At 63.5% G+C, this 56571-nt stretch carries 52 protein-coding genes and 1 pseudogene (1 of these 53 cut by a window edge); 22 read left to right on the top strand and 31 right to left on the bottom strand.

From position 1 onward, the window contains the following. From AB6804_RS19330 to AB6804_RS19280, 11 genes are all read right to left on the bottom strand, one after another. A protein-coding gene (locus AB6804_RS19330) for a DUF3034 family protein (protein ID WP_370887807.1) crosses the window boundary here: on the bottom strand, positions 1–898 show its 5' portion. The gene continues 20 nt to the left of window position 1, outside the view; only the first 898 of its 918 coding nucleotides appear in the window; it begins with the start codon at positions 896–898; its stop codon lies off the left edge, out of view. Positions 899–1085: 187 nt separating this feature from the next. Continuing rightward, a complete protein-coding gene (gene pssA, locus AB6804_RS19325) occupies positions 1086–1694 on the bottom strand; it encodes a CDP-diacylglycerol--serine O-phosphatidyltransferase (RefSeq protein ID WP_035960079.1) in 609 nt (202 codons plus the stop codon). A 130-nt stretch (positions 1695–1824) separates the two neighbouring features. Then, positions 1825–2166 carry a GFA family protein gene (locus tag AB6804_RS19320; protein ID WP_370887806.1) on the bottom strand — a complete coding sequence of 114 codons (342 nt, stop codon included), beginning with the start codon at positions 2164–2166 and terminating at the stop codon, positions 1825–1827. After that, entirely contained in the window at positions 2163–2561 is a 399-nt protein-coding gene (locus AB6804_RS19315; RefSeq protein ID WP_370887805.1) for an ester cyclase, read from the bottom strand. The genes AB6804_RS19320 and AB6804_RS19315 overlap by 4 nt, the downstream gene beginning before the upstream one ends. Before the next feature lie 107 nt (positions 2562–2668). Further along, complete coding sequence (locus AB6804_RS19310) at positions 2669–4411, bottom strand: DNA-binding protein (protein ID WP_370887804.1); 1743 nt, start codon at positions 4409–4411, stop codon at positions 2669–2671. A 122-nt stretch (positions 4412–4533) separates the two neighbouring features. Beyond that, the gene (locus AB6804_RS19305; RefSeq protein WP_370887803.1) at positions 4534–5568 is read right to left on the bottom strand and encodes a YhcG family protein; all 1035 of its coding nucleotides are present in this window, start codon (positions 5566–5568) and stop codon (positions 4534–4536) included. Between the two features lie 108 nt (positions 5569–5676). After that, a complete protein-coding gene (locus AB6804_RS19300) occupies positions 5677–6099 on the bottom strand; it encodes an NUDIX domain-containing protein (RefSeq protein WP_035960074.1) in 423 nt (140 codons plus the stop codon). 217 nt (positions 6100–6316) lie between these two features. Beyond that, positions 6317–7108 carry an SDR family oxidoreductase gene (locus AB6804_RS19295; RefSeq protein WP_370887802.1) on the bottom strand — a complete coding sequence of 264 codons (792 nt, stop codon included), beginning with the start codon at positions 7106–7108 and terminating at the stop codon, positions 6317–6319. A 36-nt stretch (positions 7109–7144) separates the two neighbouring features. Further along, the gene (locus tag AB6804_RS19290; protein WP_370887823.1) at positions 7145–7885 is read right to left on the bottom strand and encodes a beta-ketoacyl-ACP reductase; all 741 of its coding nucleotides are present in this window, start codon (positions 7883–7885) and stop codon (positions 7145–7147) included. A gap of 28 nt (positions 7886–7913) precedes the next feature. Further along, on the bottom strand, positions 7914–9248 hold the full coding sequence (locus AB6804_RS19285) for an MFS transporter (RefSeq protein WP_370887801.1): 1335 nt from the start codon (positions 9246–9248) through the stop codon (positions 7914–7916). Positions 9249–9305: 57 nt separating this feature from the next. Further along, positions 9306–10244, bottom strand: coding sequence for a 3-keto-5-aminohexanoate cleavage protein (locus AB6804_RS19280; RefSeq protein WP_370887800.1), 939 nt, complete (start codon positions 10242–10244; stop codon positions 9306–9308). A 170-nt stretch (positions 10245–10414) separates the two neighbouring features. On the opposite strand from AB6804_RS19280, the gene AB6804_RS19275 reads away from it, so the two are divergent. The 9 genes from AB6804_RS19275 (at position 10415) to AB6804_RS19235 (ending at position 22410) form a co-directional block, all read left to right on the top strand. Beyond that, complete coding sequence (locus AB6804_RS19275; protein ID WP_370887799.1) at positions 10415–11440, top strand: AraC family transcriptional regulator; 1026 nt, start codon at positions 10415–10417, stop codon at positions 11438–11440. Between the two features lie 201 nt (positions 11441–11641). Continuing rightward, positions 11642–12448 (top strand): class I SAM-dependent methyltransferase, encoded by an 807-nt coding sequence (locus tag AB6804_RS19270; protein ID WP_370887798.1) that lies wholly within the window; start codon positions 11642–11644, stop codon positions 12446–12448. Between the two features lie 318 nt (positions 12449–12766). Then, on the top strand, positions 12767–15013 hold the full coding sequence (locus tag AB6804_RS19265; RefSeq protein WP_370887797.1) for a polysaccharide biosynthesis tyrosine autokinase: 2247 nt from the start codon (positions 12767–12769) through the stop codon (positions 15011–15013). A 70-nt stretch (positions 15014–15083) separates the two neighbouring features. After that, on the top strand, positions 15084–16361 hold the full coding sequence (gene tviB / locus AB6804_RS19260; RefSeq protein WP_370887796.1) for a Vi polysaccharide biosynthesis UDP-N-acetylglucosamine C-6 dehydrogenase TviB: 1278 nt from the start codon (positions 15084–15086) through the stop codon (positions 16359–16361). A 35-nt stretch (positions 16362–16396) separates the two neighbouring features. Further along, the gene (locus AB6804_RS19255; protein WP_370887795.1) at positions 16397–17482 is read left to right on the top strand and encodes an SDR family oxidoreductase; all 1086 of its coding nucleotides are present in this window, start codon (positions 16397–16399) and stop codon (positions 17480–17482) included. A gap of 10 nt (positions 17483–17492) precedes the next feature. Then, positions 17493–18863 carry a murein biosynthesis integral membrane protein MurJ gene (murJ, locus tag AB6804_RS19250; RefSeq protein ID WP_370887794.1) on the top strand — a complete coding sequence of 457 codons (1371 nt, stop codon included), beginning with the start codon at positions 17493–17495 and terminating at the stop codon, positions 18861–18863. Continuing rightward, positions 18860–20026, top strand: coding sequence for a glycosyltransferase family 4 protein (locus AB6804_RS19245; protein WP_370887793.1), 1167 nt, complete (start codon positions 18860–18862; stop codon positions 20024–20026). Before murJ ends, AB6804_RS19245 begins: the two co-directional genes overlap by 4 nt. 15 nt (positions 20027–20041) lie before the next feature. Beyond that, positions 20042–21217: a glycosyltransferase family 4 protein gene (locus AB6804_RS19240; protein WP_370887792.1), complete on the top strand. Its 1176-nt coding sequence runs from the start codon at positions 20042–20044 to the stop codon at positions 21215–21217. Next, entirely contained in the window at positions 21214–22410 is a 1197-nt protein-coding gene (locus AB6804_RS19235) for a glycosyltransferase (RefSeq protein ID WP_370887791.1), read from the top strand. The genes AB6804_RS19240 and AB6804_RS19235 overlap by 4 nt, the downstream gene beginning before the upstream one ends. Before the next feature lie 113 nt (positions 22411–22523). Here the strand turns inward: AB6804_RS19235 and AB6804_RS19230 are convergent, their stop codons facing one another. The 3 genes from AB6804_RS19230 to AB6804_RS19220 all read right to left on the bottom strand — a co-directional run bounded on the left by AB6804_RS19230 (position 22524) and on the right by AB6804_RS19220 (position 25768). After that, positions 22524–22766, bottom strand: a complete 243-nt coding sequence (locus tag AB6804_RS19230; protein ID WP_370887790.1) for a hypothetical protein — start codon at positions 22764–22766, stop codon at positions 22524–22526. Positions 22767–22959: 193 nt separating this feature from the next. Beyond that, entirely contained in the window at positions 22960–24066 is a 1107-nt protein-coding gene (locus AB6804_RS19225) for a hypothetical protein (protein ID WP_370887789.1), read from the bottom strand. Between the two features lie 559 nt (positions 24067–24625). Further along, on the bottom strand, positions 24626–25768 hold the full coding sequence (locus tag AB6804_RS19220) for a GNAT family N-acetyltransferase (protein WP_370887788.1): 1143 nt from the start codon (positions 25766–25768) through the stop codon (positions 24626–24628). A gap of 476 nt (positions 25769–26244) precedes the next feature. On the opposite strand from AB6804_RS19220, the gene AB6804_RS19215 reads away from it, so the two are divergent. Beyond that, entirely contained in the window at positions 26245–27249 is a 1005-nt protein-coding gene (locus AB6804_RS19215) for a GNAT family N-acetyltransferase (protein ID WP_370887787.1), read from the top strand. A gap of 56 nt (positions 27250–27305) precedes the next feature. Here AB6804_RS19215 and AB6804_RS19210 read toward each other — a convergent pair whose 3' ends face one another. Further along, positions 27306–28388 carry an EpsG family protein gene (locus tag AB6804_RS19210; RefSeq protein WP_370887786.1) on the bottom strand — a complete coding sequence of 361 codons (1083 nt, stop codon included), beginning with the start codon at positions 28386–28388 and terminating at the stop codon, positions 27306–27308. A gap of 88 nt (positions 28389–28476) precedes the next feature. Continuing rightward, the gene (locus tag AB6804_RS19205; RefSeq protein WP_370887785.1) at positions 28477–29481 is read right to left on the bottom strand and encodes a right-handed parallel beta-helix repeat-containing protein; all 1005 of its coding nucleotides are present in this window, start codon (positions 29479–29481) and stop codon (positions 28477–28479) included. 119 nt (positions 29482–29600) lie between these two features. Between AB6804_RS19205 and AB6804_RS19200 the strand changes: the two genes are divergently transcribed. After that, the gene (locus AB6804_RS19200) at positions 29601–30155 is read left to right on the top strand and encodes a serine O-acetyltransferase (RefSeq protein ID WP_370887784.1); all 555 of its coding nucleotides are present in this window, start codon (positions 29601–29603) and stop codon (positions 30153–30155) included. Between the two features lie 516 nt (positions 30156–30671). Beyond that, positions 30672–31682 (top strand): glycosyltransferase, encoded by a 1011-nt coding sequence (locus tag AB6804_RS19195; RefSeq protein WP_370887783.1) that lies wholly within the window; start codon positions 30672–30674, stop codon positions 31680–31682. 24 nt (positions 31683–31706) lie between these two features. Here the strand turns inward: AB6804_RS19195 and AB6804_RS19190 are convergent, their stop codons facing one another. Beyond that, positions 31707–32726, bottom strand: a complete 1020-nt coding sequence (locus tag AB6804_RS19190) for a polysaccharide deacetylase family protein (protein ID WP_370887782.1) — start codon at positions 32724–32726, stop codon at positions 31707–31709. 185 nt (positions 32727–32911) lie between these two features. On the opposite strand from AB6804_RS19190, the gene bluB reads away from it, so the two are divergent. After that, positions 32912–33556, top strand: coding sequence for a 5,6-dimethylbenzimidazole synthase (bluB, locus tag AB6804_RS19185; protein WP_370887781.1), 645 nt, complete (start codon positions 32912–32914; stop codon positions 33554–33556). 3 nt (positions 33557–33559) lie between these two features. Here bluB and AB6804_RS19180 read toward each other — a convergent pair. The 5 genes and pseudogenes from AB6804_RS19180 to fae (AB6804_RS19160) form a co-directional block, all read right to left on the bottom strand. Further along, positions 33560–34612, bottom strand: a pseudogene (locus tag AB6804_RS19180) (YeeE/YedE family protein); the annotation flags it as partial. Positions 34613–34893: 281 nt separating this feature from the next. Further along, positions 34894–35997, bottom strand: coding sequence for a lipocalin-like domain-containing protein (locus AB6804_RS19175; protein ID WP_370887780.1), 1104 nt, complete (start codon positions 35995–35997; stop codon positions 34894–34896). Continuing rightward, positions 35997–38558 carry an FtsX-like permease family protein gene (locus AB6804_RS19170; RefSeq protein WP_370887779.1) on the bottom strand — a complete coding sequence of 854 codons (2562 nt, stop codon included), beginning with the start codon at positions 38556–38558 and terminating at the stop codon, positions 35997–35999. The genes AB6804_RS19175 and AB6804_RS19170 overlap by 1 nt, the downstream gene beginning before the upstream one ends. Beyond that, positions 38555–39250: an ABC transporter ATP-binding protein gene (locus AB6804_RS19165; protein WP_035960054.1), complete on the bottom strand. Its 696-nt coding sequence runs from the start codon at positions 39248–39250 to the stop codon at positions 38555–38557. The genes AB6804_RS19170 and AB6804_RS19165 overlap by 4 nt, the downstream gene beginning before the upstream one ends. 123 nt (positions 39251–39373) lie before the next feature. Then, positions 39374–39907 carry a formaldehyde-activating enzyme gene (gene fae, locus AB6804_RS19160; RefSeq protein WP_370887778.1) on the bottom strand — a complete coding sequence of 178 codons (534 nt, stop codon included), beginning with the start codon at positions 39905–39907 and terminating at the stop codon, positions 39374–39376. Between the two features lie 373 nt (positions 39908–40280). Here fae (AB6804_RS19160) and AB6804_RS19155 point away from each other — a divergent pair, with 373 nt between their 5' ends. Next, the gene (locus AB6804_RS19155) at positions 40281–40640 is read left to right on the top strand and encodes a hypothetical protein (RefSeq protein ID WP_370887777.1); all 360 of its coding nucleotides are present in this window, start codon (positions 40281–40283) and stop codon (positions 40638–40640) included. Further along, positions 40637–41266, top strand: coding sequence for an HAD family hydrolase (locus AB6804_RS19150; RefSeq protein WP_370887776.1), 630 nt, complete (start codon positions 40637–40639; stop codon positions 41264–41266). The genes AB6804_RS19155 and AB6804_RS19150 overlap by 4 nt, the downstream gene beginning before the upstream one ends. 3 nt (positions 41267–41269) lie before the next feature. Here the strand turns inward: AB6804_RS19150 and AB6804_RS19145 are convergent, their stop codons facing one another. Together AB6804_RS19145 and AB6804_RS19140 are read right to left on the bottom strand one after the other, a co-directional pair. Continuing rightward, complete coding sequence (locus tag AB6804_RS19145) at positions 41270–42655, bottom strand: sensor histidine kinase (RefSeq protein WP_370887775.1); 1386 nt, start codon at positions 42653–42655, stop codon at positions 41270–41272. Next, complete coding sequence (locus AB6804_RS19140) at positions 42645–43322, bottom strand: response regulator (RefSeq protein WP_370887774.1); 678 nt, start codon at positions 43320–43322, stop codon at positions 42645–42647. The genes AB6804_RS19145 and AB6804_RS19140 overlap by 11 nt, the downstream gene beginning before the upstream one ends. A 163-nt stretch (positions 43323–43485) precedes the next feature. Between AB6804_RS19140 and AB6804_RS19135 the strand changes: the two genes are divergently transcribed. Genes AB6804_RS19135 through AB6804_RS19125 form a run of 3 tightly spaced genes read left to right on the top strand, consistent with a single transcriptional unit; the run spans position 43486 to position 46191 of the window. Further along, positions 43486–44508, top strand: coding sequence for an ABC transporter substrate-binding protein (locus AB6804_RS19135; protein ID WP_370887773.1), 1023 nt, complete (start codon positions 43486–43488; stop codon positions 44506–44508). An 8-nt stretch (positions 44509–44516) separates the two neighbouring features. Further along, the gene (locus tag AB6804_RS19130; RefSeq protein WP_244796513.1) at positions 44517–45305 is read left to right on the top strand and encodes an ABC transporter ATP-binding protein; all 789 of its coding nucleotides are present in this window, start codon (positions 44517–44519) and stop codon (positions 45303–45305) included. 25 nt (positions 45306–45330) lie between these two features. After that, complete coding sequence (locus AB6804_RS19125; protein WP_035960047.1) at positions 45331–46191, top strand: ABC transporter permease; 861 nt, start codon at positions 45331–45333, stop codon at positions 46189–46191. A 78-nt stretch (positions 46192–46269) separates the two neighbouring features. Here the strand turns inward: AB6804_RS19125 and AB6804_RS19120 are convergent, their stop codons facing one another. Beyond that, complete coding sequence (locus AB6804_RS19120; protein ID WP_370887772.1) at positions 46270–46932, bottom strand: hypothetical protein; 663 nt, start codon at positions 46930–46932, stop codon at positions 46270–46272. Positions 46933–47231: 299 nt separating this feature from the next. Between AB6804_RS19120 and fae (AB6804_RS19115) the strand changes: the two genes are divergently transcribed. From fae (AB6804_RS19115) to AB6804_RS19100, 4 genes are all read left to right on the top strand, one after another. Beyond that, positions 47232–47744, top strand: coding sequence for a formaldehyde-activating enzyme (fae, locus tag AB6804_RS19115; protein WP_370887771.1), 513 nt, complete (start codon positions 47232–47234; stop codon positions 47742–47744). A gap of 10 nt (positions 47745–47754) precedes the next feature. Further along, positions 47755–48792, top strand: a complete 1038-nt coding sequence (locus tag AB6804_RS19110) for an aldo/keto reductase (protein ID WP_370887770.1) — start codon at positions 47755–47757, stop codon at positions 48790–48792. Further along, positions 48789–50228: an NAD-dependent succinate-semialdehyde dehydrogenase gene (locus AB6804_RS19105; RefSeq protein WP_370887769.1), complete on the top strand. Its 1440-nt coding sequence runs from the start codon at positions 48789–48791 to the stop codon at positions 50226–50228. Before AB6804_RS19110 ends, AB6804_RS19105 begins: the two co-directional genes overlap by 4 nt. Positions 50229–50313: 85 nt before the next feature. Next, positions 50314–51693, top strand: a complete 1380-nt coding sequence (locus tag AB6804_RS19100; RefSeq protein WP_370887768.1) for an MFS transporter — start codon at positions 50314–50316, stop codon at positions 51691–51693. 202 nt (positions 51694–51895) lie between these two features. Here AB6804_RS19100 and AB6804_RS19095 read toward each other — a convergent pair whose 3' ends face one another. From AB6804_RS19095 to AB6804_RS19070, 6 genes are all read right to left on the bottom strand, one after another. Beyond that, on the bottom strand, positions 51896–52342 hold the full coding sequence (locus AB6804_RS19095) for a DMT family transporter (RefSeq protein ID WP_370887767.1): 447 nt from the start codon (positions 52340–52342) through the stop codon (positions 51896–51898). A gap of 21 nt (positions 52343–52363) precedes the next feature. After that, the gene (locus tag AB6804_RS19090; RefSeq protein ID WP_370887766.1) at positions 52364–53617 is read right to left on the bottom strand and encodes an arsenic transporter; all 1254 of its coding nucleotides are present in this window, start codon (positions 53615–53617) and stop codon (positions 52364–52366) included. Next, positions 53614–54858 (bottom strand): MFS transporter, encoded by a 1245-nt coding sequence (locus AB6804_RS19085; RefSeq protein ID WP_370887765.1) that lies wholly within the window; start codon positions 54856–54858, stop codon positions 53614–53616. The genes AB6804_RS19090 and AB6804_RS19085 overlap by 4 nt, the downstream gene beginning before the upstream one ends. A 3-nt stretch (positions 54859–54861) precedes the next feature. Beyond that, positions 54862–55092 (bottom strand): hypothetical protein, encoded by a 231-nt coding sequence (locus AB6804_RS19080; RefSeq protein ID WP_370887764.1) that lies wholly within the window; start codon positions 55090–55092, stop codon positions 54862–54864. 109 nt (positions 55093–55201) lie between these two features. Further along, positions 55202–55753: a hypothetical protein gene (locus tag AB6804_RS19075; protein WP_370887763.1), complete on the bottom strand. Its 552-nt coding sequence runs from the start codon at positions 55751–55753 to the stop codon at positions 55202–55204. 49 nt (positions 55754–55802) lie between these two features. After that, positions 55803–56531 carry a hypothetical protein gene (locus tag AB6804_RS19070; RefSeq protein ID WP_370887762.1) on the bottom strand — a complete coding sequence of 243 codons (729 nt, stop codon included), beginning with the start codon at positions 56529–56531 and terminating at the stop codon, positions 55803–55805. Positions 56532–56571: the final 40 nt, after the last annotated feature.

Here is a 56571-nt window from a genome sequence, read left to right as displayed (position 1 = left end):
AAACGTACAGCCCGCGCTGATTCCGGATGGTCGCGATATCGCCGAGCGACACATACGCGGCCGTCAGCGAGACATGCTTGTTGGGCGCCCACGCGACGAACGCATCGTAGGCATCCTGTTCGCGGGCGAACGAGAGGTTGTCGGGCTTCATGCGGTATTCAGCGCCGATTGCGATGTTCTTCGTCAACAGATACGCCACCGACGATTCGAATTCCGGCTTGTACGCGTTCGATTTGTCGCCGCCGAATCCCAGCAAGCCGAACTGGTTCGCCTTCGTGAAGCGCACGGTGCCGTTGAGCAGCAGGCTTTGCGCGAGCAGCAGCTTCGTCGCGGACAGATAGAAGTCCGTGCCCGAATTGCTCGCCGCGCCGATGGCCTTCAGCACGCCGCCCTCTTCGTTGTGCTTGAACTGGATGCCTGCTGCGACCTGCGGTATCCACGTGTCCTGATCGAGCACGGAATCGCCGAAAAGACGCACTTTCAGGCCGAAGATGTTCTGATTGAACGCGTAGCCTTCGCCGAGGCCGAGCTTCGCGCCGGCATCGCGCGTGTCGAAACGCTGGCGGGCAAGCGAGAACTCGACACGGTTCGCCACGCCCACGGTCAAGCCCCACGAGCCGAGCGCGTAGTCCTGCGTGTGGACGTAGGTGCCGTGAACATTCGCGCCAAGCTGGCGTGCCGTGCCGTAGCCGCCGATGACGGCCCACGGCGCGAGGCCGCCGCCCGCCGCGCCTTCAATTTGCGATACGCCGCCCGTGAGCAGCAGCTTGCCGCTGGTGAGCGGCACGGCCGGCAGCTCCGGCGCGCCCGGGGCGTCGTCGGCGAGGGCGGACGGCGTGTACAAGACGAGCGCGGCTACTGCGCCAGCCAGGCTCGCGGTCATGCGGATGGATTGCATTTACGTGGACGGGCTCTCGAAACGGGTCCATGAGATTCCCGTTTGCCGCAGTGGGAGTGCCGGTGCGACGTGTGCGTCGACGCGGCGAGCCTGGCGCCTGGGGTTGGACGCGGCGAATATGCCGCGCCCTTTCATCCACGTGTAAACGGCGGGGCTGATCGAAACTTGATAGCGCCCGCAGAGAGACTTACGGCTTCGGAATGCGGATGCGGCTGATCATCAGCGAGCCGGAGATCGCGTAGACGAGCACGAGCGGATGCAGCGTGAAACCGGCGATGCGCCATTCACCGAACCACATGCGCGGCCCGAGCGCATCGAACCAGGCGGCGATGCCGAGCATCAGCACGATCGCGAACGATGTGGGAATCGGCGTGCCCTCGAAATGCGTGACCTTGCCGGCGCTGCCGGACATCTCTTCGGTCGTCACGTTGTAGCGCGCGAGACGCGACACGCCGCACGCCACGAAATACGCCAGCATCACTCGGTCGTAAAGGCCGCGCATGCCACATCCATAGCCGATGATCGCCGGCGCGACGCCGAACGAAATTACGTCGGCAAGGGAATCCAGCTCCTTGCCCAGCAGCGACGCCTTCTGACGCCACCGCGCGATGCGGCCGTCGAGCACATCGAACACGAGCGCCGCAAACACGAGCGCGCACGCCAGATAGATATGCATGACGTCGGAATCGTCGATGTAGCTGATCGTCGAGAACAGGGCGCCCGTGCCGCAGACCGCGTTGCCCAGTGTGAACCAGTCGGCGAGATGGAAATCGCGAATCATCGAGAAACGTTTCATGCTTGTTTTCTTTGCTGTTTTTGCTGTCGTTGCGTTGGATTCGGGCAGCGCCGAGCACGGGCGGCCGCGGAACGGATCGAGTCTATCATCACGCCCTGCTGTCATCGCGCTCCGCAAGAGTCGGACCGCGTCAGCCGATGGGCTCGCCGTTTCTGAGCACGCGTGCGTTCGCCAGCGCGCCGGGCGGCATCATCCGTGTGTTGATGCCCATGACGGGCCGGCCGGGATCCACCGCGCGCCAGTGCGTCACACATCCGCACGATGCGCAGCGATGAAACTCCAGCCTGCGCGGGCCCCACATATAGATATCCGTCGGGCCGCAGTCGGGCGCAAAGCGCACGCGCGACGGATCGTAGTAGGCCCAGCGCGCGCCGTATCGCCGGCACAGGGAGCAATCGCAGGCATTGACTTCCTCGGGCGGGGCGTCCACGGTGAAGCTCACCGCGCCGCAGTGGCAGGAGGCGTCGATCATGAGAGCGTGCGAAGCTGGGCTTCGATGGCGGCCTTGTCGATCACGGACCACACCTCCACGATCTTCCGCTCGCGAAATTCGTAGAAGACGTTCTCCGCGAAGGCAACGCGCTTGCCGTCGATAGCGAGGCCGAGAAAATCGCGCGCCGGCGTGCAGTCGAACCACAAGCGGCTCGCGACATAAGGGAAATCGGCGGTGAGAAGCCGAATGTCGAAGCGAAGGTCGGGGATTTGCCGGAAGTCCCGTTCGAGCATCTGCCGGTAATCGGCAAGGTGAATGGGCTGGCCGTTGTAATGGAGGTCGTCGTGAACGAAGGCGCCGAGCATCGGCCAGTTCTGTTCGTTCAGGCAGGCGATGTAGGCGCGATAGACGCCGGCGAGGTCGGTTCTTTCCATATGAACGGTCCTTTGCGTGGCAAGGCTCGTGCGTATGGTCTCACATCACGTCCGCGACGCGCATCGCTCCAGCAAGAAGCCGGAGCGATGCGCGCGGGACATCGGCCTTAGCCTTCGATCTTCGACATGACGGCCGTCGCCGGATCGTAGCGATAACCCTTTTGCGCAAGCTGCTGCGCAATCTTGTCGCCGATGACGCGCTGCTGCGCCTCGCGGAACACCAGTTCGTGATCGGGCTTCAGGCGCTCGAGCTCCGTCGAAAGACGGCGCAGCAATGCGACTTCGCCGGTGCTGCGGGCATCGATGAAGAGAATCTTCTCGTTGGCCACATCGAGACGCTGCTTGAGGTCGCGTGCGTACGTGACCCATTGCTCGGCGTTGGAACGAAGTTCGTCGTAGGCCTTCGAGTGCGTTTGCGCCTGCGCCGAAAGGCGGCGCTGCAAGGCGGCAAGCTCTTCTTCCTTGGCCGTGCCGGCGGTCTGCAATGCGATCTTGTGATCGCGCAACTCGTCGCGCATCGCGGCTTCGCTCTTTTCGCGCTCGGCGAGCTGTTCCGCGAGCCGCGCCGCTTGTTGCTGCGCCTCGTCCGCTCGCGTCACGGCGGCGGCGGCTTCTTGCGACACGCGCGCCAGTTCGGCTTGTGCAGCGGACTTTTCTTCGTTGGCGGCGTTGAACTGCGCGCGGGCTTCGTCGAGTTCGCGGCTGATGCGCGCGAGTGTTTCCTGTCCCGCCGATGCCTGTACGCCGTGCGCCGCGTTCGCTTCGCGTTCGGTGGCGAGCTCGGCTTCGAGCGCGGCGACGCGCGACCGGCTTTCGTCGATCTGCGCGCGCGCTTCTTCGAGTTCGCTGGTAGCGCGCTGCAAGGCTTCTTCTCGCGCCGATGCCTCGGCCTGACGGGCCGCGTTCACTTCATGATTCGCTGCAAGTTCGGCTTCCAGCTCCGCGACGCGCGCACGGCTTCCGTCATTTTGTGTGCGCGTTTCGTCCAGTTCGTGCTTGACGCGCTGCAACTCTTCGTCCCGCGCGGCGGCGTCGGCGTTGCGCGCCGTGTGCGCTTCGCGTTCGGTCGCGAGTTCGGCGCGCGCTGCCTGCAGTTCGGCTTCCAGCGCGGCGATGCGCGCGGCGCTGTCCTGCGCCTCCTGCGTCGCCCGCTCCGCCTGTTGGGATGTCGCCGCGCTTTCCTCGCGGGCTTCGTCGCGCTCGCGAGCGAGGCGGCCGGTCTCTTCGCTCTTCGCCGTCACTTCGGCCTTCAACGCTTCGCGCGCCTTGCGCTCCTCGTCGAGCGACAGGCGCGCGGCGGCGAGTACGGCATCCTGCGTCGACGTGCGTTCCGCGAGTTCCGCCGCACGCGCCTGCGATGCCTCCGCGCGCTCCGTGGCGCCGGCCAACTGCGCCTGCAGGCGCGCGACGGTCTCCTCGGACGCGCGCAGACCGCGCGTCAGGTCGTCGTGCTGGCGGCGCACGTCGGCGGCGGCGCCTTCGGCCGTCTGATACACCGCGAGCGCTTCGTCGCGCTCCGCGAGCGCCGTTTGCAGCCGCTGGCTCAGGCTGTCCGTGTGCTGCGCGATCGCGCTGTGCGCGTCGTCCCAGGACGCCTTCCGGATCCGGTGCGCCGCGTTCAGCAGCGCGTCGGCGAATTCGTGCGGCATCTCGGCGGGAAGTTGCGCGGCGGGCATCGCGGGCTGGCTGGCGTCGCGCCAGCGCTGCAGGGCCGCAGCGATCGATACGGCCGATCCGCGCCGCAGCTCCGACCAGACGGTGACGGGGGTGACCGGCCGCCCTTCGTCGGTCAGACGCTGGGCGATCGAGATGACTTCTTCATCGGTGATGGTGTCTGCTTCAGTAAACATAAACGCCTCAGTTACAGGCATCGGGCACGGGGTGCCGGACGAAAGGACGAATTATCCAACAACTTGGCAAGCTTCCCGAATTTCGCCGGACGAAAACGTTGCACACGCGACGAAACAGGAAGTTATTCCACATTTTTGTCGAGCAACCTGGACCGCGCCGCTTCGATCGACTGGTGCAGTTTCGCCTCCAGCGTCTCGCGCGGCGGCAGCACGGTCAGATACTCCGCCACGTGGATGCCGCTCTTGTTCAGCTCCAGTAACTCGATCTGCTCCTGCTTCTTGCCCGCGCACAGGATGATGCCGAGCGGCGGCAACTCGTCCGGTTCCTGCTCGTGCTTCGCGAGCCAGCGCAGATAAAGCTCCATCTGGCTCTTGTACTCGGCCTTGAACGCGCCGAGCTTGAGTTCGATCGCGACGAGCCGTCTCAGCTTGCGGTTGTAGAACAGCAGGTCGATGTAGAAATCGTCCTCGTCGATCTGCAAGCGCTTCTGGCGCGCGACGAACGTGAAACCCGCGCCGAGCTCCAGCAGAAATTGCTCCATCTCCCGAAGAATTGCGTCTTCGAGGTCTTTTTCGAGGTAATGGTCGTTGAGGCCGAGAAAGTCCAGCACGTAGGGGTCTTTCAGGAGCGTCTCGGGTGCGACGCGCCCTTCGTCGCGCATCACGGCGAGATCGTGCGCGATGGCGTCCTGCGGCTTGCGGGAGATGGCGCTGCGCTCGAAAAGCATCGACTGGATGCGTTCCTGCAACTGCCGCGACGACCAGCGTTCGACGCGCGCCAGCTCGATGTAGAAGTCGCGCTTGAGCGGATCGTCGATGTAGATGAGGGTCTTGAGATGCGTCCAGCTCAATTGTCTCCGCACTGCGGAGACACTTTGCTCGTCGGCGAAAACTTCCGCCAGGCGGATGCAATGGCGCAACTGCTTGTCGCTCCAGCCGCGTCCATAGCGGGCGCTGAGCTCACGCGCGAGCGTCGCGACGACTTGCCGGCCGTATTCGGCCCGCGCGCCGCGCAGCACTTCGGCGCGCACGCGGCTTCCGATCTGCCAGTAGAGCAGCGTCAGTTCGGCGTTGACGGCGGCGGCGGCGCGTTCGCGCGCTGAATCGATCAGCCGCCTGACTTCGTCGAACAGCGAGGATGGGATGAAGTCGGTCATAAAGCGTGGTTGGATCGGCGGCGATGAATGTCTCCGCGCTGCGGAGACAATTCCCGTAATGCGCGATGCACCGCGCAACATGCCGATCCTAACGCAAGCGCCGAATCCTCAGAACCCCGGCGACGCCCCCGCGCTGCCGCGCCAGTCGGGCCGCGACACGCTGCCGGTGACGCCGGCCGCGCGTTCCAGGATCGCCCGCGTGCCAGGCGTCACGGACATCCGGGCAAGCTGCGAAAGCTCGACCCAGCGTAAATCGTCGATACCCGCACGCACGTTCGCACGCGGCCGGGCATCGCCGGGAACGGCGACGCGGAAAACCTGATGCATGTGATGAGCCGAGACGTGCTGCCACAGGAAAGCGGCCGCGCTCGCTTCGACGCACGTTTCCTCGTGCAGCTCGCGGATCGCCGCGGCCATTGCCAGCTCGCCGGGACGGAGATCGCCTCCCGGGAGAAACCACGGGCCGCCGCGTTCCTTGACGAGCAGCACCGCGTGTTGGCGCACCAGCAGCGCCGTTGCCCGAACCCTCATTCCCCCGTCTCCAAGATGAAATGCCGCGCCAGCGTAATGCATGCGTGCGGCGGTGTGTGCCAGCGTCGAAGCGCCCTTATGGTCGGATCGTTGTAACGCATAAGGGGCGCATGGCGCAATCGGTTACACCGCTATTTCGGCACGGCAATGCAGAAGTTTAGGGTTCGGTGTGCGATATGAATCGTATGAGTTATCGCAGCATCAAAGCGTCAAAGCATCAGAGATACTCGACGTTGCCATCCACGCTGATCGCCTGACCGGTGACGTTGCACGCCGCGGGGGATGCGAGGAACAGCGTCATCGCGGCGATATCGTCGACGGTCACCATGCGGCGCAGCGAGATGCGCTGCAAATACTGCTCCCGCATTTCATCGAAGCCGATGCCGAGCGATTCGGCGCGCGCCGCGATCACGCGATCCATGCGCTCGCCCTGCACGACGCCCGGCAGGATGGCGTTGACGCGGATATCGCTCGGGCCGAGTTCGACGGCGAGCGACTTCACGAGCCCGACGATCGCCCATTTCGTCGCCGCGTAGGGTGTGCGGAACGCGTAGCCGAGCCGGCCCGCCACCGACGCCATCGCGATGATGCCGGCGCGGTCCGATGTCTCCTTCAGCACCGGCACCGCGCGCCGCAGAAAATAGAACTGGCTGTTGAGGTTGGTCGTGATCGTGCGTTCCCACTGCGCCGGGTCCATGTCCTCGATCGCGCCCGTCGGTCCCGCGATGCCCGCGTTGTTCACGAGCAAATCGATTCCGCCGAGCGTGCGGCGCGCATCGTCGATGACGGCATCCACCTGTTCGATGTTCGCGACATCCGCGACGCTCGCGTGCAGGCGCGGCTCACCCGCCTTCGCCTTCTCGACCGCCGAAGCATCGACGTCGCAGATGAAGACCTGCGCGTCCGCCTGAATGAACGCCTCGGCAATCGCCGCGCCGATGCCGCTCGCCGCGCCCGACACGACGACGCGCAGTCCCGGCGCGGGCTTCAATAAATCGAATGTGTTCATGCTGCCATGCCTTGTTACGTTGAAGGTGCCGCCAGGTCAGAGCGTCATGCCGCCCGACGCTTCGATGACCGCGCCGTTGATGTAGCTGGCTTCGTCGCTTGCGAGAAACGCGTAGATATTCGCGATTTCCTCAGGCTTGCCGAGACGGCCGAGCGGCACTTGCGCGCGCATCTTCGCCAGCACTTCCTCGGGGATGGTGGCGAGAATGGGCGTATCGATGAAGCCCGGCGCGACCGCATTCACGCGCACGCCCTTCGGACCCAGTTCGCGGCTCCACGTCTTCGTGAAGCCGATCACGCCGAACTTCGCGGCGGCGTAGTTGGTCTGCCCGAAGTTGCCATAGATGCCGACGACCGAACTCGCATTCAGGATCACGCCCGAGCCCCGCGCGACCATGTGGTCCGAGACCGCCTGCGTCGCATGGAAGACGGCGCGCAGATTCACGTCGATGACCGCATCGAACTGTTCGACGGTCATCTTCTGCAAGCGCGCATCGCGCGTGATGCCCGCGTTGTTCACGAGCACGTCGATGCGTCCGTGTTGCTCGCGCACTGCAGCCACCATGTCATCGACGCGCGCACGATCCGACATGTCGAGACAGAACGCGCTCGCCTGGCCGCCCGCTTCACGGCAGGCATCGGCGACGCGCGTGACCGCATCGTGGTTTAGATCGCAGGCCGCGACGATCGCGCCTTCGCGTGCGAACTTCAATGCCGTCGCCGCGCCGATGCCTTGTCCCGCTCCGGTGATGATCGCTACTTTTCCCTGTAACCGCATCGTCTCCACCTTGTTGTTGGTCATACGTTCACGAGTGCGCGCCCGCTGCGGCGCCGACAGCCGGCCTCGGGGCCGCTTCGCGCTTGATCGCGCGTGCAAGCAAGGGTACCAGCAGCAGGCCCAGCACCGATGCGACCAGGATCACCATGAAGCCCGAATCGCTGCGGCCCGTCGCCGTCTCGGTCATGCCGAAGAGATACGGTCCGACGAATCCGCCGATCAGACCGATCGTGTTGATGAACGCCAGCCCCGCCGCAGCCTGAATGCCTTGCAGCCGCTTCATCGCGATGGCCCAGTACGAAGGCAGCACGCCGCCCGCGAAGAACGCCGTCACCGCGAGCAGCACCATGCGCGCGACCGGGCTAGACGTCGCGACGAACGCGCACGCACCGGCAACGAGACCCGCCGTCAGCACGCCGAGATACGTGCAGTCCTTTCCATAGCGGCGATGAATGCGCGGCAGCACGAGCACGCCCAGCAGAAAGCCGACACCCACGCTGCTCGACAGCAGGCCCACGATGAACGGTGTCTTGATCTGCATCTGCTGGATCATGGCGGGCGTGAAGAAGTACAAGCCGACGAACGCCACCTGATTCAGGAAATAGATGAGGCCGATGAGCACCGTCGTCGGGCGCTTCAGCGCGCCGATCCAGTCAGCCGACGTGAGTTCCGGATGCCCATGCGCGTCGATGACGGCGCGCTGTTCGAGCGCATCGACTTCGTCTTTCGACAGCCAGCGTGCATTGCGCGGCCGCTCGGGCAGCTTGAAGTACAGCACGATGCCGACGATGACGCTCGGAATGCCTTCGATCATGAACATCCATTGCCAGCCGTGCAGTCCGCCGATGCCGCCGAGCTGCATCAGCGCGCCGCCGAGCGGATTGCCGAGCATCAGCGCGAGCGCGGGCGCCGTGTAGATCCAGCCCACGGCAACGGGCCGGTCCTTCGGTGCGAACCACAGCGTGACCATGTACATCAGCGCGGGAAAGAGTCCGGCTTCCGCGATGCCGAGCAGCACGCGCAGCACATAGAACGACCACGTGCCCTGCACGAACATCATCGCGGTGGAAAGAATGCCCCACGTGACCGCGATCCGCGCGACCCAGCGTCGCGGTCCCACGCGATGCGCCGCCAGATTGCTCGGCACTTCGAGCAGTGCATAGCCGATGAAGAAGATGCCCGAGCCTAGCCCGAACGCCGCTGCGTTGATGCCCACGTCGATGGCGAGCTGCGTCTTCGCCAGCGCGACGTTCGTGCGGTCGAGGAAGGACATGAAGTAGATCGCGCACATCAGGGGAATGAGGCGCAGCATCGCCTTGCGTGTGGCGATGCGGTGAGTTTCGTCGATCGATAAGGATGTCATGGTGTCTCCGTATGTGTCTTTTTTATCGATATTCGTGATGCGGTGCTCGATGTCACGTCATGGCGTGACCTTGTCCGGCCCTTTCAGGCCGAGCATTCGGCGCGCATCGTCGGGCGTCGCGATCTCGAACGACAGCTCTTCGAGAATCCGCCGAATCTTGTGCACCTGTTGCGCATTCGATTCCGCCTTCACGCCCTTGGCGATATACACGCTGTCCTCCAGACCGACGCGCACATTGCCGCCCATGATGGCGCTCATCGTGACCAGCGCCATTTGATGACGCCCCGCCCCGAGCACGGAAAAGTGATAGTTCTCGCGCCCGAACAGACGGTCGGCGGTCGAGCGCATGACGGTCATGTTCTCCGGGTCCGGACCCATGCCGCCGAGTATCCCGAACACGGACTGAATGAAGAACGGCGGCTTCACGAGCCCTTGATCGACGAAATGCGCGAGGTTGTACAGATGCCCGAGGTCGTAGCATTCGAACTCGAAGCGCGTGCCCTTGCCGCCAAGCTCGAGCATGATGTGCCTGATGTCCCTGAACGTATTGCGGAAGATCATGTCTTCCATGCCTTCGACGAAATCCTTCTCCCAGTCGTAACGCCACGATGAAATCTTCGAGGCGAGCGGATGAATCGAGAAGTTCATCGAGCCCATGTTGAGCGAGCACATTTCCGGCGCCGCGAGCAGCGGATACGCGAGGCGTTCGCCAAGCGTCATGCGCGTGCTGCCGCCCGTCGTGATGTTGATGACCGCGTCGGTGGCTTCCGCGATTTGCGGCACGAACTGCCGGAACACGTCCGGGCTCGGCGTGGGCCGTCCGTCTTGCGGATCGCGTGCATGAAGATGGATGATCGCCGCGCCGGCCTCGGCGGCTTCGATGGCCTGCGTGCGGATATCGGATGGCGTGAGCGGCAGATGCTCCGACATCGACGGAACGTGCGTCGCGCCTGTGACCGCGCACGAAATGATGACCTTCCGGTCGCTCGTGTTCATCTTGCGTCCCTCCTATCTACTGTCCGTGCCGCGCGTCGATCGCGCGCGGCATCTTGTGAGGGCGATATTAGTGGGATAGCATCGCGCTCGAAAGGTCATTTTCGGACAGGCGAGAGTCCGCCGAGGACAACGCAAAACACGACCGCAAAAACACGACGCAGAGGGATGCCGTGGCCACGAGCCGCCCGCCGTACAACGAGCGCATCTACGCGCCCTACAAGATCGCCGCGCTGGTGGAAGTGCTGGCGGAGCAAGGAATCGCGCCCGCCGACAGCCTGCGCGGCACGGACGTGCGTCCCGACCAGATTTACGACGCCGCGGTGCTGACCTCGGTCGCACAATATGCGACCGTATGCAGAAACGCGGTGTTGCTTTCGTGCGATCCCGCCACGCCGTTCAAGGTCGGCACGCGGCTGCATCTGTCGGCTTACGGCATGTACGGATACGCGCTGATGTCGTGCCTATCGCTGCGCGAGTACTTCAAACTGGGCGTGAAGTATCACCGTCTCGCGACGCCCACGGTCGCGATTGAATGGACCGAGTATCCGGACAGGATGGTCTGGACCTTTCCCGATGCGTTCGTGTCGAGCCCTTCACGCGAACTGCGCGAGTTCATCATCGAGCAGCAGTACACGCAGCACGTCACGCATCTTCAGGATGTCGCCGGAAGCCGCTGCCCGCCCGTCAAGGCGTGCTTTTCGTATCCCGCGCCCGCACACGCCGACCTGTATGCGAAGTATCTCGACTGCCCGTGCTTCTTCGATCAGCCGCAATGCGAACTCGTCTATGACAGCGCGATTCTCGATCGCAAGCCGCAGCTTGCGCACAAGCTCACGGCCACGCTGTTGCAGGAGACGTGCGACCGGCTGATCGGGCAGGCGAAGACGTCAGCGGGCGTCGCGGGCGAGGTCTATCAAATCCTGATGAGCACGCCCGGCACCTTCGCCGGCATGGAGGCCGTGGCCCAGATGCTCAACATGACGACGCGGACCTTGCGGCGGCGTCTGGAATCGGAAGGCACGTCGTTTCTCGCGATCGTCGACGACGTGCGCCGCTCCCTCGCGCTCGAATATCTGAAGACCACGAAGATGAGCACCGATGACGTCGCCATGCTGCTCGGCTTCAGCGACGCCGCGAATTTTCGCCGGGCGCTCAAGCGCTGGACGGGAAAGGGGCCGGGCGAGTTACGTCGATAGTCTAGGCTTTGATACGGACTACGATTCGACGCCGCTATTCCTCACACGAACAGCGGGCCTGAACGCTCTGTGCGCCAAGGCACATTCATGAAGGAACCCGAAAGCTATAACGTGCGAAGCCCGCGCTCTGCCGGCTAGTCGTTGATCTCGTTCGTCCGTATTAATCACTCACTGAGCGATCACTCACCGAGGGCATCGGCAATGAACACGACTTCGATCGGCGGATTCAAGACGCGCGTGAAACGCAGCATCAAGTGGCCTTTGATCGCTGCTGTGGCATCGCTGCCGGATCCGGTGCAGACGCTGCTCTTTGCGCCGTCAATCCGCAAATACGCGCAGCGTGTGCCGATTCTCAAGGTAGTCTATTCCGGCTGCTATCGCACGCATCCCATCGACAGGATGCTCGGCACGAATACCGGCGGCATCGAGCCTCCCGAAGCGATTTACGGCGACGGCGCCGATGCGACGAGTTTTCCCTATATGGGCTCGCAACCGAGCCTCATTCGCTGCGCGCTCGCTCAACTCGGCGACCTGCGCGATCACACTTTCATCGACATTGGTTGCGGCAAAGGCCGGCCGATGATCGTCGCGACCGAGTTTCCGTTTCGCGCGGTCATCGGTTATGACCTGGCGGCGCATCTGGTCGATATCGCCAACCGCAATGCGGCGATCGTCGCGCGACGCTTCCCAGAACGCGTGCCGATGCACGCCTATGCCGCCGACGCGCTCAAACTCGAATTCCCGCCGGGCAAGCTCGTCGTGTTCATGTTCAATCCTTTCGGCGCGCAACTGATGGCGCGGCTCCTCGCGAATCTTTCGGCTGCATATCAGAGCGGTTCGATCGAGGCGTTCTCGGTGGTTTATTTCAATCCGATTTGCGCACATGTGTTCGATTCCTCGCCGTTGCTCGAGCGACGCTTCGCTTCATCGGTCGACTACGCAGAAGAAGAGATAGGCTACGGCGCGGAGACCCGGCAGGACGTATTCATCTGGACAACGAAAACCTGATTGTTTAGATGAAATGCCCGATACGGATAAATACCGATACTGAATGCGCTTGCTTCTGTCACGGAAAATAGTTTAGGCATACCCACATTAATTGCTTCGCGAGCTTTATTCGCCCGCCAAAACCCGGCCGCGGGCTGCAATGTGGGCTTCCGCGCATACCCGCAAAATGCAGGCTGCTACGGTTTCACCACGCGCAATTTTCTCTCACGCATCGGGGCCTGGATTATTTGCTTTCCTTATGAACGCGAAAGGGAAAGCGCCGAATTAGGTCCACCCATATCCGTTTGAGCCAACCACACGCGCCGGGACCTGCTCAACATGATTTCCAAAGTCAAAACGTCTGATGAAGCCGTTTCAGATAACGGTGATGAGATCCCCTTTGCTTCGCTAATCGATACAATGATCAACCATCGCGTATTGATCGCGCTGGTGGTTCTGTTCACCGTCCTGCTCGCCGCCGCTTACGCGTATCTGAGTCCGCCGATCTATCAGTCCGCGATTCTCATCAAGGTCGAGGACAACAAGGACGTATCGAATTCGCGCCCCGGCGACCCGCTGAGCAACATGCTTCCGACGCTCGACGACCGCTCGTCGGCTGAAGGCGAGATGCAGGTGCTCGGTTCGAAGCTCGTCGTCTCCCGCGCCGTCGATGCGCTCAAGCTCTATATCAGCGCCTATCCGCGACGTTTCCCGGTGATCGGCAATCGTCTCGCGCATCACGACGGCAAGCTGTCGGAACCGGGCTTGTTCGGCTTCGGCAACTACGCCTGGGGCGATGAATCGATCAGCGTTCCTGACTTCGACGTGCCGCGCCAGCTGGAAGGTGCCAAGTTCATCGTCACGGCACGCACGGACGGCCAGTACGAACTGAGCAATCCCGCGCTCGGCACGCCGGTCGTCGGCACCGTCGGCGAAGTGTTGCTCGTGCAGACGCCGCAAGGTCCTGTGAGGCTTCTCGTCACCGCGATGAAGGGCAATCCGGGCGTGGGCTTCGACGTCGTGCATTATTCGCGGCAACTGACCATCGACGCGATTCAGAGTCAGGTGAAGATCAGCGAACAGGGCAACAAGTCGAGCGTGCTGAAAGTGACGCTCGAAAGCGCTGACCCTGTGCAGGTGGCCGCAACGATCAACGAGATCGGACGCCAGTACGTGAGGCTCAATGGCGATCGCAAGGCCGTGATCGCGGAGAACTCGCTGACATATCTGCAGAAGCAGTTGCCGGTGCTGAAGCGTCAGATGGAAGACGCGGAAAACGCGTACAACTCGTATCGCGACAAGAACGCGATGCTCGATACGGACGAAACCAATCGCCTGTTGCTGAAGCAAACCGCCGACGCCAACGCGCAATTGCTCTCCTTGCGCCACACGCGCGACGACCTCACCACCACGTTTTCGACCGCGCACCCGCGAATCACCTCCATCGACAAGCAGATCGCCGCAACGGAACAGTTTCTCGCGAAGCTGAACGACCGTACCCGTTCGATGCCGATGGAAGAACAAGGCGCGCTGCGTCTCTTGCGCAACGTCCGCGTGAGCACGGACCTTTATACGGCGCTGCGCAACAACATCGAAGAGATGATGCTGATCAAGGCGGGCAAGGCGGCATCGGTGCAACTGATCGACACCGCCGACGTGCCCGAGCTGCCGGTCAAGCCGATCAAGTGGCTGGCCATCGCAATCGGGCTCGCGCTGGGCATGTTCTTCGCCGTGGGCCTTGCGATGCTGCTCGATCGCATCTTCCGGGGCGTCACCGATACCCAGGAGATCGAGATCGAGACCGGCCTGAGCGTGTTCGCGACGATCCCGCAAAGCGCGCGTCAGCCGGCGCTGTCGAGCGTCGCCAACGGCACGGCGCCGCGTCAGGCGGTGCTCGCGTCGCAGTTTCCGAAAGACCCGACCGTGGAAGCGTTGCGCATTCTGCGTTCGGCGTTGCAGTTCACCCTCGTCGGCGCGCGCAACAACGTGGTGATGATCGCCGGCCCGCTACCGGGCGTCGGCAAGTCGTTTCTGTCCGCGAACCTCGCTACGGTGCTCGCATCGGGCGGCACGCGCGTGCTTCTGGTCGATGCGGACTTGCGCAAGGGCTATCTGCATCGGCAATTCGGCATTCAGCAGGGGCCGGGACTCGCGAACATCCTGCTCGGCACGCATACGCTCGAAGGCACCATCCATCGCGAGGTGTTGCCCAATCTCGATGTGCTGCAAGGCGGCCCGTATCCGGCGAGTCCGGCCGAACTGCTGTTGAGCGCGAAGTATCGCGAGACCATTCAGGAAGCGTCGTCACTGTATGACATCGTGCTCGTCGATGCACCGGCGGTGCTGGCCGTTTCCGATGCGGGCGCGATCGCCCCGGCCGCCGCATCGATCTTCCTCGTGGGCCTGTATGGACGGACGCGCGTCGGAGAGATCAAGGAGTCGATGAAGCGGCTCAACCAGACCGGCGCACGCGTGACCGGCGTGCTGCTCAACGGCGTCTCGCTGCATACGGCGGACAAGGCGCTCGCGGGACGTTATGGCAGCAGCGCCTACGTCGCGCACAACTACGAATCCGCGCCCGAATAAGCGCACCGGGCGCGAAGCAGGACACCCGCAGCATCCTATCTACGCGTTGCTACGAGACTGGAGAGACTTCATGCGTTCGCTTACTGACCAGAAAATCGCTGTGATCGGCCTGGGCTATGTGGGCCTGCCGCTCGCCGTCGAGTTCAGCAAGCATCATCAGGTAGTCGGGTTCGATGTGAACCGGCATCGCATCGACGCGCTGCGGGAAGGACACGACGCGACGCTGGAAGTCGCCGACGACGAACTCCACGCCGCCGAGACACTCGCCTTCACCGATGATCCCGCCGCGCTCAAGGACTGCACCGTGTTCATCGCGACCGTGCCGACGCCGATCGATCGACACAAGCGCCCGGACCTCGGCATGCTGTTGCGCGCGAGCGAAACCATCGGCTCGGCGCTGAAGCCCGGTGACGTCGTCATCTACGAATCGACCGTGTATCCCGGCGTGACCGAAGAGGAATGCGTGCCGGTGCTCGAACGCGTGTCGGGGCTGCGCTTCAACGTGGACTTCTTCGCCGGCTACAGCCCCGAACGCATCAATCCGGGCGACAAGCTGCATCGCCTGCCGGACATCAAGAAGGTCACGTCCGGTTCGACGCCCGAAGTGGCCGAAGCGGTGGATGCGCTCTATCGTCAGATCATCACGGCAGGCACGCACAAGGCCAGCAGCATTCGCGTGGCGGAAGCGGCCAAGGCTATCGAAAATACGCAGCGCGACGTGAACATCGCGCTCGTCAACGAGCTGTCGATCATCTTCAACAAGATGAACATCGACACGGAAGCCGTGCTGCTTGCAGCCGGTACGAAGTGGAACTTCCTCAACTTCAGGCCGGGTCTCGTCGGCGGGCATTGCATCGGCGTCGATCCGTATTATCTGACGCACATGGCGCAGTCCATCGGCTACAACCCCGAGATCATCCTCGCGGGACGGCGCCTCAACGACAGCATGGGCACCTACGCTGTCTCGCAACTCGTGAAGGCGATGACGAAAGCGCGCATCTACATTCCCGGTGCGCGCGTGCTGGTGATGGGCCTCGCGTTCAAGGAGAACTGCCCCGACATGCGCAACTCGCGCGTGGTCGATATCGTCACCGAACTGAAGCAATACGGCACTAACGTCGATGTCTACGATCCCTGGATTTCACGCGAGGATGCGTTCCACGAGTACGGCATTCAGCCAATCGAAGAGCCGGTCAAAGGCGTGTATGACGCGATCGTGCTCGCGGTATCGCATCGCGAGTTCGCGGAGATGGGCGCAGCGGCGCTGCATGCGTTCGGCAAGGATCAGCACGTGGTCTACGACCTCAAATACGTGCTTCCCGCCGATGCAAGCGATCTGCGCCTGTGACCCACGTTCAAGCGAGCGCACGTTCGGAGACCCCGATGCCCGACCGATACGAATCCGTGTGCGAAGCGTTGCGCACGCGTCCGCAAACCTGGCTGATCACCGGCGTGGCCGGCTTCATCGGCTCGAATCTGCTGGAGGCGTTGCTTTCGCTCGATCAGCATGTCGTCGGGCTAGACAACTTCGCGACCGGGCATCAACGCAATCTCGATGAAGTGCGCGGCGCCGTCGATGAGCGCCAGTGGCGGCGCTTCCGTTTCATCGAAGGCGACATCCGCAACATGGACGACTGCAGGCGCGCGATGCAAGGCGTCCATCACGTGCTGCACGAAGCGGCGCTCGGCTCGGTGCCGCGTTCGGTGCGCGACCCCATCGCGACGCACGACGTCAACCTGAGCGGCTTTCTGAACATCCTGTGCGCCGCACGCGATGCGCAAGTCGAGAGCTTCACGTATGCCGCTTCGAGTTCCACGTATGGCGACCATCCGGGCCTGCCGAAGGTGGAGGACCGCATTGGGCAGCCGCTATCGCCGTATGCGGTGACGAAGTATGCGAATGAGTTGTACGCATCCGTCTTCGCGCGCACTTACGACTTTCATGCGACTGGCCTGCGCTATTTCAACGTGTTCGGCAAGCGGCAAGACCCCGAAGGCGCATATGCGGCAGTGATACCGAAATGGACCGCCGCGCTGATCGAGGACGAAGGCATCACCATCAATGGCGATGGCGAAACGAGCCGCGATTTCTGTTTCATCGACAACGTGGTGCAGGTCAACATTCTCGCGGCCACGGCGGATAAAGCGGCGCGGGGACAGGTGTACAACGTCGCGGTCGGGGATCGCACGACGCTCAGGCAGTTGTATCAGGAACTCAAGCGGGCACTCGCCAAGCATGGCATCGAAAGCCGCCGGGAAGCCGAGTACGGGCCATTCCGCGCGGGAGACGTGCGTCATTCGCAAGCCGATGTCTCCAAAGCCGAGCGCCTTCTCGGCTACGGGCGCAAGGTGGCTTTCGCGGAAGGCATCGAACGCGCCATGCCGTGGTACATCCGCTTCCTTTCAGAACAAGCTGATCGCGGACCAATCGGCGCACATGCGCCTTCGGCCGCACGCAGCGGGACATGAGGCAGATGCGTTGATCTCACAATTTGCTGCACTGAAGAACCGCCTCTTGCAGCTTCACCCGGACCATCTGCGCGCGGCGCGGGGCATGGCGCGGGTGGCCATCTTCGTTCTGCTCGGACGCTGCGCGGGCGCGGCGAAGGAGATGGTCATTGCGTATCGCTACGGCATCAGCAACGTCGTCGATGCCTATCAGATCACGTTGACGCTCGTCTCGTGGTTGCCCGCCGCTTGCTCGGCCGTCTTCGCGATCGTGCTCGTGCCGGTGTTCGTCGATCTGCGCCGTGAATCCGCCGATGAAGAGACGCGCTTTCTCGGCGAACTGCTCACGTGGGCGATAGTCGTCGGGGTCGTGTTCACCGCGATCATCTACATCGTCTGGCCGTATGTCATCAACTTCATGGCCGGCAATCTATCCGCGCAGACGCGCGAGATGGCGCATCACATGATGATCGTGATGGCGCCTATCGGCGTGCTCATCATGGTCGTCACCGCGTATTCGACGCGGCTGCAATCGCGCGAACGCCATATCGCGACGCTGCTCGACGGACTGCCCGCCGTGATGACGCTGCTGCTGGTGCTCTTCGTCACCGGCAACAACGCGATGACGCCGCTCATGTACGGCACGCTGCTCGGTTATATGGCGCTCGTGCTCGTGCTGTGGCCGCTCGCCGGCAAGGTCGAGGGCAGGTACAGCCGCCTGAGCCTGACGTTCAGGTCGCGCCGCTGGCAGCCGATCTATCACGCGGTGCGCGTCTACATGCTGGGACAGCTCGTCGTGTGCTGCTCGCCGGCCATCGACCAGTATTTCGTCGCGCATCTGGGCGATGGCGCCGTCGCCACGCTCGGCTATGCGAATCGTGTGTTCGGCCTGCTGCTGAGCATGGGCGCGCTCGCGATCGCGCAGGGCACGCTGCCGGTTCTGTCCGACATTCTCGGCAAGGACGACGTCAATCGCGCACGTCATACCGCGTTGCAGTGGTCGCTGCTCGCGCTCGGCGCGGGCGCGGGCGCCGCGGTCATCGCGTATCCGCTCGCGCCGTGGGTCGTCGAAGTGCTGTTCCAGCGCGGCGCGTTCACGGCGCAGAACACGGTGCTCGTCGCCGACCTGATGCGCTACGCGCTGGTGCAGTTGCCGTTTTACTTCGCGTCGCTCGTGATGATGAACCTGCTGTCGGTCGAAGGCCGCTACAAGGACATGGCCATCGTCACCGCCCTCGGCTTTGCGGTGAAGGTCGTCGCGAATGCGCTGCTGACGCGGTGGATCGGCATGCCGGGCGTGCTGGTCGCCACCGGCTTCATGCACGCGACCGTATTCTTCGTAACGATGATGATCACGCGGCGCGTGCCGCCAGCCAATCTCACGGGAGGCGCCGTTCGATGAACATCACGCTGCTGGTCAGCTCGATGGGAAGCGGCGGCGCGGAGCGCGTCGCGGCCACGCTCGTGAACGCATGGAGCGAGCGCGGCGATACCGTCACGCTGATCGCTACTTATAGCCGCAAGCGCCCGTGCTTTTATGCACTGTCGGACAAGGTCCGCTTCATTCATCTTGCTGACCGCGTGCGAAAAAGCCGTGGCGGCGTGGCCGGGTATATCGAACGTCAGTTTGCCTTGCGCACCCTGATACGCGAAAGCCGCGCGGATGTCGTCATCTCGTTTCTCTATAACGTCAACGTGGCGAGCGTGCTTGCGACGATGGGCCAGCGCGTGCCGCTCATCCTCTGCGAGCACAACGATCCTTCCGCCGATGGCCGCCCCGCGTTCTGGAATTTCGCGACGCGCATCGCGTATCCGTACGCGGACGCGGTGACGGTGCTGACGGAGAACGTCGTCGAACCGTTCCGCGCGATGGTGCCGGGCGTGCGGCACATGACCGTCATGCCGAATCCGCTGCCGCCGGAACTTTTCTCGCAGCCCGCGCCCGCCGCGAGCGCCGATGGCCGCATGCGCCTCGTATCGTTCGGGCGGCTGCATCCTCAGAAGAACTACGGATTACTGATCGATGCGTTCGCCTCGATCGCGCAACGCTTCCCGCAGTGGGACTTGACCATCTGGGGCGAAGGCGCCGAACGCCCTGCGTTGCAGGCGAAAATCGATCAGCTCGGCCTCAAAGAGCGCGTGTTCATGCCCGGCGTAACGAACGAACCGTGGCTGGAAATGCGGCGCGCGCAGGCGTTCGCGATGTCGTCGCGCTTCGAAGGCTTCGGGCTTGCGCTTGCCGAAAGCATGGCGCTCGGCGTGCCGGCGGTCGCCGTCGATTGTCCGAGCGGCCCGCGCGATATCACGCGCGATGGCGAAGATGCGCTGCTCGTGCCGCCGCACGACCGCGATGCGCTCGCGGACGCTCTGGCTCGCCTGCTCGGCGATGAAGCCTTGCGCGCAGACCTTGCACGCAAGGGCGCGCAATCGATTCGCGAGCGATACGCGGTCAACGCGATTCTTCGCATATGGGACGACCTCTTCGCACGCGTCGGCGCATGCACAGGGAACGCACAGCAGCCTGCGGCAATCGGCATGCAGAACCATCAGCGGCAAGTGCTTTGAACGGAGATCCGGGCCATGAACAAAGTCATTCTCTTTGCCAACACCGACTGGTATCTCTACAACTTTCGCCTGTCGCTCGCGTATCGCTTGCGTGACATGGGCCACGAAGTCGTGCTGATATCGCCGCCCGGCGAATACGGCCCGCGTCTGCGCGAACTGGGCTTTCGCTGGCATGCGGTGCCGATGATCCGCCGCAGCCTCAATCCGCTCCGCGAACTCAGTCTCGTGCTGTGGCTCGCGCGGCTGTTTCGCGAGGAACACGCCACGCTGGTACATGGCTTCACCATCAAGAGCGCCGTGTATGGCTCGCTCGGTGCAAAGCTCGCGGGCGTGCCGGCGCGCGTGAACTCGGTTGCGGGACTCGGCTATGTGTTCACGAGCCGCGATATCAAGGCGCGGCTGCTGCGTCCGGTCGTGCGCCGCGTGTTGCGGCTCGCGCTCGACGGCGAAGGTTGCGCGCTCATCCTTCAGAATCCCGATGACGTGCAGATGTTCAGGAAGGCGCGCCTCGTCGACGACACCGCCGTGCATCTCATCAAGGGCTCAGGCGTGAACTGCGCGCGCTTCCAGGCGCGTTCCGGCGACGCGCCGCACGCCCGCGAGCCGCTGCGTGCGCTGCTTGCCGCGCGCATGTTGTGGGACAAGGGCATTGCCGAATTCATCGATGCAGCGCGCCTATTGAAGCGCGAGGGCCGCACGATCCGCTTCATTCTCGCGGGGATGCCGGATGCGGGCAATCCGGCGTCCATCGATCGCGCGACGATAGAAGGCTGGGTCGCCGAAGGGCTCGTCGAATGGCGGGGCCACGTCAGCGACATGCCCGCGCTGCTCGCCGACACCGACGTCATGGTGCTGCCGAGCTATCGCGAAGGCTTGCCGAAATCGCTGATCGAAGCCGCTGCGTGCGCACTGCCGCTCATCACCACCGATGCGCCGGGCTGTCGCGAAGTCGTCAGCGTGAACGGCGAGGACGGGCTGATCGTGCCGGTGCGCGATGCCGTCGCGCTCGCCAATGCGATGCGTCTCATCGACGACGACCGCGCGCTCGCACGCAAGCTCGGCCTCGCCGCACGCGACAAGGCGCTGCGCGAGTTCGACGAAGCCATCGTCATCGACAAGACGCTCGGCGTCTATCAGACGCTTGCGCCGGTGCGTCAGGCCGCGCCTTCGTCCGTCGGCATTGCGCCGTGAAGATCGTTCACGTCATCACCGCGCTGCCGGCAGATGGCGCCGAGATGCTGCTGTATCGGCTCATACGCACTTCGCGTGAAAGCGGGGTACAGCACACGGTCATATCGCTGTCGCCGGAAGACACGCTCGCTGAGCGCATCCGCGAAGCCGGCGCCGAAGTGCGTATCCTCGGCATGCGGCCCGGTGCGCCCGGGCCGGCGAAGTTCGCGACGCTCGTGCGCTGGCTCGACGAACTCGAACCCGATGTCGTGCAAAGCTGGCTTTATCACGGCGATCTGATGGGCGGTCTCGCCCTGCATGCCGCCAACGCCTGGCGACGCCTGCGCGGATCACGCGCGCCGCGTCCGGCGCTCGTATGGGGCATCCATCATACGGACCTGCGTTCGACTGGCAGCAGCCGCATGACGCGCTGGGTCACGAAGGCGTGCGCCGTGCTGTCCTCGCGCGTGCCGGATTCGATCGTGTGCTGCGGTGAAGCGGCGATGCGATCGCATGTCCAGGGCGGCTATTGCGCCGCAAAGATGACGGTGATTCCCAATGGCTTCGAACTGGATGTCTTCAGGCCGATGCCGCAAGCGCGCGATGCGTTGCGCCGCGATCTCGGCTTCGACGCGAATGCGCCGGTGGTCGGCATCGTCGGGCGATATCACGCCGTGAAGGATTATCCGAACTTCATCGCCGCGATGCGTCGCGTGCTCGACGTGTTGCCGCACTGCCGTTTCGTGATGGCGGGACGCGGGCTCGATCGCGACAATCGCGAACTCGTGTCGTTGCTCGATGAGGCAGGCGTCGCGCATGCGGGGCGTCTGCTCGGCGCGTTGCGTCATCCCGAGACGATGCTTGCGGGACTCGACGTGTTCTGCCTGTCGTCGCGCAGTGAAGGACTGCCGACTGTCGTCGGCGAAGCGATGGCCTGCCGCGTGCCTTGCGTGGCCACTGATGTAGGCGATACGGCATGGCTCATCGGCGATACGGGTCTGGTGACGCCGCCTGAAAACGCGGACGCATTGGGGCGCGCACTCATCGACATGCTGACGATGCCTGCGGAAGAACGCTCGAGGCTAGGCTTGGCGGCTCGCGAGCGGATCGAGCGCGTGTTTTCGATCGAAACGAGCTGGCGCCGCTATGAGGAGACCTACATCCGTACGACGAACGCGTTGCGCGAATCGCGCGCTGAACGGCTCAATGCTTGAACGGCTGGATGTGGAGATTGCGTCGGGCGTCGACTGACAGACTGAGGATTGCGCATGCGCCACCGATTGCGGCATGGCGTGCTGTCAAGAACGCAGAATTTGCACAGGCAGAGTCATTTCTGATGACTGGAGCGCGATGAATGCCCCGCTTCCTTGGGCTCGAGTTCGTCCGGCTCGTGCATGCGGCCGCGCAGGCCGCTCCGCAGACCGGGCGATCGCTCGCCGCCGCCTTCGTCGCTGCCCTTGGCGCGCCGATGCCGCCGGCGCGAAGGCAGCAGCACGTCGGCCGCCGCCAGCAAGGCGAGCGCGACGACAGCAAAGAACACTATCGTGCCGACAGTAGTGGCGAAGTCCATTCCCTCTCCAGACGGATCGACGCTGGGTAATCCCGCAGCCGGGACTACTTAGAGCAGCATCCATGCCATTAGTTTTCGGCATTTTCCGCCGAAAGTTGAGGGTGGGTGCAGGTGATTGTCAGAAAAAGACAGTTGCGTGAAAGAGAGACCGGCCTGACGCGCCGGCCTCCCATCAACGGCTAAACGCTTTCGTTTAGCGCGTGTACGTCATGTTGGTCACTTCGACCGAAGGACCGGCGTTGTCCCAGTCCGTCTTGCTGAAGCCGAGCGCCGAGTGCATGTAGACCGGCTTGTCGCTGGTGATGTGACCCGTCACCGTACGGCCGTTCAGTTGCAGGCCGCCCACCGCATACGCCACGTGATAAGCGGCGTTGTCGCGGTGATTGGTGATGTCGATCGACACGTTCTTGGCGACCGGGCCCGGCAACGCGCCGAGATACACGAGGATGCCGTAACGCGTGTTGTTGGTCGTCGGGCTGATGACCTTGATGTTTTGCAGCACCGCATTGTTGTCGTTCGGCTCGATGTCGAGGCCGGCCGAAGGCATCGTGCCCTTCGTGTTCGACCACGTCGGCGTATCGAACGTGATGTTGCTGCCGCTCGTGATCGTCGCGCCCTGGCGGCGGTTGCCGTCCGAAACGTGCTTCGTGATCGTCACGCCATTGCTCGCCGTCGTGCGCGTGCGATACGAATTGCCGATGTACACGCCATCGCCCCAGCAATTGATCGTGGTCGGTGACGTGATCGTGACGTTCGTCGCGCCGGCGATGGAAAGGCCCATGCCCTGACCGCCCTCGTTCGGATCGTTGGTCGCGGAATTGAGTTCCTTGCTGCCGTCGAGATAGGCGTTCTCGATCTGCACGTTGTTCACGTCCCACATACGCATGATCTGGTAGCTGGGCGTGCTGTGCGCGAGCAGCTTGATCGACGCGCCAGTTGCGAAGCGGATGTGCGAATTCGTGCGCAGGTCGACGCCTGCGGAGTCGATGCGGACCTTGCCCGAAATCAGCAGGATCTTGCCGACGGAACCGTCGATGGCCTTCTGCAGCGCGACGCGGTCGTTGGTGACGCCGTCGGCCTTTACGCCGAACGAGCTTGCGTCGACGACCGTGCCGGACGTCGCGGTGCTGGCCGCTGCTTGCGTCGACGATGCAACGTTGGTGCTCGATGCCGCCGCCGTGGTCGCCGCGGCCGGGCTGCGACGCCACCGCTTGTCGGTGGCCGCGAGATCATCGGCGCTGCCGCCGCCGCAAGCGGCGAGCACCATCACACCGGTGCAGGCGGCAACTGCGTTCAGCAATTTGCGGCGGGTGAAAAGCGGGTTGTGAATTTGATCGGAAGAAACGTGATTATCTTTGAAAAATAGCATTGTGCTTGACGTTATTAATAGGCGACTGAGGAAAAGGAATGTCCGTCGAGACCGAAATCGGACGAATGCAAAGCCGTTCAACCGGGGCGAAAAAGTTGCCCAAAGCATGCAAGGCCACGAATGCCGGTCAAACTTACTTCATAACGCTTACGCGCAAAGTATCTAATACCGATACCGGGTCCGTATGATACAGAACGTGGTATGACAATTCCGAACGTTTCGTAACGCGATGTAACAATCGAGTGGGGACAGGTCGAAATGGCGGGCACGTACGTTCGCGCAATCCCCCGCCAGACGTGGGATTGGGGAAAACGCTGGTCTATTGATCCGACGATTGAAAATAAATCGTGGTTGGTGAGAATGAAACCCGTCGTGGCTACCGAACCACGGGTTTCAAGTATGAAGAAAAGTGAATATCTTGCCGTTTATATTCTTATGAATTTATTGGCTGAAATCTGATTTGATTGCTCTATTCCCCGAAAATCGCTCTTTAGAGTTTTTCCGACGCGACTTTCGCTTTGCCGCGTCGCATTTCAGCGCGAAGCGCCGCGAGCTTGCTAATCCCGTCGTTGACGGCGAATGCCACGCGTCCCCACGACGATCGCGCGATCTGAATGCTGGACGCCGCCGACATATTCCCCTTGCTCCAGTAGGGTTTGAATGTCTCCGACCCGACGCCGAGATCGAAGTCCATGCCGTTTTCCACCGCCCAGCGCACCCAAGCTTCGGTCGTGATCGCTCCGGGCGCGAGTTTGCTGTGGTCGCGGTCGAATCCCGCCATCACGCCGAGCATGATGCTTCTGCCGAGGCCGACCATGTTCGCCGCGACCGGTGCGCCGTCGAGCATCAGCACCATGACGCGGGCGTACGGCCTGCCGTCGCTATCGGCGGGGTGGTTGGCCAGCGCGACGAGATAATCGCGGAACGCCTGCGAGTAGAGCCATGCGCCCTTCTTGTCCACGCGCTCGGCCCAACTGCGCTTGCACGCGAGCATCCAGTCGATCATCCGTGCGTTCTCTTCTTGGTCGCCGGGGCCGAGTATCCGCATCTCGACCTTGCCCTGCCGTTCCAGACGCCTGAGCAATGCGCCCGGCTTCTTTCCCGACAGCGTGCCAAGCGACGCCGCGAAGCTCTCCCAGTCCTTCTCACGCGACAAGCGCGCGATGGCATAAGGATGCGCCTTCGACGTCATCAATCCCTGATGGCTGCTGGCGAGGCGGAACAGCGTGTCGTCGTGATCGAGATACGGAAGCAGAAAGATATCGGACGGACACCGCTCCAGCGCCGCACGCCATATCGATTCAATCAGTTCAACTGATACATGTTCGGGGTCGATCAGCACGGTCGTATAGTCCGCCGATTCCGGGCTCAACGGCCGTAGCACGGTCCACAGCCGGTTGCGCGAACGAACGAGCGGCCACACCGCAATGAGCCGCTCATCGCGACGAACCGCAACGATGCGCAACGAACGTCCGATCGGCTTCGCCACGCGCTCCCAGCTCAGCCAGCACGTCACGAACGATTCGTGATGCCGTCCGCCGGCGCGACGCCACAACGCCTGCCATTCGTCGGCGAGCGCATGGAATTCCTCTGTCGTTTTGATGATGTCGATACGGTAGGCTGGTGCAATCATGAGTGTCTCTGCGGCGATGCATGGGTTACGATATCTGTGCCTCGAACAGTGTCCCGAAACGCGCATGGGAAGCAAACTGTTGGCTGTCCTGTGCTTGCGCATCTTGCATCGCAAAGCAACCGGCGCAACGTGCGATGCCGTACAGTGGTGCACGCGAGTGGTCCATTACCCTGCGGTAATCGCTTGTAATAAGTCGCGCGACGACCGTGCTTGACATCGTCGAAACTTATGCATTGCCTCTTCTGACATACAACGTCGACAACGCTTCGTCACCCGATTCACCAGCATCCGAGCGCGGTCGACTGCGTAGGAACGCTTGCGTCTCAAAGCCTTTCGCAGATTTAAACGCGTAGCGAACTGCATCATGAACCGAGTTGCGAGGGACAATGGACAACGAATGCTATTCAGTCAGCGCTTCCACTGTTGCAACGAAGCCGAAGCCGACGAAAGCGAAACCGAATAAAGCGAAGGAGAGCGTGAAGACCGTCCCGGCGGGTAATATCAAGCCGCAAGGTCTGACCGCGCGATCCATCTTCCATGAACCGTGGTGGCTCGAAGCAGCGACAGACGGAAAATGGGGCGTTGTCGAAGTCAAACAGGGCGACGACGTCATTGGTGAAATGCCCTATATGCTGGAACGCAAAGGCTTGTGGCGCATTTCCGAATTGCCGCCGCTGACGCGCACGCTCGGACCCGTCATCAAGCCGCAACGTGCAGGCGGCAGTGATCGCGAGTGGTGTTATCGCATGGAGATCGCGGATCAACTCGTCGCGAAGCTGCCGCCGTGCGCCCACTTTCATCAATTGATGGACACGCGCATGTCGGAAGCGGAGGCCATCGCATTTTCGTTGCATGGCTACGATGTCTCCATCGGCTACACGATGGAGATTCCCCCCGAACGCACCGAAAGCGAAGCGTGGTCCGCGCTTCGCCGGAATACGCGCAACTGGGTGCGGCGTGCGACCGAACGCCTCACGATACGGGAGATTGCGAGCCCCGATAGTTTTGTCGACTTCTACGACAGCAACCTCGCCATTCGCAAACGCAACAACGTCTACGGCTCGACGATCATGCGGCGCGTGCTCGGTGAAGTGCGAACGCGCAATGCGGGTGTGATGCTCGGCGCATTCGACGACAACGGCATGCTCGTCGCGGAAACCGCGCTGGTCTGGGACGACCGTGCGGTGTATTACATGCTGTCGTCGCGCCGCGCGGATGCACACGGCGGCGCAATCAGTCTGCTGATCTGGGAAGCGGCGCGCATTGCGCGCGAGAAGAAGCTGATCTTTGACCTGGACGGCATCTCCACCGCGACGATACTCGACTTTCTATCGGGTTTCGGCGGACGGCTCGTGACACGCTATGAAATCGAACGCATGCGCGCGGATTACGGCGCGCTGCGCACCGTGCTTCGCGGCGAGAAGATGGCAAGCAAGACCGGCGCGAAACGCCTGCGCAAAGCGCCGCTCGAAAAGCCCTGATACCGCGTTCGTCATCGGCGGCTCGATGCCGTCGATGACAAATCGCGCGATTCGTTCTAACTGCCGATGAAGTACGCGTACACGCCTTCGTAATAGCTCTTGATCACTTCAGCGGACAGCACCAGCATTATCCCTACTACCCACCATATCGAGAATGCGTTCCTGAAACGAATCTGCGGCACGATGAAAGTCATCATCAACGGGATGCAGTACCATACGCGTCCCTTGCCGAACGGAAAGAGCAAAAACGCAAGCAACAAATAAAGCACCAGAACGATATGCATGGTGCATAGCTCGGTCCAGACAGTCGATTTTGCCTCCGGGCGGTTCTTCCATTCCGAATATAGAAACACGATCGAAGCCGTCATGTAGATGACGAGCAGCACGACGAGCTTGATCGTGAAATCGTTCTGATATCCCGAGTATTCCTCGATTCGCCTGCCACCGAAGTTCCTGAACAGGAAACCCGCCGATGACACCAGCATGAAAGCCATCGCGCTCGCGCTGCCGAAGGCGAGCCGCCTGCGGTCGCCGCATAGCCGTATGGTCAGCAGAAGCAGCGCCGGTATCGCGAAGGTCGTGTGAATGAAGCACGCGAGCACCCATCCGGTGACGGGGCGGTGATAACGCAGCGTGAGAAGCATTGCGATGCCGAACGCCATGCCCTGACGAATCTGGAACGTGCCGACCGTCGCGAGCGCCATCGGCACCACGGCCCAAAGGACGAGGCCGAGCAGCGGCCGCCTCACCTCGAGCAGCGCGATGAACACGAGCGCATTGAGCATGACGACCGTGATGCGGACGCCCGTTTCAGGCGTGAATCCCAGCGCATTCAGCCCGACCACCCAGGCGCGCCAGCCGAATTCCTCGGTGACCGTGCTGATGACGAATGAAAGCGTCGACGTGCGCGCCTTGTAGGTGCTGACGAACCAGTCCCAGGTCGTTCTTCGAAAGTACTCGAGGTAATTGTCCTGGTCGAGCACGCTCGATACATGACGCGGCGTCGTCGCCATGATGACCAGAATGACGACCGCGAGCGTGACGAACAGCCAGCCGCCCGGCGTCGCGAGAAAATGCTGCGCACGATGCACGGCACGCCAGTTCGACGCGCTTCGGCCCTGCATCGCTCTTGCTCTCATCGGAGAATCCTCGCGTCTAGTGGCGTCGAACAGCGTGCTTTCATGCGCGCGCGCAGTCTGTGCGCTGTCCCACAGCATCTCGAAAGCTCTAACGAATCAGCCGCAATCCCGTCACGACGATAGTTGGCCCGCGCTTGTCGTAGTCGACGTTTTCCACGGACGCGAGCCGCGATTGGATCCAGGTAGGCGACCGGCTTTCCACGCGCCCTTTCACGATGAAGCCTTTCGTATCGAGGCCGGATACGCTGAAAGCATTGTCACTCGATCCTTCATCGCGATGACCGCTGATCGTTATATCGACGTGCTTCGCAAGCGGCCCCGGAATCTCCGCAAGAAAGACCAGAATGCCGATCTTGCAATTGCGCGTGACCGGATCGACCACGCGGATATTTTCGAGCACGTCACGGTTGGAATTCGGTTCGATGTCCAGCCCCGCTGAAGGCGCCGTCCCTGCGATGTTCTGCCACGTGCACCGCTCGAGCGTGATGTTCCTGCCGCTGATGATCGATACGCCCTGCCGCCTGCAATCGCTCGCGCGATGCTCGATCAGGCGAATGTCTTCCGGCGGCACGTGCGGCGAGCGATAACTGCTCGCGATGTAGACGCCATCGCCCCAGCAGCCGGTGGTGACCGCCGACCGAATCGTTACGTTCGTGCTGCCCGCGATGGAGATGCCCATTCCGTAGCCTTCATCGCGACGCTTCGGCGTTGCGGCGTTCAGTTCCTTGCTGCCATCCAGCGCAGCGTTCTCCAGGACCACGTTCGTCACGTCCCAGATGCGAATGATCTGGTAAAAGGGCGTATCGTGCGCAAGCAGCTTGATCGACGCGGCCGGCTCGAAGCGCACGCGCGACCCGCTGCGCAAATCGAGGCCCTTCGCGTCGATGCGGCAACGGCCATCGATGACGAGCGTCTTGTCGACGGATGCATCGATAGCGGCCTGAAGGCGCAAGCGGTCGTTGCTGGTTCCGTCGCCCTTTACGCCGAACGCGCTCGACCTCACGATATCCGCTGCACGAACGGGCGTTTCAGCAAGGGTTTTCACCAGCGCGCCGGAGGCAATGAGTTTTAGTGCAAGCCTTCTTTTTCGCATGACGCGGCAAACTCCTCTTTGCGTCGTTGGAAGACATCGAATGAAATGTTAGTTCTCAAACTTATACGCGATGAACAGCCCGTTACGCTACCGCGCACCGCACCTTCGTTAGGTTACCGATGAAAGCGATCGATCTGATCAGAAGCGATCTGTACCGCTATGCGGGGGCAGTCGATACGGGCACGCTCGTTCGGAAGTTCGTATCCTCCGAAGGATTCAACTATTCCGTGTGGTTCCGCCTGGCTTCGTCGAGACCGCGCGGAGTACTTGGCGTACTCCTGAGAATTATTCTTCGCCGCAAGCAGCGTCAGTTCGGAATCGTCATTCCGGCCGGCACAATCGTGGGGCCGGGCCTTTTTATCGGGCACTTCGGAAATATCGTGGTGAACGAAACAGCCGTAATTGGCGCGAACTGTAATCTCTCGCAATGCGTGACCATCGGCTCGAATCATGGTCAGGCGGCCACCATTGGGGATAACGTGTATATCGGGCCGCATGTGTGCATCGTCGAAGACGTCGTGATTGGCGATTCAGTGACCATCGGCGCGGGCAGTGTCGTAACCACGAATGTACCGGCCAACGTCACCGTTGCGGGCGTGCCTGCGCGCGTGCTGAGCGATGACCTCGCGCGCAATCGGGAGGGCAGATATGTGCTTCGACGATGGACTGCGTGAGCGCCACGTAAAGTCGCCGTCATAATATCGACATACGCTGCGTCTGCCATGCCTCCAATGCACAAAAGAAGGCTTTTGAGAGCGGCCAATTGTTGACCGATACGCGGCCTAGCCAACATTTCACCAACAAAAAAACGTGCCATTAAAAAGGCGTGTCGAGAGATGATATTCGGACTCCCAACATGATTCGCTTAGCGGGATATCCCTGATTAATCATAAAAAACGCGGGAATAAAAAGGGTTATTCACTCGTTTCGCCGATTGCATATCCGGAACATCGCCTGACGCAGCAGCTTCATTGCAAGACTCGTGGGCCGACGCATCGGCCTGCCATATCGGAGTAGGCTCTTACTTCGCGATCCGATCAACCGTCCGCGCTGTTGACCATGAGCACACGACAATGCTGAATCTCGCCCTCGGTTGCCTGACATCGTTTTGTCTGACTCTTTGGATCGTGAAATACACGACTCGCGCCGGTTCTCGATGGCTCGACTCCGACTTGAAGGGCGTACAGAAGATGCACACCGTCCCTGTTCCGCGCATCGGAGGCGTGGCCATCGTGGGCGGGACTGGAATCACGTTCATCGTGGGCGGCATGTTCGACGCCAACCCGCCGGGCGAGTCGCTGCTGCTGCTCGGCTGTGCGGCGATACCGTTTCTTGCCGGAAGCGTCGAAGACGTGACGAAGCGCGTGAGTCCGCGTATCCGGCTGCTCGCCGCGATGGCCGGCGCGATCTGCGCGGTCTATGCACTGAACGCGGTGCTCGGCCGCGTCGATCTGCCTATCGTCGATCGCGGCCTCGCGCTCATGCCGGTCGCCATCGGCCTGACCGTGCTCACGGTGTCGGGCCTGACCAATGCGATCAATCTCATCGACGGCATGAACGGGCTTGCGTCGGTGTCGGCTATCCTCATCTTCGGCTCGATCGGCTTTGTCGCGCATCAGGTCGGCGACTGGCTCATCATGAGCGTTGCATTGACGATGATCGGCACCATCCTCGGCTTCGCGGTATGGAACTACCCCGGCGCGGCGATCTTCCTCGGCGACGGCGGCGCGTATTTCATCGGCTTTCTCATGGCGGAGCTGCTCGTGCTGCTGATCGCACGGCATCCGAACGTATCGGCGTGGTACGCGGCCGTGGTGGCCATCTACCCGCTCTTCGAGACGATCTTTTCGATCTACCGGCGCAAGTTCGTTCGCGGGCGGCCCGTCAGCGAACCGGATGGCGTGCATCTTCATACGCTGATCTATCGGCGCATCGCGCTGCGCGGGGCCGATTATCGCGACGCCCGCCAACGAGGCCGGCGCAACGCGCGCACATCGCCGTATCTGTGGGCGTTGTGCTCGGTGGGCGTCGTGCCAGCATCGTTCTTCTGGAATCAGCCGGTCGTGCTGTTCGCAACGGACATCGTGTTCGTCGGCGCGTACGTGTGGTTCTATGCGTGCATCGTGCGCTTCAAGACGCCGCGCTTCCTGCTCGGCCATTCTTCGATCACGCCGGCCACGTCGCACGAAACGCGCCGCTAATATTCAGACTCGGAACCGCCCGGATCACACGGCGGTTTCGAGCGCGCTGGACGCACGTCCATCCGCGTAAAGACGCCCGCCGAGCGCGCACAGTTCTTCCATGTTCAGCGAAACGAAGCCGTATCGCTCGCGAAGGACGACGTAGTGATCCGCGATACGCTGCAGGAACGCGATGTTCTCCGCCGTGTCCCGCCCGAAGTTATGAGGATGCCACCACAGGTGATAGAGCCGCTTGTGGATCGCGGCGTGCGTCATCGCATCCTTTATCCGGTTCAGGCGCAGCGTGTCCAGCATCGCGACCTTGCGCTTGAAGGGCCGCAGAAAGCTGCTCGCCGGAAAGTTGAACGGCATCGAACGAAAGCAGTCCTCGAGCGCGTGCGTGTTGTGGCCCGACACGTTGACATAGGCATCGAGCAGGCGGCTCGCGCGCCTGACGCGGCTCTGTCCTGCCTTGTCGGAGGCTGCATAGGCGTGTCCGCCTTGCGTGCCGCGATAGCAAAGAATGCCATGCTTCATCAGCACGGCGAGATACGCATCGTTGCATTGATTGCGCGGAAACACGATGCTCGTGATGTTCACGCCCGAGCGCCGCGCCACGTCCACCGCATAGGCGATGTCCTCTTCGAACTCGCGCACGCCCTGCCCTTCTTCCAGACAGTAATAGTGTGAGTACGTGTGCGTGCCGATGGCCTGGCCCGGCTGCGCGGCGATGCGTGCAATCAGGTCGGGCGCGAAGTGATAGAGCGGATCGAGTTCATGCGCGGCATCGATATATTCGTACGGCGATATTCCGGGCCGCTTGTAGTGCGGACGCGCTGCCGGCAGGCTCGCTTTGAGTTCGGCGGTATCGCGGTGAAACATGAAGCCGACGGTCGCCCATGTCGCATGAATGCCGCTGTTGCCAAAGACGCTCAACATCTGCGGAATCGCGCGCCGCCCGCCGCGCAGATTTTCGCCGTAGCTTTCGATGGTCCGCGTCTCGCGCACGCCCCACAGCAGTTCGAAGTCGAGCGAGACGGTGAATACGCCGTGATCGAATGTCATGTGCCTGCCTGGTCGATGAGGATGCGGACGGCGAGCGTGCCGAACGGCATCGGACATGCTCGCCTATTTTCCCGGCGGCGATGGTGGCGTACCGCACCGTCGCGCAACTTTGCGCGTGTCACGGCTGTGCGCGATTGCTCGATGCGGATACAGTTGCGCTACCGCGCATGCATGCCTATCGACGAATGAACGAGACTTTCAGCGAATCAGAACGAAACGCCGTCTACCGCGCGATCGCGCAACGACGCGACATGCGCCACTTCGTGAGCGATCCCGTCGCGCCGCAGATCATGCAGCGGCTCATCGATGCCGCATTGCACGCGCCGAGCGTCGGCTTCATGCAGCCGTGGCGGATCGTGCGGATCACGTGCGCGCAGGTTCGCGAGCAGCTGCATGCAGCGGTGGAACGCGAGCGGCTTCTCACCGCCGACGCGCTCGGCGAGCGCCGCGATGCGTTCATGCAGCTGAAGGTGGAAGGCATGCGCGAATGCGCGGAATTGCTCGTGATGGCGCTGATGGACGGCCGCGAGCACCACGTGTTCGGTCGCCGCACGTTGCCCGAGATGGACCTTGCGTCGGTGGCCTGCGCGATTCAGAACATGTGGCTCGCGGCGCGCGCCGAGGGTATCGGCATGGGATGGGTATCGCTGTTCGACCCGCGAGAAATTGCCGAATTGCTCGCGATGCCGGCAGGGGCGCGGCCGGTGGCGATCCTGTGCATTGGCCACGTCGACCGCTTCTACGACGCGCCGATGCTCGAAACGGAAGGCTGGGCGAAGCGGCGGCCGCCGGAGGAATGCGTCTTCGAGAACCGGTGGCCGCGCGAGTGAGAATCAGCAGGACGTGGGTTTGAGCCGCTCGACTTCCAGTCCGAACACCGGACGCAGCCGCGTGCCGAGCACGTTGCCGAAGAACGCGGCCACGAGCCACAGCCAGCCGTGCAGGCTGCCCGACACGATGCCGCTGAAATACGCGCCGATGTTACAGCCATAGGCGAGCCGCGCGCCGTAACCGAGCAGCAGCCCGCCGACGATGGCGGCGATCAGCGAGCGCATCGGCACGCGCCAGATCGGCGCATAGCGTCCGGCGAGCGCGGCGGCGAGCATCGCGCCGAGCACGATGCCGATGTCCATCACCGAGGTCACGTCGTGCGAGATGGGCGCGGCGAGCGTCGCGGCGTTGGCCTTGCTCATCCAGTAGGGCCAGCTTGCGACGTCGACGCCCATCGCGGAAGCCGCCTTCGCGCCCCACAACGCGAACGCCGACGTGACGCCCCACGGCCGTCCGGACAACGCGAGCGTCGCAAAGTTGAGCACGGCGAGCGCGAGCGCGCCTGCCAGCAACGGCCACGGCCCATGCAGCCACGGCGACGTATGCGCGGGCTGCACGTGCGCCGCGACGAGCCTTCCGTGCCGGCGCTTCTCGATGAACACGGTCAATGCCGCGATCAACGCGAACAGAATCCAGTTGAAGGCGAGCGCGGGCGCGAGACCCATCGACTTGACGAGCGATATCGGTGGAAGCGAAGGGAGTGCGGTCCAGAACGGCATGTGCGCGGTCGCGATCACCGATCCGGCGATGAACGCGAGGAGCGTCACGATCATGCGCGTGCTGCCGCCGCCGACGGTATAGAGCGTGCCGGACGCGCAGCCGCCGCCCAGTTGCATCCCGATGCCGAAGATGAACGCGCCGACGACCACCGACGTGCCTGCGGGCGATACGAGCCCGGTCACCGGCATGCCGAACAGCGTGCCTGCGGCGAGCGCGGGGAAGAACAGCGCGACGCCGACAGCGAGCATGACCATTTGCGCGCGAAGACCGGCGCCGCGGCCATCGGCGATGAAGACGCGCCACGCGGAAGTGAAGCCGAACGCCGCGTGGTAAAGCACAGGTCGGACATGACTTTCTGGGTTTTGTAGAGGGTTAACCCGGTATTGTGCGGGTTTTGGGGGAGGCGCGCTGGCGCACGGGCTGAAGTGCTTTTCTGGAAGCATTGCGTGTTCCGCGGGCGAGCATTGAGCCGGTTGCGGCACCGTCAATGAGACCTTCGCTCATGCCACCCATTGCAACTCGCGCTTTTGCGTTCACGCCGGGCAAGCGAAAGAACAAAGCGGGATTGAATCAAAAAGGGATCATTGCCTGTCGGAACCGGGCAGCCGGCGTTGATTCACCGCTTCCCCCCTTCCACCGCCTTCGCATACCCCGTCAGCTCCAGATACCCTCTCCCCCTCCGCCCGGCGCTCTGCGCTTCGCCCGTCACCGTCACCGCGCCCTCCCAATACACCGCGCCCGTCGATTCGCGCGAATCCAGCTCCTGATCGTCGATCAGCGGAGCCAGACGCCAGCGCATCCCGCCGACGCGCACCGTCATCGCCACCGGATACTCCGTGTTCGTGCGCGGCGATCGCCACTGGCGCTCCGGCGTGAATTCCACATCGCCGGGGCCGTATTGCGTCGTGCGGCCATCGCTGCCGCGCAGCGCAGCGTGTGACCAGACCGCCCGGCCATCGCGGGAGCGGACCTTGAAGGCCATTAGCGCGGCGCCATCGTCCAGATTCGCGCCGAGCCAGTCCCAGCCCGATGCGTCCGCCGAAAGCAGCGTGCTCGACCACTCGTGATCGAGCCACGCGCTGCCCTTCACGTCGACGGTCTCGCCCTTCCCCGACGACGACGGCCGCGTCACCCGGCCGCTCACCTGCAATTGCGGCTCGCTGTAGTAATAGCTCGCCTGCTGCGGCTGCGGACCCTTGCGTGAATAGCCGCTCTCACCCTGGATCATCGGCGGCTGCGTCGGCGTAAAGACGAGATGCAGCGCGAAACCCGCGGCATCGGCGTCGGCGTCGACGGCATAACGGCCATCCGGATCGCGAACCATGCGCCACGCATCGAGCTTCACATCGGTATTGCCCGCGTTCGCATAGGCCAGCCCGAAGCCCTGCCGCGCGATGTTCTGATCGTGCACGAGCCGTCCATACGCCGGATCGGACAACGCCGCGTGCGCGACGATCAGTTGCGCCGGATCGAACGCGCCGTCGCCCCCGCCCTTTCCGGTGCTCGACCGAAAAAACGTGATCTGAAAACCCAGCGGCTTGTGGTCCGGTGTCTCCAGCCAGCCGGTCGCGTACCACCATTCCGTGCGATACGGCGGATGCGCGCCGCTGTCCTGCGGCCAATCGATCGCTCGCCCAGGCACGACCGCCGCGAACTGCGGTTCGGCCGCGAGCGCGGCAGTCGATAGGAGCGCGATGAGCATCGTCGATAAAGCGCGCATCACCAGTCCTCCCGCACAGCGCGAACCGCATCGACCGAAACCGCGCGCCGCCCGGCCAGCACCGCCGTCGTACACGAGGACACCAGCATCACGCAGCCGATGATGAGCAGCATCGTCCACGGCACGTGCAGCGACATCGTCCAATGGAAGGATTGCGGATTCACGACGAACACGAGAATCAGGCTGATCGCGAAGCCGAGCACGCAGCCCACCGCGATGCCGAGCACCGTGAGCAGGCCGCCTTCGGAGGCGAGCAGCGCGAGAATCTGCTTTTTCGTCACGCCGACATGCCGCAGCATGCCGAACTCCCGCGAGCGCGCGAGCGTCTGCACCGAAAACGTCGCGGCCACGCCGAACAGGCCGATGACGATCGCCACCGCCTCGAGCAGATACGTGACCGCAAAGCTGCGATCGAAAATGGTCAGCGTGCGCGCGCGGATATCGCCGGGCTGCGAGAACTCGAGCGCATCGCCGAACGGGAGCTTCTGCAGCGCCGCGATGACCTGTCCCGCCGACGCGCCCTTGCGCAGGGTGATGCCCGCATCGGTCGCGCCCATGTCGCCGGTCAGCCGCCGATAGTCCGCGAGACGAATCTGCAGCGCACCGGTCTGCCGCACATAGTCGCGCCAGATGCCCGCGACGACGAAGCGCTCGCTCTCGCCGCCGACCGGCAGCGTCAGCCGTTGCCCGGTGCGGTAGCCGTACAGGTCCGCCATTGCCTCGGACGCCCAGACCGGCGTTTCATCGGTGCGCCACGATTCGGGCGGCAGCGTCGCGCCGGTCATCTGAAGCATCGCGCCCGGATCGGACTCGTTGATCTCGCGGGCGATCAGCGCGACCGGCGGTTTCGATGCATCGAGCGTGACCTGCGATGCCCGCGAGAACGCCGCATGCGCCACGCCGTTGGTCGCCGCGATCTGCGCCTGCTGGTCCGGCGTGAGGCCGCCCGTGTCGCCGCTCGACACCACGCGCGCGTAGACATCGGCGGAAAGGAGATGCTCCAGCCAGTCCACGACCGACACGCGAAAGCTCGCCACCATGATCGCCATCGCGACGATCAGCGTGAAACTCGACAGCACGCCGCCCATTGCAATCGACGCCTGCCCCGGCGCGTTCGCGAGCCGCGCGAGCGCAAGCGTCGCGACCGCGCTGCGCTTGCGCTTCGCGCGCAGCCACCCATGCGTGATGCTCGCCGTGCCGAAGACGATGGCGGTCAGGCGCGGCATCAGCGCGATCCCGCCGATCAACAACAGTGCGACAGCCGCATAGCCGGCGAAGGGCGCATCGTCGATGGGCGGCGCCTGCGTCAGCGCCGCGCCGAGCGCAAGACAGAACAGCGCGGGCCACGGCGTCGACAGCGGCGAGAGCGCGGCTTCCTCGCTGCCCGCCTTCAACGCCGGCGCGGGCCGTGCGCGAGCCGCTTCGAGCGCCGGAACGAGCGTGCCGGCGAGCGCCACGCCGATGCCGAGCGCGAGGAAAACCGCCGTCGAGACCGGCTCGAAGTGAACGCGCGGCTGGACGCCGGGGAAGTATCCGCCGCCCAGATCGCTGCCGAAGAAGCGCAGCGCGATGCCCGCGACCGTGAACCCCAGCGCGATGCCGAGCACCGCGCCCGCGACGCCCAGCAACGCACCTTCCGTCATAATCTGCCGAACCAGATGCCCGCGCGTCATGCCGAGCACGCGCAGCATCGCGAATTGAGCGCGGCGTCGCACCACGCCCGCGGCCTGCGTCGAAAAGACGAGGAACGCGCCCGTGAACAACGCGACGAGCGCCAGCACGTTCATATTGATGCGATACGCCCGCGACAGCCTGTCGGTGCGGCTTTCGATATCCCGCGTCTGCCCGACGACGATGCGCGCGCCGAGTTCGTCCTGCAACGCGCGCTGAAACGCTTCGCGATCGACCCCGCGCGCCAGTTGCAGGTCGATGCGCGTCAGCCGGCCCTGCATGCCGAAGCGCGACTGCACGGCGGCGATGTCCATCACGCCGATGCGCTGCCCCGGCAACGCCCGCACGACGCCGCCCGCCACGCGCAGCGGCACCGGCGACGTGCCGCTTTGCAAATCGACCTGCAGGCCCACGCCGGTATGCAGCCATTGCTGCGCGGCGGTCGAAAGAAAGATCGCATCGTCCGATAAGACGTCGAGCGGCGCTTGCGGCGACGGCACGCCGGTCAGATCGGGCGCGATGCGTTTCGCGCGGAACACGTCGATGCCGAGGACTTTCAGCGGCGCGCTCTGCTTCGGCACGGCGACATCGACTTCGAGCACGGGACTCGCCATCGCGACGCCGGGGCGCATCGCGAGTATCGGGTAGAGACGTTCGTCGATGTATGGCTGCACGCCGCGCACCTGCAAGTCCGCCTGACCGGAAAGGCTGCGGGCGGCGGCGGAGAATTCGTTGAACGCGGCGCTGTTGATGAGTTGCACCGCATAGCCGAGCCCGACGCCCAGGGCGATCGTGAGAATGGCGACGAGCGCGCGTCCGCGATGACTGCGCCATTGCGCGCCGAGCAGCCAGCGGGACAGCAGGCGATGAGCGGCCGGGCGCGCCGTCATCGTGCACGCGCTTCGTTGAACGCCGAAAGCGATGCGGCCTCGTGCAGGGCGCCGTCGGCGAGAACCAGCACGCGGTCGGCGAAGGCTGCCGCCGCTTCCGAGTGCGTGACCATGATCGCGGCGGCGCCGGTCGCTCGCGTTTCCGTTCGCAGCAAGCCGAGGATTTCGTGCGCAGTTTGCGGATCCAGATTGCCGGTGGGTTCATCGGCGAGGATCAGGCGCGGCCGATGCACCAGCGCCCGCGCGATCGCCACGCGCTGCAGTTCGCCGCCCGAAAGCTGGCGCGGAAGATCGTCCTGACGATTGAAGAGGCCGACTGCCGCGAGCATGCCGTGCGCCGGCGCGATGGGCATGCCATTGAGGAGGAGCGGCACGGCGACGTTCTGCACGAGCGTCAGATGCGGCAGCACGTGAAACGCCTGAAACACGAAGCCGAGCTTTTCGCGGCGTGTGCGGGTGGCGGCTTCGTCGCTCAAGGCGGAGATTGATACGCCGTCGATGAGGATTTCGCCGCTGTCCGGCGCGTCGAGTCCCGCGATGAGATTCAGCAGCGTGGACTTGCCGACGCCCGAGTCGCCCATGATCGCGATGAATTCGCTCGATCCGAGCGTGAAGTCCAGTCCCGCGAGAATGGTTCTGCCAGAACCGAAAGTTTTATGAAGGCGGCGGCATTCCAGTGCTGGGCGGGTCATAGGCAGGCGCGTTCCGGTGTTCTCGGGTGTTGCCTATTATGCCTAGGTGTTTCGTAGGATGTGAACGCGCCTTTGCGCCCTTTGAAGCGCCGCAGCGCGCTTTTAGTGAGGATGCCGTTTGAATCAGCTCCAGTCGTCCATATCGTGCCTGATGCTGTGGCGGTTCGCGATCAGCGTCTCCACGCTCGGCTCGTTGTTCATCGCGCGCTGGATGGCGAGCTTCGTCGCTTCGTAGTTGGTGCGATACATGTCTTTCTTGTCGAGATTGGCGTCGGTCACGCAGCGCGGATCGATCCACACGAGGCTGATGATGCATAGCTCGTTGGCGTGCTCCTTCGGCAGGATGCCTTCGATCAGGCAATCGACGACGGCATCGGCGGTGGCCGACTGAACCACGCCGCCGAATAGCTCGATGGTCGGCATGTCCTTCAGCGTGACCTTCGGGACGATCATCGTCGCGGGCCGGACCATTTGATTGCATGCGCGGATCGCGAACATCGCGGTATGCCCTTTCGACTGCGCCATCATGTTCGCGAACGCATGACCGACGGGGCCGTCGACACGGCCAATCAGGATTTCCGGCATGGCGTCGGTGGCCTGGCCGGGCGCGGCGAAAACGGTGGCTTCGCCCGCGCGGAAGGTGAGGTCTTGAGGCATGAGGCGGCTCCTTGGGTCGTCGGTTATGCGAAGTGGAGAGGGGATGCAAGGAGGGTGCCATGGGCTCAGGCACTCCGCCACCACGCGCTTTTCGCAGTCGACGACCCGCCGGCGTGACACTTTGTTCAACGCGTCGTCGCCAAACAAGTGAGCATTTCTGACTCAAAGTGTCTCCGCTATTGCGATTCGCTTTCTTCCATCGTCCAATGCCGCCTTACATCCGCGCAATTCGGAGGCGTTTTGCGCGCAGATCGATCAGCATCACTCAGAAAAGAACGAGACGAGAACGATGAAGCCGGCACGCGCGCTACTCGGCGAAAGCGGCCATCCGCTTCGACCGTTGCTTTGAACTGGCGATGCAGCGGTTTCCCGAGTGGTATCCGAAGCATCGGCCGCGCATCGAAGGCGCGATCGGCAGTTGATGCCGCCGCGCATCGACGCGATACAGAAGACCGTGATGCAGGCGCGCGAGGGGCTGGGCATCGGTCTTGCGGCCTTGTGCGCCGTTGCCGATATCGACGGCAATCCGGACGATGCGACTGCGTCGAATGCGCTGCGCGATCGCCGCGCAATCGTCCAGCAGGCGTTTCAGCAAGTGGACCTGCTCTCGCTCCAGGCGCGCGGCTTCGAAGCGGAGATCGTCAATCTGCTGTCTCGCACCGATCAACTGATGAACGTGACCCTGCCCGCCGCGTTGGCGGCACACCAGGCCACGAAGCACACTTTCCGATGACACGACGCGCAAGAACCATCGCCGCATTCGATTTCGACGGCACCATCACCACCGGCGACAGCCTGAAGGCGTTCGTGCTGCACACAGCGGGCGTCGCGCGATTCATGACGGCGGGCGTGCTTGCCGGGCCGCAATTGCTTGGCATGGCTATCGGCGCATGCGACCGTGGCGTCGCGAAGGCCGCGTTTCTACGTCATGCCTTGCGCGGCCTGTCACACGTCGAACTGGCCGATGCCGCGCGTTCGTTCTGTGCGTCGCGCCTTATCGCGATGATCCGCCCGGAGATGATCGAGCGCATCGACGCGCATCGGGCGCTCGGGCACGAAGTCGTGCTCGTCAGTGCGTCGCCGTCGTTGTATTTGCAGATATGGGCATCGGAGAAGGCGGGCATCGGTACAGTTCTTTGCACGCAACTCGAACTCGGCGACCACGGCTTCACGGGCCGTTTCATAGGCGGCAATTGCTGGGGTCCCGAGAAAGTGGCGCGCCTTAAGGGCTGGTGGCGCGACGATCCTCCTGCGAAGCTCTTCGCTTACGGCGATAGCCGGGGCGACAAGGAAATGGCCGAACTGGCCGATGTCGCGTGGATTCGTGGAACCGGCCCGCTTCCGCCTCTCGCCGCCTGATCCTCACGCCGCCGCAAACCGCACCGCCACCACCACGCCCCTCCCCGAAGGCTCGCTTGCCGAAATCGCGATCTCCCCGCGATGCGCCTGCACGATCTCACGCGCAATCGCAAGCCCGAGCCCCGTCCCCTCGGTATCCGCCGATGCGCGATAGAACGGTTCGAACACGCGGCTGCGCGCTTCCGCCGGTATGCCCGGCCCGTCGTCGGTAACGGCGAGCGTCACGCGCTCGCCGTCGCGCGCCACCGCGACGGTCAAGTGCCCGCCCGATTGCGTATAGCGCACGGCGTTTTCCGTCACGTTGAACACGAGCGCCGCAAGCAATCCCTCATGACCGATGATCCACGCCGCATCGCCCAGTTCCGCGCCGAGATCGATGCCGCGCTTCTCGGCAACCAGCGCGAGGTCCTCGACCACCTCTTTCGCGATGCCCGACAGGTCCGCTTTCTGCGTCGCCAGTTGCGTGTAATCCGCCGCTTCGGCTTGCGCGAGCAGCAGCAGCTTGTTGGTCAGGCCGACCATCGAGCGCGTGCTGCGCTGCATCGCCGCGAGCGCTTCGCTCAGCGACGGCTCGAGCGCACGATGCTGCCGCGCATATTGCACCTGCGTCTCCAGCACGGTCAGCGGCGTGCGCAACTGATGCGCCGCATCCGCGATGAAGCGCCGCTGCGCCGCCACCTGCACGCCGAGCCGCGCAATGCACTGATTGATCGCATCGACGATAGGCCGCAACTCCGCATGCAGGCGCTCGACGCGCAGCGGTTCGAGCTGCATCGGATCGCGATCCATCACCTCTTCCTTGATCTTCAGGAGCGGACGCAGTTCGAAGGTCAGGCCGATGCATGCCAGCGCCACCGCGAGCAAGACGATCTCGATCTGCCGCACGAGCTGCCCGCGCCAAAGCTGGCGCACCATCGCATCGCGCGATGCCTGCGTCTTGCCGACCGACACGAGCACCTGGCGTATCGATCCGTTGTCGTACATGCGGCGCACGTAGCCGATCACGCGGATCGACGCGCCGTGCAAAGCCGCGTCGTAGTAAATGGGGGTATCGTGCGTCGCGGCTTCGGCGGCAGCACGGTTCGACGGGAAGTCGGGCAGGCCCGCGAGCAGGCGGCCATCGTCGACGCTCACGTTGTAGTAGACCTGATCGCCATGAGGCGATGCGAACACTTCGAGCGCCGCTGGCGGTATGTCGACGCGCAACATGCCGTCCGACCACTCGACTTCGCCCGCGATCATCCGCGCCGACGCGAGCAGCGTGTTCTCCTGCAAGAGGTCGGCCGTGTGGCGCGCGTTGTCGTATGCGGCCTTGCCCGTCACGAACACATACAACGCGAGCGGCACGAGCAGCCACCACAAAAGGCGAACGCGCAGGCTATTGGTCATCGTCCTTCTTTCGAAGCAGATAGCCGAGCCCGCGCAAGGTCACGATCGCGGCGGAACTGCCATCGAGTTTCTTGCGCAGCCGCGACACGTAAATTTCGAGCGCGTCCTCGCTCGGCTGATCCTCGTGCGTGAAAATGGCGTCCAGTAGCGACGCCTTCGACACCGTCTTGCCGAGCCGCAGCACCAGCGCCTCGAGCACGCTGCGCTCACGCGGCGTCACGTTGAGGGGCGCGCCCTTGAGCGCGAACTGGCGCGTGTCCATATCGAAGACCAGATCGCCGCACGACACTTCGTTCGCCGTCGCGGCGCTGCGCCGGCGAATCATCACCTTCACGCGTGCAATCAGTTCGCGGACCTCGAACGGCTTGACGAGGTAATCGTCCGCGCCCGCGCCGAGCAGTTCCACTTTTTCGTCGATGGAACCGCTCGCCGTGAGGATCATCACCGGTGTCGCGTCGCCGCGCTGCCGCATGCGGCGCAGAACGTTCTTGCCCGACAGCCGCGGCAGGTTGAGATCGAGCAGGACGACATCGTAGTGATTGGCGCGCAGCAGTTGATCGGCCGCTTCGCCGTCTTGCACCGCGTCGAGCGTGAACGCCTCCTGTTCCAGCATCTTGGCGAGCCAGAGTGAAAGCGTCGGGTTGTCTTCGATCAGGAGCAGCTTCATGCCGCGCGATTGTAGGGCGTCTCGCGAATGCGCGATGCATCGGGTTAACACCCATGTTCCGGCATCCGCTCAGAAAGCTGGCAGAAGGTTTGGCATTCCTATAATCGCCGCACACATTCGAAAAGCGGGCCGCGCACGACGGCCCATCTCAAGGAGACTCCTGATGCGTACTCTGCGCCAGATCACTGCTTTATCCGGTGTCGCTTTCGCGCTCGCCGCCGCTTCCGTATCCGCCCACGCGGAAAAGTTATCGATCATGGTCGGCGGCGCGACCAAGATCATCTATCTGCCCGCGAAGCTGACCGAGCAGCTCGGCTACTTCAAGGACGAAGGGCTCGACGTTGAAATCCTCTCGCAGCCCGCAGGCGTCGATGCCGAGAACGAATTGCTCGCCGGCGCGGTGCAAGGTGTGGTCGGCTTCTACGATCACACCATCGACCTGCAGAGCAAGGGTAAGGAAGTGCAGGCGCTCGTCGTGTTCGGTCAGGTGCCGGGCGAAGTGGAAGTGGTGTCGACCAAGGCATCATCGACGATCAAGAGCATGGCCGATGTCAAAGGCAAGACGCTCGGCGTGACGGGCCTCGGTTCATCGACGAGCTTCCTCACGCAATACCTGGCGCAGCGCGCGGGCGTGACGTCGAAGGAATACACGCTGCTGCCGGTCGGCGCGGACAACAGCTTCATCGCGGCGATCAAGCAGGAGCGCATCGACGCGGGCATGACCACGGAGCCGACGGTGTCGCAACTGCTCAAGACCGGCGACGCGAAGGTGCTGGTCGACATGCGGACCATCGAAGGCACGCGCGCCGCGCTCGGCGGCACTTACCCGGCGTCGAGCTTCTACGTGCAGCGCGCGTGGGCCGAATCGCACAAGGCCGAGGCCGCCAAATTGTCGCGCGCCTTCGTGAAGACGCTGAACTTCATCGCGACGCACAGCGCCGAGCAGATCGCCGAGAAGATGCCGAAGGATTACTACGCGAAGAACAAGGAACTCTACGTAGGCGCGCTGAAGGCCTCGCTGCCGATGTTCACGAAGGACGGCAAGATGCCCGCCGATGGCCCGGATACCGTGCTGAAAGTGCTGTCGGCGTTCAATCCTTCGGTGAAGGGCAAGCATATCGATCTGGCGCGCACGTATTCGAACGAGTACGTGTCGGGCGCGGCGATGGCGTCGGCATCGAAATGAGGCCGGCGATGAACACGACACGACAACCCGCGATCGAACTTCGCAACGTCTCTTGCCGCTTCATCTCGCCCGATGGCCGCGCGACCGTCGCGCTGCGCGACTTCAGCATGTCGGTGGCGAAGGGCGAGTTCGTCGCGATCGTCGGCCCGACGGGATGCGGCAAGTCCACGACGCTCGGCATGATCACGGGCCTGCTCAAGCCGACCACCGGCGAAGTGCGCGTGATGGGCGCGCCCGTCGATGGCATCGATCCGCGCATCGGCTTCGTGTTTCAGGCGGATGCCGTGTTTCCGTGGCGCTCGGTGCTCGACAACGTCGCCGCCGGGCCGCTGTACCGGGGCCGTTCAAAGTCCGCCGCCTATGATGAAGCCAACGAGTGGCTGCGCCGCGTTGGCCTCGACAAATTCGGCAAGCACTATCCGCATCAATTGTCGGGCGGCATGAGAAAGCGCGTGGCGCTCGCGCAGACGTTCATCAATAAGCCCGAAATCCTGCTGATGGACGAGCCGTTCTCCGCGCTCGACATGCAGACGCGCACGCTCATGCAGGACGAACTGCTGGAGCTCTGGTCGGCGAACGCGGGATCGGTCGTATTCGTCACGCACGATCTCGAAGAAGCCATTGCGCTTGCTGACCGCGTCTTCGTGCTGACCGCGCGGCCCGCGACGCTCAAGAAGGTCTACGAGATCGACTTGCCGCGTCCGCGCATTACGTCGGAGATTCGGTATCACCCGCGCTTTATCGAAATCTCACGCGATATCTGGCACGACTTGCGCGAAGAAGTGCAAATCGGCTGAACCTTGTCCGAAAGGAACATCGAACATGTCAACACCTCAACAGACGATGCCCGCGGGCATCGACGCCGGCGCGCTCGCGCAAGTCGAACGCGAGGCGCAACGGCGCATCCGGCAACGTCATGCGCTCGTGATCGGGCTGCGCATCGCGGTGCTGGTCATCGTGCTCGGCGGCTGGGAACTGTCCGCTCGCCTGCACTGGATCGACCCGTTCTTCTTCTCGATGCCTTCCGCGATCTATGAGCAGATCGTCGAATGGTTCGTCGAGGGCACGTCGCAAGGGCCGTTGCTCACGCAAGTCTGGGTCACGCTCGAAGAGACCGGGCTCGGCTTCATCATCGGCTCGGTGGCGGGCGTGTTTTGCGGCATCGTGCTCGGGCGCAACAAGCTGCTGTCGGATGTGTTCAGCATCTACATCAAGATTGCGAATTCGATTCCGCGCGTGGTGCTCGGCTCGGTGTTCGTCATCGCGCTCGGGCTCGGCATGGCGTCGAAGGTCGCCCTCGCGGTCGTGATGGTGTTCTTTGTCGTGTTCGCCAATGCGTTTCAGGGCGTGCGGGAAGCCGACCGCTACATGATCGCGAATGCGCAGATTCTCGGCGCGTCGCGGCGGCAAGTGACGACTTCGGTAGTCATTCCGTCGGCGCTGTCGTGGATTCTCGCCAGCCTGCACGTGAGCTTCGGCTTTGCGCTCGTCGGCGCGGTGGTCGGCGAATTCCTCGGATCGAAACAGGGCATCGGGCTGCTGATTTCCACGGCGCAAGGCGCGTTCAACGCAAGCGGCGTGTTCGCGGCAATGATCGTGCTGGCCGTCGTCGCGCTGGCGGCGGACTATCTGCTGACGGCGGTGGAGCAAAGATTGTTGAAGTGGCGGCCTGCTGCGGCCTGATTCGCCGGCCAATTCTGTCCTGATTGAAACGCAAAACCCCATGCGCGGCGCATGGGGTTTTTGCTTTGGCGCGGCGGATCAGACGTCCGTATTCGCTTTGATCTGCTTTTCCCAGCCGAACGCGTGGACCTCCGACAGCGGCCGATCGACCGCGACGACGCCGCGCAGCTCGCCGGGCATCGGCAGCACGAGACCATGCCACGTCGACGATGCAGCGCCCTTCCCGCGCCCCGCTCTTTGCCTGGCGATATGCGCCGCTTCGACCAGCGCGATCTGCGCGCCCTGAGCGCCGGGCGCGTCGACACTGAGGCCGATTCCGACATCGGCCGACGCCACCGCCATCACGATCCAGATGCCCGAGTACGACACGTCGACGCCCACGCTGCGCTCCCCGACCGCGTCCTTCACGACGATGCGCTCATCGGGCGCATCTTCCACGCGCACTTCCTGAGGGCGGCAGCCGAACATCTGCGATACGACGAGCCGCAGTGTCGCCCGCGCGACGCCGAAGCGGCGGCCAATCGCCGAGTTCGGATAGAGCCGCGCCCGCTTGCGCTCCGCGACGCTCAGCCAGCTTCCGATATTCGAGGCTGACGCGAAGCGAAACTCGCTCGTGATGAGCCACAGGCCGACTTCGCCCTCGGCGGGCGGCCGGTCGACGGTGCGGGACTTGGCGAGATCGTGGAAATGCCAGGCCACGTTGTCCGCGAGTTCCAGCGGCAGGGGGACCGAGCCGTGCATCACGCATTCGGTCCCAGTGACACGGCGATTTCATGCGGCATGGCGGCGCTCCTTTCGGTGTTCTTTAGACGATGTGCGCCTCGAGCGGGCAGCTATCGATTCTCAGCAATGAATTCTTAAGAAATGCTTAGGCGCATCGGAGATCTCCGAATCAGACCGGGGAGAAGCCCTTACGGGTCGCACCGGAGTTGATCGCATCTCACACCCGCGCTGACAAATCGTCGATTCCTTGGCTGTCGAACGCCGCCGCAGAATGGCCGCATCCACCTATCAGGCGGAATCGACAGAGGAATGAGTTCATGCAGAAGAATCTTTTTATCGGTGAAGGCTTCGAAGGGCCGGGCGTCAATCTCGCCCATATCAACGTACTGGTCGGGCCGCGCAGCGGTCCCGCCGGTCAGGCATTCGCCACCGCGCTCGCGACACCCTCGGCGGGACATGCGCCGTTCGTCGTCATCGCGCAGCCGGGCGTGCCGACCAAGCCGCTCACGCTCTATGTGAACAAGGCGCAGATCGAAGGCGACTTCCACGGCAACGCCACGTGGGGCGCATCGCAGGCGGGCATCGCGAAGGCGGTGGCCGAATCGCTCGAAAACGGCACGCTGCCGCCCGAAGCGGAGAACGACTGGGTCGTCGTGACGGCGAACTGGGTCAATCCGAAGACCGACGATCTCGACGCCGTGTTCGCGAACAACTATCGCGCGTGCAAGAACGCGATCGTCGCGGCGATGGAAGGTCTGCCTCGCAAGGAAGCCGTGTTCGCCGCCGCACGCGAGGTGTCGAACCCGTTCTACACGCCCAAGAAAAAGTAAGGAGACCGACATGGAATACGTGCGCCTCGGCCAGTCCGGCCTCAAGGTTTCGCGCCTGTGTCTCGGCACGATGAACATGGGCACGCCGCAATGGAAGCCGTGGATTTTCGATGAAGCACAGAGCGAGCCGATCGTCAGGCACGCGCTCGATGCGGGCGTCAACTTCATCGACCTCGCCGATTTCTATTCGACGGGTGCCGGCGAAGAAGTCGTCGGCCGCATTCTCAAGCGGCTCGTGCGCCGCGAGGATATCGTCGTGACGACGAAAGTCGGCTATGACATGGCGAGCACGCCCAACGCGGGCGGCCATTCGCGCAAGCACATCATGGACGGCATCGACGCGTCGCTGAAGCGTCTCGACATGGATTACGTCGATATTTACATGCTGCATTTCTTCGATGTGAACACGCCCGTCGAAGAAACGATGCACGCGCTCGACGATATCGTCCGCGCGGGCAAGGCGCGGTATATCGGCGTATCGACGATGTGTACCTGGCAGTTCGCGAAGATCATGCAGGCTTGCGAGCGCCACGGCTGGCACAAGCCCATCAACATGCAATTGCAGTTGAACGCCGCGTACCGCGAAGAAGAGCGCGAGATGATTCCGTATTGCATCGATCAGGGCGTGGGCGTGTCGGTGTTCAGTCCGCTCGCCCGCGGCCTGCTCACGTGTGATGCGAAGTCCACCCGCAATCAGACCGACTTCTTCACCGCGCAAATGTATGCCGATCCGGCGTCGCTCGCGATTGCCGCGTCGGTCGCGCGTGTCGCGGCGCGGCGTGGCCTGCCGCCCGCGCAGATCGCACAGGCGTGGGTGCTTTCCCGCCCCGGCGTTTCGAGCATGCTGGTCGGCGCGGATACCGCCGCGCAATTCGACAGCGCGCTCGCCGCGCTCGACACGAAACTCGACGCCGACGAGCTTCACGAACTCGACCGCAACTACACGCCCTGCGATCTCATCAACGACTACACGGCGGGCAAGCGCATTGCGCGTGAGCCGCGTGCGGCGCAAGGCGTGTTCGCGGACAAGCTGGAGCGTGCGGCATGATTGATCTGTTACGAACGAGTCATTACATCGACGGCCAATGGAGCGCGAGCGCCGAGACCTACGCCGTCTGCAATCCGGCGACGGGCGAAGTGATCGCGAACGTCGCTCGCGGCGGCGAGAAGGAAACGCAGCTTGCCATCGACGCCGCAAGGAAAGCCCTTCCCGCCTGGCGCGCGTTGACCGCGAAGGAACGCGGTGCGCGCGTGAAGCGCTGGGGCGAACTAATGGTCGCGCATCGTGAGGCGCTCGGCACGCTGCTCACCGGCGAGCAGGGCAAGCCGCTTGTCGAAGCGTTCGGCGAAGTCGCCTACGCCGCGAGCTTCTTCGAGTGGTTCGCGGAGGAAGCGAAGCGCGCGTATGGCGACGTGATCCCGAGCCCGAAGCCCAACTCGAAGATCATCGTGACGCGGGAGCCGGTTGGCGTCGTCGCGGCCATCACGCCGTGGAATTTTCCGCTCGCGATGATCACGCGCAAAGCCGGTCCCGCGCTCGCGGCGGGCTGCACGATGGTGCTGAAGCCATCGGAAGAGACGCCGCTTTCCGCGTTCGCGCTCGCGGTGCTGGCGGAGGAAGCGGGCATCCCGCCGGGCGTGTTCAACATCGTTTCCGGCGACGCCACGGCCATCGGCGCGACGCTCACGCAATCGGACGACGTGCGCAAGCTCTCCTTTACCGGCTCGACGCGCGTCGGCAAGCTGCTTGCCAGGCAGTCGGCGGATACGCTCAAGAAGCTCTCGCTGGAACTGGGCGGCAACGCGCCGTTCATCGTCTTCGATGACGCGGATATCGATGCGGCGGTGGAAGGCGCGATCGCATCGAAGTTTCGCAACACCGGGCAGACGTGCGTGTGCGTCAATCGCTTCTACGTGCAGGACGGCGTCTACGACGCGTTCACGCAGGCGCTCACGCGGGCCGTGCAGAAGCTGCGCGTCGGAAACGGGCTGCTGGGCGCGTTCGAGCAGGGACCGCTCATCAACGAGGCCGCGTTGAAGAAGGTGCGCGCGCACGTCGACGATGCCCTGCACAAAGGCGCGAAGGTGCTGACGGGCGGCAAGCCGCATGCGCTCGGCGGCACGTTCTACGAGCCGACCGTGCTGGCCGACGCCACGCCTTCCATGCTGATCGCCGATGAAGAGACCTTCGGGCCGGTCGCGGCGTGCTTCCGCTTCGCTAGCGAAGAGGACGTGATCCGCGTCGCGAACGACACGCCCTACGGCCTGGCCGCGTACTTTTACACGCGCGATCTGGGCCGCGCCTGGCGCGTCGCGGATGCGCTGGAAACCGGCATGGTCGGCATCAACGAAGGAATCATCTCGACGGAAGTTGCGCCCTTCGGCGGCGTGAAGCATTCGGGATTGGGCCGCGAAGGATCGAAGTACGGACTCGATGAATACACCGAGCTCAAGTACACGATGATGGCCGGCCTCGGCCGCTGAGCGCGCCTGCGCGGTCCACGCGCGGCGCATCGGTCGCCTTTGGTGCGCGATGCGCCGCTTCGAGAACAAAGTGGAGGAGATACCTATGGACACCCAAAGCCTGAGCGACCCGAGGGCGTTCGCGCCGCACGGGGCTGCGCCAGCCCGCACGCCGATGCAGCGCGTCATGCTCGACGACGTTCCGCTCAACCGTTTCCACGTGAAGATCGCGGGCCTGACCTTCGGCGCGCACTTCACCGAAGGCTACGCGCTCGGCACCATCAGCTATGCGCTCGCGTCGCTGAACCGCCAGATTCCGCTCGATGCCTTCTGGATCGGCCTGCTCGGTTCATCGGCGCTGATCGGCATCTTTCTCGGCAGCCTCGTGTTCGGCTGGCTGTCCGACAAGCTCGGGCGGCAGAAGATTTTCTTGCTCAGCTTCGTCATCATCACAGCGGCGGCTTTCGCGCAGTTCTATGCGACGACGCCCGCGATGCTGGTCGCGCTGCGCGTGCTGATCGGCTTCGGCATGGGCGGCGACTTCGCCGTGGGCCACGCGATTCTCGCGGAGTTCTCGCCGCGCAGGCATCGCGGCACGCTGCTCGGATCGTTCAGCGTCATCTGGACGATCGGCTATGTCATCGCGAACGTCGTCGGCATGCATTACGCGGACGCATCGCCGGATGCGTGGCGATGGCTGCTCGCGTCGGCGGGCGTTCCCGCGCTGCTCGTGCTGGTGCTGCGCGTCGGCACGCCGGAGTCGCCGCGCTGGCTGCTCGGACAGGGACGTGCGGAGGAAGCGCATCGCATCGTGCGCAAGCACTTCGGCGAGAACGTCGCGCTCGAAGCGGACAACGGCGAGCACTTCGCGCCTGCGGGCGGCTTCGCGCGCCTGTTCCAGCCGGACTTGATCCGCCGCACCATATTTAATTGCGCGTTCTTCGTGTGTCTCGTGATTCCGTACTTCGCGATCTACACGTTTCTGCCGAGCATTCTGTCTGCGATCCATCTCGACGGAGGCTGGCGCGCCGACTTGCTGCTCAACGGCTTTCTCGTGCTGGGCGCGGTGATCGGCATCTGGCTGACGATCAGGCTTTCGCGACGCGGCTTTTTGATCGGATCGTTCGCGATCACGTGCGTTTCGCTGCTCGCCCTGGCAGTGCTGCCGTCATCGGCGACTATGGCGATGATCGTCGCGTTCGGCGTCTTCACGCTCACGATGTCGGCGTTCTCGAATCTCGTCGGCGTGTTTCCGCCCGAGTGCTTTCCGACCGAGGCGCGCGCGTGCGGCGTCGGACTGGCGATTGCGTCGAGCCGGCTCGGATCGGCGATTGGGACGTTTCTGCTGCCGATCGGCATCGCACAGGCGGGCATTCAGATGACGATGCTTGCGCTCGCGGGGGTGCTTCTAGTGGGGATGGTGGTGTCCATTGCGTGGGCGCCGGAGACCAAGGATCTCACGTTGAGGGAGGCTAGTGGGGGGTGATTAGCGCGCGGCGTTGGCGGGCGCGGCGAGGTTCTCGTCATCGACAGGAGTCGGCGCAGTCGCCGGATCGCATCGGCAACAGGCGATGACAGGCGAACGGACGTCGCCGATGCGAGAGTGCCAACGCCACGAGCACTACGACTCGCCAGTCGAGCAAGGGGTGGCGTTGACGCTATCCGCAGGGCTGTTCACGGCTCGACACTCAGAATCGCATGACCAGCGCGACGCCCGCCACCATCAACACCGTGCCGAGCGCGCGCAGCCAACTCAGGGGATGCCCGGCTACGCCGATCAAACCGAAATGGTCGATAGCAACCGATGCAACCAGGTTGGCGCAGATGGTCAGCCCATTGAGCGCGCCAACGCCCACTTTCTGCACGAGCGTCAGTCCCGCGAACACCGCGACCGCACCGACGATGCCTCCGAGCGGCGCCCACCATTTCATGCTGCGCAGGTCATCGAGTGTCGGCAACGGGGTCGGCTGAATCCAGAACAAGGTGATGGCGAGAAACGTGACGAGAAGAAACGACACGCTCGACGCGAGCCACGGATTGACCAGCGCGCCTTTGAGTTCGCCATTGATCGGAGCGCCCGCAGCCTGGAGGACGCCGCCCAAGATGATGAAGGGATAAATCCATGCGCTGCTCATTCTGGTCTCCGTGCGTGCGTGTCAGTGTCCGGCAAGGAGTCGGCTGCCGAGCGCGAGAACCAGCGCGGGAAGCATGACGACAATGCCGACTTTCAGGAACTGCATGAAGCCGACTTCCTCGCCTTCGCGTCGAATCGACGAGAGCCAGAGAATGGTCGCGAGCGAGCCGGTGATGGAAAGATTCGGGCCGAGGTCCACGCCGATTAGCAGAGCGTCGATGACGCGCTCCGGACTGTGCGCCTGCAAGGCCGTCGCACTCGCGATGAGTCCGGCAGGCAGGTTGTTGATCGCGTTGCTTCCGAAAGCGATGACGAGACCGGACGCCGCCGCCGCCATCGGCTGATTCTGTTGAGTTGCCAGCGCCAGAAGCGCCGAGAGTTCGTGTATGACGCCCGTATGATCGAGCACCTCGACCAGTACGAAGAGGCCCGCGACGAGCGGCAATACGCTCCACGATATTTCGCTGACGAGCTTCACGGGTGACTGACGCTCCTTGACCAACACGACCAGCGCCGTAAGGATGCCGAGAATCGCCGTGGGCAGACCGAGTTGCAAATCGAAGGCCGAGACGACGAGCAGCGCGACCGCCGTCACGCCCATGCTCGCCAGCGTGACCTTGCCGTTCGTGCTCAGTCTTTCCACAGGCAGGTCGCGCGCGCACGCACCGCCCAGATCCGCACGCTGGGTCCAGCGCAACATGACGAACGTGGCGACAATCGACAGCACCGACGGCAAGGCAAAACGCGCGACCCAGCGACCGAGCGCCGGCGTGTGGTTTGCATAGAGCACGAGGTTCGCGGGGTTCGAAATCGGCAGGACGAAGCTCGCCGCATTGGCGATGAACGCACATACGTAGAGCAACGGAAGCGGCTTCGTCTTCGCTTTTCTGGCGGCGGCGAACACCGCGGGCGTGAGGACGACGGCGGCTGCGTCGTTCGACAGAAAAGTCGTCACCACGACGCCCACGAGATACACCAGCGTAAAGAGCTTGCGAGGCGATCCCTTTGCGTAGTTGACGGCATGCACCGCGACCCAGTCGAACAGGCCTTCGCGACGTCCCAGCTCCGAGAGCAACATCATGCCGATGAGAAAGAGATAGACATCCGTGCCCTTGCCCACCGCCTGCCAGGCGAGCTTGGCTGGAAGTAGGCCGAGCGCGACGAGCACGAGTGCGCCGGCGACGGCCCAGATCGCTTCGGGCCAGCGGAAAGGCCGCAGGATGACGCCGGCAGTGGCGGCGAGCGCAATGCCCCACGAGAGAAAAATTGGATTCATGTTGCCAGAGGCGCATCGTTAGTGACGTCGCGGCGAAGGCCGCACGCTTTTTTGAGGGCGGTGCAGAACAGCAGCCACAGCGCGAGCGATCCGGTCGAGACGGCGCCCAGCACGAGAAAAGCACTCGCGTATCCGAAATGCTGGGCGAGCACGCCACCCAGCGCAGGACTCAGCGCAGCGCCCGCGCCTTGCACGGTCATGACGACGCCTTGCCCCACGTTCACCCGTCCCGTGCCTTGCAGCAGCCGCACCACCAGCGCGGGCACCGCGACGCTCTGCAAGCCCGCGCCGATGCCGTCCAGCGCCTGAACCGGCCATACGCCCCACGCGGTGATGAACATTGCGGCGAGCAATCCGCGTAGCGGCAGCGCGAGGAAAGTGATCAGGATGACGCCCCAGTAACCAATCCGCCGAATCAGCCGGTTCGCAACACACGCCGCGACGACCATCACGAGCTGCGCGACCACGATGGTCTGGGCGGTAAAGGCGCTCGGATCGCCCTGATGCGCCGCGACGACCGCGAGGCCGTAAAGCGCCAGCATCGCCGCATTGCCCAAATGAAACAGCGCAAGCGACGCGGCAAGAAGCATCAATGGCTGGCAGGTCAGCAAGACACGAAACCCGCTCGCCTGCTCATGCTCGTGATTCGGCTTACCCGACGCCGGTCCGCCGAGGCCGCGTGCGCTGTCGTGATCGATCGCGTCGCGCCGGATGAGCAGCGTCGAGACGACGGTCAAGCAGCCGAATACGCCGACGAGCACGAAGACCGCGCCGAATCCATAGCGCCATCCGAGCCAGCCCGAGAGCGCGGCCCCGACCACGTTGCCCGCGTGATTGGCCACCTGATTACGGCCGAATTGCCGATCGAAGCCCTGTTCGCGAACGATGCCCAGCGTCACGCCGGCCACGGCCGGACCCAGCGCGGCCCCCGTCACGGCAGTGAATATCTGCGACGCAGCCACCATCCAGTAACCATGCGACACCCACAACACGAGCGGCGCCAACGTCGTCATCACCCCCGCGATGACGATAATGCCGCGCTTGTGATGGGTGGCATCGACCATAGCCCCCGCCGGAGACGTTGCGAGCATCCCCGCGATACCGCCCAACGTCATGACCGTGCCGATCGCCCCGGGATGCCAGCCATGCGCCTGCAGAAAGACGCCGAGGAACGGCCCGATGCCTGCCTGCACATCGGCCATGAAAAAATTCAGTCCTTCGAGTGCGTATCGAGGATTCATGGTTCACCCATGGCGTTCGTTCTTGTTGGGCCCAGGCTGCGAGCCGACGATGCCGTGCTCCGCCCCGGGTTTCACCGCGTGCGCATCGGTGCCGGGCGCCGAGTGGCGTTCGAGGTGTTCGTCCGCGTGGCCCGCTGCGTGAAGCCAGATCGATTCTTTGGCACTTCGTCCGTCCGCCGTGAGAGCCGTCACCGTCAAGCGGTCGGACAGGTGGCGATTGGCTAGCTGGGTCATCGACGTCGGATGGCGAGACGCTGGTAGCGGCCGTCGTTCGACGCATGACGATCTCCGAAGAGCACCCAGCTCAACATGACACGCGCTCCCTAGATGAGATGCAGCCTTGTCAGGCCGCCTGCGGCGCGTCGATGAGTTCGGCTATTTCATCTACCTCGATCGTGCGCCCGTGCCGGTTCTTCACGCCGTGACCCCACGCGTGCACGTGCGCGCCCGGACTCAGATACGCGGCCAGCTCCGCTGCGGCATGAGGCGGCATACGCAGCGAGGTGCCGTCGTCCAGCAGCGCCCCGCGCAATTCGCCTTTCGGGCCGAAGAGCGAAAGCACCACTTCGCCGGATGCGTCCATGGCTTTGCGTTCGACGTGCGGCTTTTGGTGCTTCTCGCCGTTGTGATGCGGACCTTCGTCGAGAATCAGAACGCCGCGTGCGGTCGTCAGCGAAACGGCGGCGATGATGTCTGCGTCGCGAGGCTTGACGCCGCGCACGCGCACTGCATCGCCAGGTGCGACATGACGCGCCAGTTGTTTCGAAAGATGCGGCGGAAAGTGAACCTGACGCGCGCCGATGACGAGGCCGTCGATTTCACCGTGCGGGTTCAATAGAAAACGCGTGACCTTGCCGCGCGTTTCGGGAAGGCTGCTGGGATCGATCCAATGCATTTCAATTGTCCTTAATGAGTGTGAGCTTGAAACTCTCGATGGCGTTGCCTCAACGCATCGGCGCGTTGCGGTCGTAGAGCGGAGTCAGGTTGCCCGGAGAGCCGAACGCGGTCGCCTGAAGCGCGGTGCCATATTGATTACGCGTGCCGTAGCCTTGCGCCGATACCGTCGCGCCCGTCCGTACCAACGTCGCGAACTGTTGAGCCACGGGTGGCGTAAGTTTGATGACGGTGCCGTCAGCCAGGATCACGCCGTCGGGTTCGCCGCGCGGCGCCGTGGTGACATGGGCCACCTGTCCTTGCGCGCTCAGGCTCGAGAGACCCGCTCCGCGCGCGGTGCGTGGCAACGGTGGCCGGCCGCGCATCGGCGGCTCGTCGACCACTTGCCGGCCCGTTCGTGTATCGGTGATGCGTTGCGCAGCGAAGCTGCCTCCTTCCTCGCGCATGCCATTCACCTGTACGAGGTCACCACGGCGAAGTGCCGAAGTCAGTTGCGTGCCCATATGCGGAGGAAAGCGCACGAAGGTTCCGTCGTCGGTCATGAAACCGTCGACATCGCCATCCGGATTGGTCAGGAAGCGCGCGACGGTGCCCTGCGTCGTCGTGATCGAAGCCGCTTCGGCAAGCGGACGCGCATCGACGCCCGGCGGCGGTGGAGCATCGGCCGCGACGGGAGGCGGTGTCGGCGTTACAGCGGATTGTGCTGCGCAGCCGGCGCTCGCCGTGAGCAAGGCCGCGAGCACGGCAATTCGCAAGCTGGGGCATCGAGTCGATTGCATGATTCACTCCTTTCGCGTAGCGAGGAGTCATCTGCAAGGG

Origin of the sequence: Caballeronia sp. RCC_10 (genome assembly GCF_041360715.1) — a bacterium.
In the GTDB taxonomy this organism is placed as follows: Bacteria; Pseudomonadota; Gammaproteobacteria; order Burkholderiales; family Burkholderiaceae; genus Caballeronia; species Caballeronia grimmiae.
The sequence above is the reverse complement of the archived record's forward strand: the minus strand, read 5'-3'. Positions and strand labels throughout refer to the sequence as shown.

What these genes read in the sequence shown, in the direction of transcription:
- pssA (WP_035960079.1), bottom strand. Translation starts at nt 1,694, where the DNA reads ATGAAACGTTTCTCGATGATTCGCGATTTCCATCTCGCCGACTGGTTC.
- AB6804_RS19320 (WP_370887806.1), bottom strand. Translation starts at nt 2,166, where the DNA reads ATGATCGACGCCTCCTGCCACTGCGGCGCGGTGAGCTTCACCGTGGAC.
- AB6804_RS19315 (WP_370887805.1), bottom strand. Translation starts at nt 2,561, where the DNA reads ATGGAAAGAACCGACCTCGCCGGCGTCTATCGCGCCTACATCGCCTGC.
- AB6804_RS19310 (WP_370887804.1), bottom strand. Translation starts at nt 4,411, where the DNA reads ATGTTTACTGAAGCAGACACCATCACCGATGAAGAAGTCATCTCGATC.
- AB6804_RS19305 (WP_370887803.1), bottom strand. Translation starts at nt 5,568, where the DNA reads ATGACCGACTTCATCCCATCCTCGCTGTTCGACGAAGTCAGGCGGCTG.
- AB6804_RS19300 (WP_035960074.1), bottom strand. Translation starts at nt 6,099, where the DNA reads ATGAGGGTTCGGGCAACGGCGCTGCTGGTGCGCCAACACGCGGTGCTG.
- AB6804_RS19295 (WP_370887802.1), bottom strand. Translation starts at nt 7,108, where the DNA reads ATGAACACATTCGATTTATTGAAGCCCGCGCCGGGACTGCGCGTCGTC.
- AB6804_RS19290 (WP_370887823.1), bottom strand. Translation starts at nt 7,885, where the DNA reads ATGCGGTTACAGGGAAAAGTAGCGATCATCACCGGAGCGGGACAAGGC.
- AB6804_RS19285 (WP_370887801.1), bottom strand. Translation starts at nt 9,248, where the DNA reads ATGACATCCTTATCGATCGACGAAACTCACCGCATCGCCACACGCAAG.
- AB6804_RS19280 (WP_370887800.1), bottom strand. Translation starts at nt 10,244, where the DNA reads ATGAACACGAGCGACCGGAAGGTCATCATTTCGTGCGCGGTCACAGGC.
- AB6804_RS19270 (WP_370887798.1), top strand. Translation starts at nt 11,642, where the DNA reads ATGAACACGACTTCGATCGGCGGATTCAAGACGCGCGTGAAACGCAGC.
- AB6804_RS19265 (WP_370887797.1), top strand. Translation starts at nt 12,767, where the DNA reads ATGATTTCCAAAGTCAAAACGTCTGATGAAGCCGTTTCAGATAACGGT.
- tviB (WP_370887796.1), top strand. Translation starts at nt 15,084, where the DNA reads ATGCGTTCGCTTACTGACCAGAAAATCGCTGTGATCGGCCTGGGCTAT.
- AB6804_RS19255 (WP_370887795.1), top strand. Translation starts at nt 16,397, where the DNA reads ATGCCCGACCGATACGAATCCGTGTGCGAAGCGTTGCGCACGCGTCCG.
- AB6804_RS19245 (WP_370887793.1), top strand. Translation starts at nt 18,860, where the DNA reads ATGAACATCACGCTGCTGGTCAGCTCGATGGGAAGCGGCGGCGCGGAG.
- AB6804_RS19240 (WP_370887792.1), top strand. Translation starts at nt 20,042, where the DNA reads ATGAACAAAGTCATTCTCTTTGCCAACACCGACTGGTATCTCTACAAC.
- AB6804_RS19230 (WP_370887790.1), bottom strand. Translation starts at nt 22,766, where the DNA reads ATGGACTTCGCCACTACTGTCGGCACGATAGTGTTCTTTGCTGTCGTC.
- AB6804_RS19220 (WP_370887788.1), bottom strand. Translation starts at nt 25,768, where the DNA reads ATGATTGCACCAGCCTACCGTATCGACATCATCAAAACGACAGAGGAA.
- AB6804_RS19210 (WP_370887786.1), bottom strand. Translation starts at nt 28,388, where the DNA reads ATGAGAGCAAGAGCGATGCAGGGCCGAAGCGCGTCGAACTGGCGTGCC.
- AB6804_RS19205 (WP_370887785.1), bottom strand. Translation starts at nt 29,481, where the DNA reads ATGCGAAAAAGAAGGCTTGCACTAAAACTCATTGCCTCCGGCGCGCTG.
- AB6804_RS19200 (WP_370887784.1), top strand. Translation starts at nt 29,601, where the DNA reads ATGAAAGCGATCGATCTGATCAGAAGCGATCTGTACCGCTATGCGGGG.
- AB6804_RS19195 (WP_370887783.1), top strand. Translation starts at nt 30,672, where the DNA reads ATGCACACCGTCCCTGTTCCGCGCATCGGAGGCGTGGCCATCGTGGGC.
- AB6804_RS19190 (WP_370887782.1), bottom strand. Translation starts at nt 32,726, where the DNA reads ATGACATTCGATCACGGCGTATTCACCGTCTCGCTCGACTTCGAACTG.
- bluB (WP_370887781.1), top strand. Translation starts at nt 32,912, where the DNA reads ATGAACGAGACTTTCAGCGAATCAGAACGAAACGCCGTCTACCGCGCG.
- AB6804_RS19175 (WP_370887780.1), bottom strand. Translation starts at nt 35,997, where the DNA reads ATGCGCGCTTTATCGACGATGCTCATCGCGCTCCTATCGACTGCCGCG.
- AB6804_RS19170 (WP_370887779.1), bottom strand. Translation starts at nt 38,558, where the DNA reads ATGACGGCGCGCCCGGCCGCTCATCGCCTGCTGTCCCGCTGGCTGCTC.
- AB6804_RS19165 (WP_035960054.1), bottom strand. Translation starts at nt 39,250, where the DNA reads ATGACCCGCCCAGCACTGGAATGCCGCCGCCTTCATAAAACTTTCGGT.
- fae (WP_370887778.1), bottom strand. Translation starts at nt 39,907, where the DNA reads ATGCCTCAAGACCTCACCTTCCGCGCGGGCGAAGCCACCGTTTTCGCC.
- AB6804_RS19150 (WP_370887776.1), top strand. Translation starts at nt 40,637, where the DNA reads ATGACACGACGCGCAAGAACCATCGCCGCATTCGATTTCGACGGCACC.
- AB6804_RS19145 (WP_370887775.1), bottom strand. Translation starts at nt 42,655, where the DNA reads ATGACCAATAGCCTGCGCGTTCGCCTTTTGTGGTGGCTGCTCGTGCCG.
- AB6804_RS19140 (WP_370887774.1), bottom strand. Translation starts at nt 43,322, where the DNA reads ATGAAGCTGCTCCTGATCGAAGACAACCCGACGCTTTCACTCTGGCTC.
- AB6804_RS19135 (WP_370887773.1), top strand. Translation starts at nt 43,486, where the DNA reads ATGCGTACTCTGCGCCAGATCACTGCTTTATCCGGTGTCGCTTTCGCG.
- AB6804_RS19130 (WP_244796513.1), top strand. Translation starts at nt 44,517, where the DNA reads ATGAACACGACACGACAACCCGCGATCGAACTTCGCAACGTCTCTTGC.
- AB6804_RS19125 (WP_035960047.1), top strand. Translation starts at nt 45,331, where the DNA reads ATGTCAACACCTCAACAGACGATGCCCGCGGGCATCGACGCCGGCGCG.
- AB6804_RS19120 (WP_370887772.1), bottom strand. Translation starts at nt 46,932, where the DNA reads ATGCACGGCTCGGTCCCCCTGCCGCTGGAACTCGCGGACAACGTGGCC.
- fae (WP_370887771.1), top strand. Translation starts at nt 47,232, where the DNA reads ATGCAGAAGAATCTTTTTATCGGTGAAGGCTTCGAAGGGCCGGGCGTC.
- AB6804_RS19110 (WP_370887770.1), top strand. Translation starts at nt 47,755, where the DNA reads ATGGAATACGTGCGCCTCGGCCAGTCCGGCCTCAAGGTTTCGCGCCTG.
- AB6804_RS19105 (WP_370887769.1), top strand. Translation starts at nt 48,789, where the DNA reads ATGATTGATCTGTTACGAACGAGTCATTACATCGACGGCCAATGGAGC.
- AB6804_RS19100 (WP_370887768.1), top strand. Translation starts at nt 50,314, where the DNA reads ATGGACACCCAAAGCCTGAGCGACCCGAGGGCGTTCGCGCCGCACGGG.
- AB6804_RS19095 (WP_370887767.1), bottom strand. Translation starts at nt 52,342, where the DNA reads ATGAGCAGCGCATGGATTTATCCCTTCATCATCTTGGGCGGCGTCCTC.
- AB6804_RS19090 (WP_370887766.1), bottom strand. Translation starts at nt 53,617, where the DNA reads ATGAATCCAATTTTTCTCTCGTGGGGCATTGCGCTCGCCGCCACTGCC.
- AB6804_RS19085 (WP_370887765.1), bottom strand. Translation starts at nt 54,858, where the DNA reads ATGAATCCTCGATACGCACTCGAAGGACTGAATTTTTTCATGGCCGAT.
- AB6804_RS19080 (WP_370887764.1), bottom strand. Translation starts at nt 55,092, where the DNA reads ATGACCCAGCTAGCCAATCGCCACCTGTCCGACCGCTTGACGGTGACG.
- AB6804_RS19075 (WP_370887763.1), bottom strand. Translation starts at nt 55,753, where the DNA reads ATGCATTGGATCGATCCCAGCAGCCTTCCCGAAACGCGCGGCAAGGTC.
- AB6804_RS19070 (WP_370887762.1), bottom strand. Translation starts at nt 56,531, where the DNA reads ATGCAATCGACTCGATGCCCCAGCTTGCGAATTGCCGTGCTCGCGGCC.